57 protein-coding genes are annotated in these 47,013 nt (G+C 47.0%); 12 read left to right on the top strand and 45 right to left on the bottom strand.

Annotation, left to right across the window (positions count from 1 at the left end; genetic code table 11):
- Window positions 1-302: 302 nt before the first annotated feature.
- Window positions 303-1,196: a nucleotidyltransferase-like protein gene (locus tag AC3WU2_RS29770; protein WP_018758661.1), complete on the bottom strand. Its 894-nt coding sequence runs from the start codon at window positions 1,194-1,196 to the stop codon at window positions 303-305.
- 122 nt (window positions 1,197-1,318) lie between these two features.
- Between AC3WU2_RS29770 and AC3WU2_RS29775 the strand changes: the two genes are divergently transcribed.
- Window positions 1,319-1,690 (top strand): YgzB family protein, encoded by a 372-nt coding sequence (locus tag AC3WU2_RS29775; protein ID WP_492458459.1) that lies wholly within the window; start codon window positions 1,319-1,321, stop codon window positions 1,688-1,690.
- A gap of 111 nt (window positions 1,691-1,801) precedes the next feature.
- Here the strand turns inward: AC3WU2_RS29775 and AC3WU2_RS29780 are convergent, their stop codons facing one another.
- The 10 genes from AC3WU2_RS29780 to gatC all read right to left on the bottom strand — a co-directional run bounded on the left by AC3WU2_RS29780 (window position 1,802) and on the right by gatC (window position 11,207).
- Window positions 1,802-3,511, bottom strand: a complete 1,710-nt coding sequence (locus AC3WU2_RS29780; protein ID WP_492458460.1) for a glycosyl hydrolase family 18 protein — start codon at window positions 3,509-3,511, stop codon at window positions 1,802-1,804.
- Window positions 3,512-3,544: 33 nt separating this feature from the next.
- Window positions 3,545-3,973 (bottom strand): peroxide-responsive transcriptional repressor PerR, encoded by a 429-nt coding sequence (perR, locus tag AC3WU2_RS29785; protein WP_018758658.1) that lies wholly within the window; start codon window positions 3,971-3,973, stop codon window positions 3,545-3,547.
- Window positions 3,974-4,057: 84 nt separating this feature from the next.
- Window positions 4,058-5,299, bottom strand: a complete 1,242-nt coding sequence (locus AC3WU2_RS29790) for a DUF4097 family beta strand repeat-containing protein (protein ID WP_492458461.1) — start codon at window positions 5,297-5,299, stop codon at window positions 4,058-4,060.
- A 21-nt stretch (window positions 5,300-5,320) separates the two neighbouring features.
- Window positions 5,321-5,941, bottom strand: coding sequence for a TM2 domain-containing protein (locus AC3WU2_RS29795; RefSeq protein WP_492458462.1), 621 nt, complete (start codon window positions 5,939-5,941; stop codon window positions 5,321-5,323).
- A 14-nt stretch (window positions 5,942-5,955) separates the two neighbouring features.
- Entirely contained in the window at window positions 5,956-6,363 is a 408-nt protein-coding gene (locus AC3WU2_RS29800; RefSeq protein WP_492458501.1) for a hypothetical protein, read from the bottom strand.
- Window positions 6,290-6,919 (bottom strand): RNA polymerase sigma factor, encoded by a 630-nt coding sequence (locus AC3WU2_RS29805; protein ID WP_492458463.1) that lies wholly within the window; start codon window positions 6,917-6,919, stop codon window positions 6,290-6,292. Before AC3WU2_RS29805 ends, AC3WU2_RS29800 begins: the two co-directional genes overlap by 74 nt.
- Before the next feature lie 126 nt (window positions 6,920-7,045).
- Window positions 7,046-7,741 (bottom strand): MgtC/SapB family protein, encoded by a 696-nt coding sequence (locus AC3WU2_RS29810; RefSeq protein ID WP_018758653.1) that lies wholly within the window; start codon window positions 7,739-7,741, stop codon window positions 7,046-7,048.
- A gap of 20 nt (window positions 7,742-7,761) precedes the next feature.
- Window positions 7,762-9,201, bottom strand: coding sequence for an Asp-tRNA(Asn)/Glu-tRNA(Gln) amidotransferase subunit GatB (gene gatB, locus AC3WU2_RS29815; protein ID WP_492458464.1), 1,440 nt, complete (start codon window positions 9,199-9,201; stop codon window positions 7,762-7,764).
- A 200-nt stretch (window positions 9,202-9,401) separates the two neighbouring features.
- Complete coding sequence (gene gatA / locus AC3WU2_RS29820) at window positions 9,402-10,859, bottom strand: Asp-tRNA(Asn)/Glu-tRNA(Gln) amidotransferase subunit GatA (RefSeq protein ID WP_492458465.1); 1,458 nt, start codon at window positions 10,857-10,859, stop codon at window positions 9,402-9,404.
- Between the two features lie 60 nt (window positions 10,860-10,919).
- Window positions 10,920-11,207, bottom strand: coding sequence for an Asp-tRNA(Asn)/Glu-tRNA(Gln) amidotransferase subunit GatC (gatC, locus tag AC3WU2_RS29825; protein WP_018758650.1), 288 nt, complete (start codon window positions 11,205-11,207; stop codon window positions 10,920-10,922).
- A gap of 78 nt (window positions 11,208-11,285) precedes the next feature.
- Between gatC and AC3WU2_RS29830 the strand changes: the two genes are divergently transcribed.
- A complete protein-coding gene (locus AC3WU2_RS29830; RefSeq protein WP_492458466.1) occupies window positions 11,286-11,528 on the top strand; it encodes a hypothetical protein in 243 nt (80 codons plus the stop codon).
- 181 nt (window positions 11,529-11,709) lie between these two features.
- Here AC3WU2_RS29830 and AC3WU2_RS29835 read toward each other — a convergent pair whose 3' ends face one another.
- The 13 genes from AC3WU2_RS29835 to uptA all read right to left on the bottom strand — a co-directional run bounded on the left by AC3WU2_RS29835 (window position 11,710) and on the right by uptA (window position 22,134).
- On the bottom strand, window positions 11,710-12,090 hold the full coding sequence (locus AC3WU2_RS29835) for an ATPase (protein ID WP_492458467.1): 381 nt from the start codon (window positions 12,088-12,090) through the stop codon (window positions 11,710-11,712).
- A gap of 122 nt (window positions 12,091-12,212) precedes the next feature.
- On the bottom strand, window positions 12,213-13,001 hold the full coding sequence (locus AC3WU2_RS29840; protein ID WP_492458468.1) for an ABC transporter permease: 789 nt from the start codon (window positions 12,999-13,001) through the stop codon (window positions 12,213-12,215).
- Window positions 12,998-13,915 carry an ABC transporter ATP-binding protein gene (locus tag AC3WU2_RS29845; RefSeq protein ID WP_492458469.1) on the bottom strand — a complete coding sequence of 306 codons (918 nt, stop codon included), beginning with the start codon at window positions 13,913-13,915 and terminating at the stop codon, window positions 12,998-13,000. The genes AC3WU2_RS29840 and AC3WU2_RS29845 overlap by 4 nt, the downstream gene beginning before the upstream one ends.
- On the bottom strand, window positions 13,912-14,109 hold the full coding sequence (locus tag AC3WU2_RS29850) for a PLD nuclease N-terminal domain-containing protein (protein ID WP_018758645.1): 198 nt from the start codon (window positions 14,107-14,109) through the stop codon (window positions 13,912-13,914). Before AC3WU2_RS29850 ends, AC3WU2_RS29845 begins: the two co-directional genes overlap by 4 nt.
- 33 nt (window positions 14,110-14,142) lie before the next feature.
- Window positions 14,143-14,373, bottom strand: a complete 231-nt coding sequence (locus AC3WU2_RS29855; RefSeq protein ID WP_492458470.1) for a transcriptional regulator — start codon at window positions 14,371-14,373, stop codon at window positions 14,143-14,145.
- The gene (locus AC3WU2_RS29860) at window positions 14,363-14,758 is read right to left on the bottom strand and encodes a YxlC family protein (RefSeq protein WP_018758643.1); all 396 of its coding nucleotides are present in this window, start codon (window positions 14,756-14,758) and stop codon (window positions 14,363-14,365) included. The genes AC3WU2_RS29855 and AC3WU2_RS29860 overlap by 11 nt, the downstream gene beginning before the upstream one ends.
- Complete coding sequence (gene sigY / locus AC3WU2_RS29865; protein ID WP_018758642.1) at window positions 14,745-15,275, bottom strand: RNA polymerase sigma factor SigY; 531 nt, start codon at window positions 15,273-15,275, stop codon at window positions 14,745-14,747. Before sigY ends, AC3WU2_RS29860 begins: the two co-directional genes overlap by 14 nt.
- Window positions 15,276-15,436: 161 nt before the next feature.
- Complete coding sequence (locus AC3WU2_RS29870) at window positions 15,437-17,296, bottom strand: glycerophosphoryl diester phosphodiesterase membrane domain-containing protein (RefSeq protein ID WP_492458471.1); 1,860 nt, start codon at window positions 17,294-17,296, stop codon at window positions 15,437-15,439.
- 273 nt (window positions 17,297-17,569) lie between these two features.
- Window positions 17,570-18,220: a pyroglutamyl-peptidase I gene (gene pcp, locus AC3WU2_RS29875; protein ID WP_492458472.1), complete on the bottom strand. Its 651-nt coding sequence runs from the start codon at window positions 18,218-18,220 to the stop codon at window positions 17,570-17,572.
- Window positions 18,221-18,417: 197 nt separating this feature from the next.
- Window positions 18,418-19,617 carry a M24 family metallopeptidase gene (locus tag AC3WU2_RS29880; protein WP_492458473.1) on the bottom strand — a complete coding sequence of 400 codons (1,200 nt, stop codon included), beginning with the start codon at window positions 19,615-19,617 and terminating at the stop codon, window positions 18,418-18,420.
- A 661-nt stretch (window positions 19,618-20,278) separates the two neighbouring features.
- Complete coding sequence (locus tag AC3WU2_RS29885) at window positions 20,279-20,902, bottom strand: MBL fold metallo-hydrolase (RefSeq protein ID WP_492458474.1); 624 nt, start codon at window positions 20,900-20,902, stop codon at window positions 20,279-20,281.
- Window positions 20,903-20,909: 7 nt separating this feature from the next.
- The gene (locus AC3WU2_RS29890; protein ID WP_492458475.1) at window positions 20,910-21,476 is read right to left on the bottom strand and encodes a thioredoxin family protein; all 567 of its coding nucleotides are present in this window, start codon (window positions 21,474-21,476) and stop codon (window positions 20,910-20,912) included.
- A 43-nt stretch (window positions 21,477-21,519) separates the two neighbouring features.
- Window positions 21,520-22,134, bottom strand: a complete 615-nt coding sequence (gene uptA / locus AC3WU2_RS29895; RefSeq protein ID WP_018758636.1) for an undecaprenyl phosphate transporter UptA — start codon at window positions 22,132-22,134, stop codon at window positions 21,520-21,522.
- Between the two features lie 150 nt (window positions 22,135-22,284).
- Between uptA and AC3WU2_RS29900 the strand changes: the two genes are divergently transcribed.
- Together AC3WU2_RS29900 and AC3WU2_RS29905 are read left to right on the top strand one after the other, a co-directional pair.
- Window positions 22,285-22,788 (top strand): cupredoxin domain-containing protein, encoded by a 504-nt coding sequence (locus AC3WU2_RS29900; RefSeq protein ID WP_492458476.1) that lies wholly within the window; start codon window positions 22,285-22,287, stop codon window positions 22,786-22,788.
- Between the two features lie 50 nt (window positions 22,789-22,838).
- The gene (locus AC3WU2_RS29905; protein ID WP_379349388.1) at window positions 22,839-23,189 is read left to right on the top strand and encodes a dehydrogenase; all 351 of its coding nucleotides are present in this window, start codon (window positions 22,839-22,841) and stop codon (window positions 23,187-23,189) included.
- A 76-nt stretch (window positions 23,190-23,265) separates the two neighbouring features.
- On the opposite strand, the gene AC3WU2_RS29910 is transcribed toward AC3WU2_RS29905, so the two are convergent.
- The 8 genes from AC3WU2_RS29910 to yyaC all read right to left on the bottom strand — a co-directional run bounded on the left by AC3WU2_RS29910 (window position 23,266) and on the right by yyaC (window position 28,819).
- Complete coding sequence (locus AC3WU2_RS29910; RefSeq protein WP_492458477.1) at window positions 23,266-23,943, bottom strand: PilZ domain-containing protein; 678 nt, start codon at window positions 23,941-23,943, stop codon at window positions 23,266-23,268.
- Window positions 23,944-24,035: 92 nt separating this feature from the next.
- Complete coding sequence (locus tag AC3WU2_RS29915; protein ID WP_492458500.1) at window positions 24,036-25,241, bottom strand: class I SAM-dependent methyltransferase; 1,206 nt, start codon at window positions 25,239-25,241, stop codon at window positions 24,036-24,038.
- A 15-nt stretch (window positions 25,242-25,256) separates the two neighbouring features.
- A complete protein-coding gene (locus AC3WU2_RS29920; RefSeq protein ID WP_492458478.1) occupies window positions 25,257-25,913 on the bottom strand; it encodes a DUF6483 family protein in 657 nt (218 codons plus the stop codon).
- A gap of 30 nt (window positions 25,914-25,943) precedes the next feature.
- Window positions 25,944-26,624, bottom strand: coding sequence for an SdpI family protein (locus AC3WU2_RS29925; protein WP_492458479.1), 681 nt, complete (start codon window positions 26,622-26,624; stop codon window positions 25,944-25,946).
- Between the two features lie 13 nt (window positions 26,625-26,637).
- On the bottom strand, window positions 26,638-26,901 hold the full coding sequence (locus AC3WU2_RS29930) for an autorepressor SdpR family transcription factor (protein WP_018758629.1): 264 nt from the start codon (window positions 26,899-26,901) through the stop codon (window positions 26,638-26,640).
- A gap of 153 nt (window positions 26,902-27,054) precedes the next feature.
- The gene (locus AC3WU2_RS29935; protein ID WP_492458480.1) at window positions 27,055-27,855 is read right to left on the bottom strand and encodes an alpha/beta fold hydrolase; all 801 of its coding nucleotides are present in this window, start codon (window positions 27,853-27,855) and stop codon (window positions 27,055-27,057) included.
- 22 nt (window positions 27,856-27,877) lie between these two features.
- Complete coding sequence (locus AC3WU2_RS29940) at window positions 27,878-28,141, bottom strand: hypothetical protein (RefSeq protein WP_018758627.1); 264 nt, start codon at window positions 28,139-28,141, stop codon at window positions 27,878-27,880.
- 132 nt (window positions 28,142-28,273) lie between these two features.
- On the bottom strand, window positions 28,274-28,819 hold the full coding sequence (yyaC, locus tag AC3WU2_RS29945; RefSeq protein WP_026264084.1) for a spore protease YyaC: 546 nt from the start codon (window positions 28,817-28,819) through the stop codon (window positions 28,274-28,276).
- A 133-nt stretch (window positions 28,820-28,952) separates the two neighbouring features.
- Between yyaC and AC3WU2_RS29950 the strand changes: the two genes are divergently transcribed.
- The gene (locus tag AC3WU2_RS29950) at window positions 28,953-29,186 is read left to right on the top strand and encodes a DUF1128 domain-containing protein (RefSeq protein WP_379349379.1); all 234 of its coding nucleotides are present in this window, start codon (window positions 28,953-28,955) and stop codon (window positions 29,184-29,186) included.
- Window positions 29,187-29,274: 88 nt separating this feature from the next.
- Here AC3WU2_RS29950 and AC3WU2_RS29955 read toward each other — a convergent pair whose 3' ends face one another.
- The 4 genes from AC3WU2_RS29955 to AC3WU2_RS29970 form a co-directional block, all read right to left on the bottom strand.
- Entirely contained in the window at window positions 29,275-29,979 is a 705-nt protein-coding gene (locus tag AC3WU2_RS29955) for a copper homeostasis protein CutC (RefSeq protein ID WP_492458481.1), read from the bottom strand.
- Window positions 29,976-30,971: an asparaginase gene (locus tag AC3WU2_RS29960; protein ID WP_492458482.1), complete on the bottom strand. Its 996-nt coding sequence runs from the start codon at window positions 30,969-30,971 to the stop codon at window positions 29,976-29,978. The genes AC3WU2_RS29955 and AC3WU2_RS29960 overlap by 4 nt, the downstream gene beginning before the upstream one ends.
- Before the next feature lie 89 nt (window positions 30,972-31,060).
- A complete protein-coding gene (locus AC3WU2_RS29965; RefSeq protein WP_492458483.1) occupies window positions 31,061-31,915 on the bottom strand; it encodes a YybI family spore inner coat protein in 855 nt (284 codons plus the stop codon).
- A 95-nt stretch (window positions 31,916-32,010) separates the two neighbouring features.
- On the bottom strand, window positions 32,011-32,442 hold the full coding sequence (locus AC3WU2_RS29970; protein WP_492458484.1) for a MarR family transcriptional regulator: 432 nt from the start codon (window positions 32,440-32,442) through the stop codon (window positions 32,011-32,013).
- Between the two features lie 290 nt (window positions 32,443-32,732).
- On the opposite strand from AC3WU2_RS29970, the gene AC3WU2_RS29975 reads away from it, so the two are divergent.
- Window positions 32,733-34,013: a YybI family spore inner coat protein gene (locus tag AC3WU2_RS29975; RefSeq protein WP_492458485.1), complete on the top strand. Its 1,281-nt coding sequence runs from the start codon at window positions 32,733-32,735 to the stop codon at window positions 34,011-34,013.
- Between the two features lie 79 nt (window positions 34,014-34,092).
- Here AC3WU2_RS29975 and AC3WU2_RS29980 read toward each other — a convergent pair whose 3' ends face one another.
- Both AC3WU2_RS29980 and AC3WU2_RS29985 read right to left on the bottom strand, forming a co-directional pair.
- Window positions 34,093-35,055 carry a Gfo/Idh/MocA family protein gene (locus AC3WU2_RS29980; RefSeq protein WP_492458486.1) on the bottom strand — a complete coding sequence of 321 codons (963 nt, stop codon included), beginning with the start codon at window positions 35,053-35,055 and terminating at the stop codon, window positions 34,093-34,095.
- A gap of 66 nt (window positions 35,056-35,121) precedes the next feature.
- Window positions 35,122-36,480, bottom strand: coding sequence for an aminotransferase-like domain-containing protein (locus AC3WU2_RS29985; RefSeq protein ID WP_492458487.1), 1,359 nt, complete (start codon window positions 36,478-36,480; stop codon window positions 35,122-35,124).
- A 192-nt stretch (window positions 36,481-36,672) separates the two neighbouring features.
- On the opposite strand from AC3WU2_RS29985, the gene AC3WU2_RS29990 reads away from it, so the two are divergent.
- Window positions 36,673-37,656, top strand: coding sequence for a DMT family transporter (locus AC3WU2_RS29990; RefSeq protein ID WP_492458488.1), 984 nt, complete (start codon window positions 36,673-36,675; stop codon window positions 37,654-37,656).
- On the opposite strand, the gene AC3WU2_RS29995 is transcribed toward AC3WU2_RS29990, so the two are convergent.
- The 5 genes from AC3WU2_RS29995 to AC3WU2_RS30015 form a co-directional block, all read right to left on the bottom strand.
- A complete protein-coding gene (locus AC3WU2_RS29995; RefSeq protein ID WP_492458489.1) occupies window positions 37,650-38,594 on the bottom strand; it encodes an RNA methyltransferase in 945 nt (314 codons plus the stop codon). The genes AC3WU2_RS29990 and AC3WU2_RS29995 overlap by 7 nt on opposite strands.
- Window positions 38,595-38,749: 155 nt before the next feature.
- The gene (locus AC3WU2_RS30000) at window positions 38,750-39,361 is read right to left on the bottom strand and encodes an alpha/beta hydrolase (protein WP_492458490.1); all 612 of its coding nucleotides are present in this window, start codon (window positions 39,359-39,361) and stop codon (window positions 38,750-38,752) included.
- Window positions 39,358-40,308 carry a ring-cleaving dioxygenase gene (locus AC3WU2_RS30005; protein ID WP_492458491.1) on the bottom strand — a complete coding sequence of 317 codons (951 nt, stop codon included), beginning with the start codon at window positions 40,306-40,308 and terminating at the stop codon, window positions 39,358-39,360. The genes AC3WU2_RS30000 and AC3WU2_RS30005 overlap by 4 nt, the downstream gene beginning before the upstream one ends.
- A 27-nt stretch (window positions 40,309-40,335) precedes the next feature.
- Window positions 40,336-40,974, bottom strand: a complete 639-nt coding sequence (locus tag AC3WU2_RS30010) for a nitroreductase family protein (RefSeq protein WP_492458492.1) — start codon at window positions 40,972-40,974, stop codon at window positions 40,336-40,338.
- A 171-nt stretch (window positions 40,975-41,145) separates the two neighbouring features.
- Window positions 41,146-41,361: a hypothetical protein gene (locus tag AC3WU2_RS30015; protein ID WP_018758612.1), complete on the bottom strand. Its 216-nt coding sequence runs from the start codon at window positions 41,359-41,361 to the stop codon at window positions 41,146-41,148.
- A gap of 173 nt (window positions 41,362-41,534) precedes the next feature.
- Here AC3WU2_RS30015 and AC3WU2_RS30020 point away from each other — a divergent pair, with 173 nt between their 5' ends.
- Genes AC3WU2_RS30020 through AC3WU2_RS30030 form a run of 3 tightly spaced genes read left to right on the top strand, consistent with a single transcriptional unit; the run spans window position 41,535 to window position 44,378 of the window.
- The gene (locus AC3WU2_RS30020) at window positions 41,535-42,710 is read left to right on the top strand and encodes a MalY/PatB family protein (RefSeq protein ID WP_492458493.1); all 1,176 of its coding nucleotides are present in this window, start codon (window positions 41,535-41,537) and stop codon (window positions 42,708-42,710) included.
- 46 nt (window positions 42,711-42,756) lie between these two features.
- Window positions 42,757-43,437: a DNA alkylation repair protein gene (locus AC3WU2_RS30025; RefSeq protein WP_492458494.1), complete on the top strand. Its 681-nt coding sequence runs from the start codon at window positions 42,757-42,759 to the stop codon at window positions 43,435-43,437.
- Window positions 43,434-44,378, top strand: coding sequence for a serine hydrolase domain-containing protein (locus tag AC3WU2_RS30030; RefSeq protein WP_492458495.1), 945 nt, complete (start codon window positions 43,434-43,436; stop codon window positions 44,376-44,378). The genes AC3WU2_RS30025 and AC3WU2_RS30030 overlap by 4 nt, the downstream gene beginning before the upstream one ends.
- Before the next feature lie 47 nt (window positions 44,379-44,425).
- Here AC3WU2_RS30030 and rnhA read toward each other — a convergent pair whose 3' ends face one another.
- Complete coding sequence (gene rnhA, locus AC3WU2_RS30035; protein ID WP_492458496.1) at window positions 44,426-45,085, bottom strand: ribonuclease H; 660 nt, start codon at window positions 45,083-45,085, stop codon at window positions 44,426-44,428.
- Between the two features lie 213 nt (window positions 45,086-45,298).
- Between rnhA and AC3WU2_RS30040 the strand changes: the two genes are divergently transcribed.
- Both AC3WU2_RS30040 and AC3WU2_RS30045 read left to right on the top strand, forming a co-directional pair.
- The gene (locus AC3WU2_RS30040; protein WP_492458497.1) at window positions 45,299-46,057 is read left to right on the top strand and encodes a threonine/serine exporter family protein; all 759 of its coding nucleotides are present in this window, start codon (window positions 45,299-45,301) and stop codon (window positions 46,055-46,057) included.
- A 27-nt stretch (window positions 46,058-46,084) separates the two neighbouring features.
- Window positions 46,085-46,513 (top strand): threonine/serine exporter family protein, encoded by a 429-nt coding sequence (locus tag AC3WU2_RS30045; protein WP_492458498.1) that lies wholly within the window; start codon window positions 46,085-46,087, stop codon window positions 46,511-46,513.
- Between the two features lie 12 nt (window positions 46,514-46,525).
- On the opposite strand, the gene AC3WU2_RS30050 is transcribed toward AC3WU2_RS30045, so the two are convergent.
- Entirely contained in the window at window positions 46,526-46,933 is a 408-nt protein-coding gene (locus tag AC3WU2_RS30050) for a hypothetical protein (RefSeq protein ID WP_492458499.1), read from the bottom strand.
- Between the last annotated feature and the right edge of the window lie 80 nt (window positions 46,934-47,013).

A 47,013-nucleotide genomic window follows, 5' to 3' on the forward strand; every position in this document is an offset into this window, starting at 1 on the left:
ATTCTTTCAATCATTCGTTGTTCAGTTTTCAAAGATCAATGTCTTTCTCGTTGTCGCCGTTGTTCTCAGCAGCAACTCTTATAATATATCATATCGCCGTTTCTCTTGTCAACACTTTTTTTGAAGTTTTTTTCGATTCATTTCTTCATCGTTTACTTCATTTTTGCTTCCGTTCGAAGCGGCGAAAATTAATATATCATGATCTGAACCTAGAAGTCAACACTTTTCGACAAAAAAATTTAAATCCAGCAATAAGGCTTCATTAAGCGCTTATACATCAAGCCATTGCTATCAGAAATTGATTATCCCGCTAAATAATAAAGCTCTATAGATGGTTCTTGATCAGTCTCCTCGGATTCCGTGCTCAACACTTCAACTTCACGCACGAGTGATCGTTGGAGCATTTTCTGCAACAACATGGGGAGATCCGCACGAATATGATGAAGTTCAGGATGTTCGACCAATTCATTCTCATTCCAAGGTTCCTCGCGACTGGATAAGATACGCAGCAGCAATGAACAATATTCCTTCATCTTAGTCATCACGGAAAATTCACTGGCAAGCAGTAGAAGCTCAACTCGTTGTCCAACAGTCTCCTGGCTTATTGTAAGCTCTTCATATAGTTTGAATACCCCAAGGTTCAGATCATGGATCTGATTCCATACGGAAACCTCAGGATGCATCCCCTTCTCGATCAATACTATTCCCGCCCAATGCCGCAGCGATTCAAGGACTCGCTGATAGGCATCTAATTCATGATTCATCTTCATGAACTGCTTGGCCTGCAGGAAGTTACGTAGGAACAATGCAAATTCAGCAATCATTCGTTGTTCGCGTAGAGGATTCGCAAATTGAAGTATACGATCTCGAAGAACGTTCAAATATCCCGTGGAGTCTTTCACAATTTCCCCTTGAATCATCCACTGAATCATATTGCGGTTCTCACCATCGACAAGCCATCTCTCCATGCTCCACATACTTACTGTATGGATCTGCAGCTTGAGATCCCCCTTCTTCATATGCGATATTTCATGCAGCGCCATATCCCTATCCATGACATGAATAAGAACCATATCGAAATCATACATCTCAGGTGGGTAGAAGTCTGAAGCAGTGTGTTCGATGCAGACCGATCCGATATGATCAGGGTTATTCTTGAACGCTGATAATAATGTTTTTTTGGTGAAATCCACCATTTTCACCCACCTCTCTCTTGGCGATTTAAAACCCAATCCGTTATAATGTAATTTAATTCTACATAAGATTTAACTTTCCTCTTTTACAAAAGAACTATAAACAAGAGAACGGAGATCACGATATGCGCTTTAAATCTAGTAAAATCAATGAGTTTCGCTTGTGGGGATTACTGCTAACTATGGTAGGAATGGGAGTTATGGTACTCGGAACAGCCGGACTCTTATTGTGGGGCAGCTCCAACGTCGGCAAAATTATCGCAGCGATCTTCATGGTGCTCGGTATGATTAGTATGTTATGCAGCGTAGGTATTTATTTCTGGGCAGGCATGTTATCAACAACCGCTGTCGTGTTCGAATGTCCCGAATGTCATAAGCAAACGAAAATGCTGGGCAAAACGGATCGCTGCATGTTCTGCAAAACCATCCTGACGTTGGATCCAAATCAAGCGAATACGATGCCTAAAGAGCAGCCTGTGATGGTCGTGGAAGACTAACCAAAGCCTTAACCTCATAACTCGTACAAAACAAAGACACTACCGTTGATCCATGGATCTCTGGTAGTGTCTTTTCATATATAAGTGATATAAGTGATATAAGTGCTGTTACTATCTTGCGAGTACATCCCAAGCCTCAGGTAATGCAAAACTTCGCGTCCACGATGCCGTACCTGCCAGCCCCAGCTCTTGTGCTAGCTTTACTCTTGCCTGAAGAGAGGTCTGATCCTCAATCCAAATCCGGCGCTTCGCACCATCTTCTTCATATTCCACGTAATTCTGACCTGTCGCCTCATCTAACTGAGGTTTAAGCTGCTTCTTGTCGATTAATTCTTGGATCGCCTTCATTCCCGCTGTCTTGGAGGAGACTTTCGTCTTCCCATCTACAGGCTTCTCCGTCCATATCCGTGTATATAACGGGATCCCCAAGAGCAACTTATCTGCAGGAACCTGATCCTCTTCGATAATTTTACGCATAGCATTCTCCGCCCAAGGGAGCGATGACACCGACCCTGCACGCGGACTCGAGGCCCAATGCTCATCATAGGACATCACCATCATATAGTCGACCAATTCTCCGAGCGATTTGCGATCCAGGAAGGCTGACCACATCTCACTGTTCGATTTCGGTGTGACATCTACCGAGACAATAAGCCCTTGTGCTCTAAGCATAGGCGTTAATTCACGTACAAATTGCGTAAAGTTCTCCTTGTCCTTCGTATAAATATTCTCGAAGTCGATATTGATTCCATCCAAGCGATAGATTTGAGCATACGACATCACTTGTTGAATCATCTGGAATCGACGATCGAAGGTCGATAATGCTTCTGTTGTCAATTTGGGCTCAAAGCTATTGCTGAACAACGCCCACACTTGCATATTATTCTCATGGGCCCATTTAACATATCCCGTATCCGCCTTGCTCTGAACATTACCTTCCCCATCAAGAAGACTGAACCAGGTAGGACTGACGACATTCACCCCTGGCAAAGGTCCAATTTGGCTTACATCAGGACTTTTATTATAGACAGCTTCCCAAATCAAGTTAATAGGTCCTTCTATCTTCTCATTTGGTTTCTCATTCGCCGCAGGAATCTGCTCGATGGAAAGCTGCTCGCCCATCTCGACATCAGAATCCTGCAAGAAGCCAACGATACCATTCTCTAGTTGAACCTTATACCACCCATCGAGGTCTGCCCAGATCCGCAAGGACTCCCCTTGCTTCACATCGTACACAATCGGTTTATGAATGGAAGGACCCTCACGTAGTGGAATGGTCTTATCCTCTTTTTTCAACTTAACCGTCTTCGCCATCTGAACATGATCGCCCGATTTGAACAACGTCACAGTACCCGTACTCGGATCCTCCTTCACTTGAAGACCGTACAATTCCTCAAGCGGAGCAATCGGCAAATAAAGGGTCGCCTTAACCTGTTCTGCTGTAAAAAAGAGTTCAAAAGGCTTGCTATTCACTCGCCCTGTCAACTCATCCGTCTTAAAATGAATCAACTTATCATGCGTCGCCATAATGATTGTCTTTGACTTTTTCTCATAACGAATCGTTGAATCAATATTCTTCTGAACGACCGACAAGGGGAGCTTAATACCTTCCTTCGACCCGATTGCCGACGCCTCTTGCAATTCGCCGCCAACAAAGATGGGCTTGGCCAATCCATGAAAATCTGGCTTCACATGCTTGGTACTTGGCAAGACCTGATCTTTAATATATATCCCAGTAACAATTAGAACGACAATAGCTGTTGTAATAAAAAACAAGCCGCGTGTGCGCAGGCCTGTTTTCTTTTGGTATCGTAGATTCATTCTTCTCTCCATTTCTAGAGTTGTCCGATTACATTACTTTTTCTCAGCACATGTAGGGCAGACGCCGTAAATCTCCATTCTGTGGCCGCTGACAGCGAAGCCTGTCTGTTCCGCTGCTGCGCGCTCTACTTCATAGAGTGCTGGGTAATTGAAATCCACGATTTTGCCACACTTCTGACAGATCGCATGATAGTGGGAAGACAGATCTGCATCGAACCGACTTGAATTATCTCCATAGGTCAATTCGCGTACAAGACCTGCTTCCACGAACATTTTCAAATTATTATATATCGTCGCCACACTCATACTTGGATACTGCGGTGCAAGCGCACGGTAGATATCATCCGCCGTCGGATGTGTCATGGAATCGAGTAAAAACGTCAGAATCGCGTGGCGTTGTGGCGTAATACGAACTCCTGTATTTTTTAATTGTTCAAGTGCTTCTTGGACTTGCGTATTCATAGCTGACCCACCACCTGTTTATTTGGAGTACATTAAATTCTTAACATCAATCTTCATTCATTGTACTCCGGGGTATGATCGATTTCAATTCTTTTTCAAGGTGAGGTCATTATTGGAGCTAAGTTTAACCTTAAACTTACCATCTCCAACGGTTCCTGACAGTGATTTATCTCCTGCCTGAAATGGTAAATCGATCACATTAACGGAGCCAATCCCGCTGCTACCTTCGATGGAATAATCTCCTGTATCTGGAATCGCAATATCAAGATCGCCAATCGTGGAATGAACATCCCAATCCCCGCCAACAACCTTGGTATCCACAAAAATATCCCCGTTGAGTGTAGATACCTTCAGATTATGATCAGCACGATCGATGTGTACGTCTCCATTTTTCGTATCCGCGAGAATATCTCCTTCCACTTCCTCCAAACGGATCTCTCCATTCAGCGTAGCAACATTCGCCCGTCCTGTGATGTGGCTAACATTGAAATCACCACTCTTCGTCGACATCTCAACTTCACCATCGATCGCTGATAAACTCACATCACCTAATAATGTCTCTCCTCGAACTGCACCAGTTACATTCTCAAGATCAATATCGCCTTTCATCGTCACCAGTTTCAATTCATTCTTAGCTTTCACATGTTGAATATCGATATCACCAAGCGATGTCTCAATATCCAAATCCAGGGCAGCCCCCTCCGGGATCGTTAGCACGAGATCCATGCGAGGCTGCTTCTGCCAATTGCCCCCGTATTTCTTACCCTTCGTCTCAATGGTAATGCGCTGACCCGGCTGAATGCTCACAGTGGACTGATTCGCGATCTGTTCAGCCTCTTGCTTATCCTTCAGATCTACCCGCATGACGGTTGAGACTTCAAGTTGATCTGCACCACCCGTCTGTACGACAACATCACCATACTCATTACGTACAACAATCGCTTCGGTTTCCTTATCTATGGCAACTTTCTGCACAGGTTTCTCAAATCGAATTCCTTCGTCAGACCCCAAATTTGTAGCAAAATTAATCTTGAAATTAAGCTGCTTCCATAAATCCGACATGAGCGATGGCTGAGTCACACTAAACACAATGCCTGATAACAACACAGCCAAAAACATGCCGCCTATATCCAGCTTCATCCGTCGATTGGAATGACGATGCACGACATTGAGAATAATATATTCTATGCCCCACAGAATAAAAAGAACAGGCCACCAATCTAACAGATATTGAACATGGGTTGCACCAGAACTCTGGTCCCAAATAAGAATTGCGCCTACAGCTAATAATAAAATGGCACCTGTATATCTCCCGACTTTAATCATTGGACACCCCTTTCTCGTTCATTATTTCGAACGTGTTCTTAGGAGCAAGAATAATCCTGCTACAATGAGAATCACTGCGCCAAAATAGGGACCGCCGCTCGAGAATAAAAACTGGAGCCAAGCTGGATTGACACTAAGCATCAACACAAAAACGCCGCACACAACAAGCACAATGCCAAGCGAGCTGCCTTTGAAAGCCACTCCGCCATTACTTATTAATGGTGTCATGCCTTCTGGCACGAATCCATAGATGCGCTCTGCATTTACTCGATCCGTACATTGTAATGCGTCGAACAAATTATAGAAATAGATGCACGGAATCAAGAGACTTAACAGCACGATTATAGGCAAGCTTCCGCCTTGCGGTAAGTTGACACTATACACGATGGCAACGATATTCAGCGCTAAGCTTAACATGACCGTTATCCCGCGCTGCATCAGACCGAGATAAAAGTGTCCCAGCCCCGGGATAAAAAAAGCAAGCAAACCAGCTAAAAACTTACTCTTACGGGGTACATTGCTGCCATAAGGATGATCCGAGTTCGGAAATGCATTCATCATTGGCGGGGTATTCAATTGATGCATACGTTCATCCAAAAAAGGGTCATAGGTCGAGTGTCTGTCTTCATTTGATTGCGTCATTTTTAGATCTCCTCCTAGAATGGGATAATGTGTGTAATGATTTTTATACCAGCTTCGACCACATGTTGGACTTTCGTTTTCATTTGATATTCAAGTTTGAAGGCATCCATTGCAAGGAGAGATTGCAAAATACCGGTTGTTATAAATAGATAAGTCGCTGCGCCAGCAACAGCAAAATGAATGAATTGCTTCCGCCGTGTAAAATAATTCACGGTCGGAGAAGCTGCTGTCGTGGTTTTTCTACTTCCTTGTGATGAGATACGCTGCATGATAACATCTGTAAACTCAGGAGATGTCTCATGGATAGGCATCTGTTCCATGACTTTCACTCGTTCCATCGATAGGACATTAGCTTGATGAGGCGTTGTCCAGTCTTTTCTTTGATGCTGATGGTGTGGCTTTTCCTGGAATCGTCTTCTCATGAACTTGCACCTCCGTCCATAAACGTTCGAATTGTTGTTTGGCCCGATATAGACGCGTCTCTACGGTCCGAATTGGAATTTCTAGAATGGCTGCTATTTCTTGATAAGAAAGCTGTCTCATATGATAAAGCTCAAGAATAATACGATAGTTGTCCTTCATCTTTCTAAGTACACGCTGAACCTCAATCTGCTCTTCCTTCAACAGCAGCCGTTCTTCCGGCTCTTCTTCTTCTGGAGATCTAAACCATGATTTAATCGAATCAATCAAGCTGGTCAGCGGCTTACGCTGCTGCGAACGCCGATAATCCGTCAACGTATTAATCGCTAACCGATACATCCAAGTCGTAAACTTCGCCTCCCCACGGAAATGGGGCAAATAGCGGTAAAGTTTAATAAAGACTTCCTGAGCGAGGTCTTCCGCGGTCTCACGATGGCCCAGCTCTCTGAACATCAATGTATAAATGTAATTCTTATGTCGATCAACCAAAATTCGATAAGCATCCTGATTCCCTTGACGGATCTGGTCAATAAGCTGTTCATCCGTCTGATTGTCCACCGTAATCCCCCTCTCTCCATATGAATCTATATTTATGACGCACCCATTTCAATAAACCCTTCAAAACTTTTCAAAAAAAATAACCTTCCCATCAGGAAGGTTATCGTAAGAGATGGACCCTCTTACTCATTCTACCGAAACATTAAATACACCAGCAATGGATTTTAGTTCCACGATCAGATGAATCGGCTCTAATTGCTTCGGTGCTGTGACGTGCAGCTGAAGCTCCATTTGCAAATCAATCTCGTGTTCTGTCACATGTCTCGACTCTGTTAATGCCATCTTCTTCGTCGTAATGGCGTGGGAAGCGAGCTTTGCAGTAACCTCATCCAGAAGGTCATGCTGCCCGATCGCTCGAATGGTGATGATTCGAACTTTCTTCCCTCGCAAGAAACGCTGTTCAATCTTATTCAAGACCCATAAATTAAGTAATACCAGAATTGTCGCCGCAACGGCTGCAAAATAGAAGCCCGCTCCAATTGCTAACCCTATGGAGGCAACGACCCACAGTGACGCCGCTGTCGTGAGGCCCGTAATTGATTTGCCTGTGAATAGAATCGTTCCAGCACCTAGAAATCCGATCCCTGTAATGACCGAGGCTGCAAGCCGCGCTGGATCACGATTCAAGGTCACAAATTCAGCAAATCCATAAATGGATAACAGCATGATTAACGTGGAACCAAGACAGACCAGAATATGTGTCCGAAGGCCAGCCGCGTGATTGTTATGTTCTCGTTCGAATCCAACCAAGCCGCCTAACAGCATCGCAAGCAGTAGTCTGATCATGACATGTAAATTATCAATGACCCATGGATCGTGCATGCTTACTCGTTCCTCTCGAATTATCCTTTGAGACGCTCCGCTAACAGCTGATTCACAAGCGCAGGATTTGCTTTACCGCGTGATTCTTTCATCACTTGACCGACGAGGAAGCCAATCGCTTTGTCTTTCCCCGCACGGTAATCCTCAACGGATTGCGGGTTCGCTTCCACAACTTTGTCGACAATCGCTTTGATTGCGCCTTCGTCGCTAATCTGAACAAGACCTTTCTCTTCAACAATCGCTTGCGGCGCTTTACCGCTATCGATCATTTCTTTGAAGACGGTCTTCGCAATCTTGCTGCTGATCGTCCCCTTCTCGATTAAGCCGATCATTTCCCCGAGCCCTTGGCCTGTAATCTTGACGTCGGACATCTCCAGGTTATTCGCATTCAAATGCGCAAGCAAGTCGCCCATAATCCAGTTCGCTACGGATTTGGCATCCTTCGTGTATTTCAGACTCTCTTCGAAGAAATCAGCGAGCGCCATCGAAGCTGTGATCACATCTGCATCATAGCTCGGCAGACCATGCTCCGCTGCATAACGTGCTTTACGTGCATCCGGCAATTCAGGGATCGATGCCTGAACACGGGATTTCCATTCGTCGTCAATCAAGACGGACACAAGATCTGGGTCCGGGAAGTAGCGATAATCATGCGCTTCTTCCTTACCACGCATCGAGAATGTTTTGCCTTGTGCGTCATCCCAACGTCTCGTCTCTTGAACAACCACACCGCCGTCATCCAAGATGTCGGCTTGGCGAATTTCTTCATATTCAATCCCGCGTTGAACGCCGCGGAAAGAGTTCATGTTCTTGAGCTCGGCACGAATACCGAATTCCTTCTGTTCATAAGGACGAAGACTGATATTCGCGTCGCAGCGAAGCGATCCTTCTTCCATTTTCACATCGGATACGTCACAATATTGCATAATCGCTTTAAGCTTCTCAAGGTACGCCTTTGCTTCTTCCGCAGATCGCAAATCAGGCTCTGATACAATCTCTAGTAGTGGCGTACCTACTCGGTTAAAATCAACCAGTGAAGCATAACCGCCATCCACGTGCGTAAGCTTCCCTGCATCCTCTTCGAGGTGAAGACGGGTTACGCCAATGCGTTTCGTCTCCCCATTCACTTCAATATCAATCCAACCATTCTCACCGATCGGTTTGTCGTATTGCGAGATTTGGTAAGCTTTTGGTGAGTCTGGGTAAAAATAGTTCTTACGATCAAACTTGCTCTCTGTTGCAATCGTACAGTTCAGCGCCATCGCAGCTTTCATCGCATACTCAACTGCTTGACGGTTGAGCACAGGCAATACGCCTGGATGTCCAAGACAGATTGGGCATGTATTGCTGTTCGGCGAAGCACCGAAGGATGTCTTACAGCCACAGAAGATTTTGGAATTCGTATGAAGTTCAACGTGAACTTCTAAGCCGATGACGGTTTCGTATTTCGATGTAGACATGGGAAACCTCCTATATTTAATGCTTGTTCAAAAAGTCTGCTTTTCAGTACCGAGAAGGTTGCGTGAATCCGAAGAAGGAGGAACGGAGTTTAGGCAAAACCTAAATGAGTACCGGACTTCGAGGATGAACGCAAGATTCGATGCCGAATCTACTCCTTGAAACACTTCGTGATCAAAAGTTGACTTTTTGAACAACCTCTTTACAACTGCGGGCGCAGCTTATGATGATCTGTGTTCGTCTCGAACGCATGCGCTACACGCAGTACAGTCGATTCATCAAAAGCTTTCCCGATAATTTGCAATCCGACAGGCAAGCCATCAGCAAGTCCACATGGAACACTGATCGCTGGCACGCCCGCCAAGCTGACCGGAATGGTCACAATATCATTCAAATACATCGTTAATGGATCATCTACTTGCGATCCGATCGGGAATGCCGTTGTCGGTGCTGTAGGTCCAATAATGACGTCATAGTTCGCGAATACTTGATCAAAGTCTTGCTTGATGAGCGTACGGACTTTTTGTGCTTTCAAATAATACGCATCATAATAACCAGAGCTTAGTGCATAGGTTCCAAGCATAATCCGACGTTTCACTTCATCCCCGAAGCCTTGACTTCTGGATTTCACATAGAGATCTATCAGGTTATCCGGATTCTCTGCACGAACGCCATAACGTACGCCGTCAAAGCGTGCCAAGTTCGAAGAAGCTTCCGAAGAAGCAAGTAGGTAATATGTCGCAACCGCATAATCTGTATGCGGTAAGGACACTTCGTCCCATGTTGCGCCAAGACCTTCTAGCACTTTAAGTGCAGAAAGAACCGATTCTTTCACTTTCGGATCGATGCCTTGTCCAAGGTATTCTTTTGGTACCCCAATACGAAGTCCTTTAATATCTCCGTTCAATGCGCTGATATAGTCAGGAATTTCAACATTCGCCGATGTGGAGTCCATGTTGTCGTAGCCTGCAATAGCTTGCAATACATACGCGGAGTCTTCAACATTCTTCGTAATCGGTCCGATTTGGTCCAGAGAAGAAGCGAATGCTACGAGTCCAAAACGGGATACGAGTCCGTAGGTTGGTTTCAAGCCTACAACACCGCAATAGGATGCTGGCTGACGGATCGAACCGCCTGTATCTGAACCGAGCGTGAAGTACGCTTCGCCCGCAGCGACGGCTGCAGCCGAACCACCACTAGAACCACCTGGTACATATTCTAAGTTCCATGGGTTACGTGTCGGATAGAAGCTGGAATTCTCGTTCGAACCCCCCATCGCGAACTCGTCCATATTCAATTTGCCCAGCGTAACGGATTGGGCTTTCTTCAACTTCTGAACAACCGTTGCATCATAGATCGGGTCATAATTCGAGAGGAATTGACTCGCACAAGTCGTGCGCAATCCTTCCGTCACGATATTATCTTTAATCCCTACGGGAAGTCCGAACAACAATCCACGAGGTGCATCCGTCGCGAGCTGCTCGTCCAATAATCTCGCATGCGCGCGAGCATGTTCTTCATTTAAAGTCAGGTAAGCTTTCACCTGGTCTTCTGTCTTGGCAATACGTCCATAAGCTTCGTTCACCAGATCCGTGACGGACAATTCTTTGGCACTCAGCTTGTTATGTATTTCCTGCAACCGCAAATCAAGTAATGACAAGGGAATTCTCCTTTCAACCATTCAAAATAATATATGAATTCGTACCTTACGCTCTGTCAATTATTCAAGGACAGCCGGTACACGAATTTGATCGTCTTCTTCGTCTGGCGCATTGCGCAACACTTTCTCGATCGGGAGTGACGGTCTTGTCTCGTCTTCACGCATCACGTTACGAATCTGTAGCACGTGTGTCGTCGGCTCCACTTCATCTGTATTCAATTCGTTCAATTTCTCCGCATATTTCAAAATCGCATTTAATTGACCTGTAAACTGCTCTTTCTCTGCATCCGATAATGCGAGTCGCGCGAGCTTAGCAACATGCTCAACGTCTTTCACCGTAATGCTCATCGTTACGTAATCCCCCTTAGGCTCTAATTTATATAGTATAGCGTAGTTGTTTTTCATACTCAATGCAGGGACCAAAATATGTATGGCCCCAATTCTTCGGGCCTACTCGATCTCGATCGGAATTTCGGCGCTGAATTTTCGATGCTGCGTCTCGTCCGAGGGATCGAACTTCTCGCCAATGTAGAACTCGGCATCTACTATGATCGTGTAAATCTACGAGAGTTCACCTGCATCGTTCGATCTAACGAATCCTATAATGCTTATTTAGGCGGTAATAACCCTTTTTCCAATGTAACGAATCTCAAACGCCTTATTGTGTAATAAATGACCGAATAAGAGCCGGTTTGTCATGAATAACGAGTTTGGAGTTCGTTAGAAATTCTAAACGCGATATTTTGACCCAATAAGGTGATCTAGGTTCGTTAGCGATAACGAGATGAAAAAATCACTTTCAGCACAAGCGCGCTGCACAAAAGAAAAAGCCCGGCACAATGCCGAGCTATTAAATCCATGCTTTGAGATTGACTTGTCGGATAAACTCCTCTTGCGAAATTTCTTCCGCTTCGGCCTCTTCTTCTTCGACGACTTCCTCACCACGGTTCATTACGCTGCGGAACAGCTCCTCATTGCGCGTAGCAAGGGCAAAATCGATCAAGGCTTCTCGCTCGATTCGCTCAACCTCTTGTTCAATCAACACTTCTTCGACTTCGATATCCGTGAATGGCACCGCAATGTTACGATTCACCTTCGGCACCCGAACGACATAGTCAAAAGCATTATCCGCATTACGATCATATGCGATTATATAACCATATTCCCCAATCGGAATGTTCTGTTCAAATCGATCAGCGACGATAATCACTTTTTGGCCTAAACTTAACATCGCTTCTTCCCCCTAGCTGTCCATCTATCATTTTATTTCCTCTATCCTACTACAAAAAAAATAGTACGTCCACGAGGGCAGAGGAAAAGAAGCGAAGTTCTGTTGCGAGACATCCTGCTAACCTATGCTTTCGCTGAAATCGATTCTTGTGATTGCATCCGATAGACTGCTAACATCACACAAATGAGTATACTGCATAGGCTTATCCATAATACAGGCCCTACGGATGACAACGTCTCGACTTTCGTCAATATCTCCGAAGCGATCGTACTCAGTCGACTCGGGCTCCATGATAAATATCGTGAAAGAAGACTCGTTCCGAAACTGAGCAGCATGATGAATGCCATCGTCGTAAAAGCGACCCCAGCCGAGTTCGGCAGCCATGCGCTGATTAGCAGCAGGACCGAAATAATGAAAACGAACCATAACATATACATGAGGCCTGCTTGAATGACGGTTCCGACATCCAGCGAACCAATCAACTGTATGGTATAGTAACAAGCTCCCGCGTAACCGCAGGCAAATGCTGCGACCGTTAAGGTCAGCATGTTTGCCCATTTGGCAGACATATAAGCAATGAATGAGACAGGCTTAGTAAAAATAAGCGAGGTCACACCGCTCTGCCGTTCACCAGATACGATCCCCATCATCGATAACACGAGCACAAGTACGCCGATGGTGCCAAATTGATTAAGCGTCTGCGCCAAGACCTCACCCGCAGTAGGGGTTGGCATGGTGATGATCGTACCTGCTGGCATATTACCAGCGTGCTTCAGAATTTCAGGCATATAGTATGTTGTCACGGGCTGCATCACACCGAGAAGCAGGAATACCATCGGTACCCAAATCCACTTGTAACTGCGTGCCATCTCCAGCATTTCTTTCCGATAAAAGAGACCGAATTGCCTCATGCCCGCACCACCTTCATGAATAAATCTTCTAATGTGCTATGACCCGCTTCCAATTTGCGAATAAAAATGTGGTGCTGCACAGCTTCTGTCATAATGCCCCGTTCTGCTTCTTCTAGCTGAGAAACTGTCACACGAAGGGTCTGATGCTCAGACGCTACATGGTGCACATAAGGTTTATTTCTAATTGCGATTTCTAGCGCCTTGGCCTGTGCCTCGTTCAAGGTCTCAATCTTAATCATCGGTTCGCTATGAGATTGACGTATATGCTCCAGACTTCCTTGCACCGCAATCTCACCCTGCTCAATCAAAATGATATCATCACAGATCTCTTCCGCATCATGCAAAATATGTGTCGAGAACAAAATCGTCGTCTCTTGGCGAATCCGCTCCAAAATCCGTAATACATCTCTCCGTCCAATCGGATCAAGTGCAGAGACGGGCTCATCCAGAATAAGCAGCTTGGGCCTATGAATAAGAGCCTGCGCCAGACCAAGCCGCTGCTTCATCCCACCGGAATATCCGCCAATGCGCCGCTTAGCTGCATCTTGAATTCCTACGATTTCTAGCCACTCCTCCGTACGGCGTTCAGCTGCTTGCCTGGATAAGCCCGCGAGCTGCCCTGCATATTGGACAAACTCACGCCCCGTCATCCACGAATAAAAGACAGGCATTTGCGGCAAATATCCAAGATGTGGCCTTCGATCCGCAACCTGCTTACCTTGGAGATACAACTGGATATCGCCGGATGTTGGACGAAGCAAGCCGGTTAACATGTGTATCGTTGTCGTCTTACCCGCTCCATTCGGACCAAGCAAGGCGACACAGCGCCCTTCGTCAATAGAAAAGCTAATCTTCTTCACTACTTGATGCTGTTTAAATTGCTTCGACAACTGATCAACCTTCAGCAGCGTCATGATCTATCGTTCCTTCCGACAACAAAATATATAATAGGGCCGAGAATTTGACCGAAGACAATAATCAGCACCCACATCCATTTCGGCCCTCGTGTTGCGTCGGCCTTATAGAGTGAAGTTAAGGCGGTAACCATGAGAATGAGTTGTATGGCTAGAATCGGAGCAAGCAGCCCCCAGTTTACTGTTATATTCATGTACATCCCTACTTTCAATAAAATAGTGAATGATTAGGATGGATCACGCTTAGACTTTGACTTGCGATTCGGCAAATAAATATGGAACAGGCTGTAGAACAGAATAGGCATCGGAAATTGGATGAGTCCCCAAATTCCCCAGAACCAACGGTTCTTCTCCCGTCGGCGCGCATCTGTGAAGAGCCAAAAACTCTGCATCATCAAAATGATCGCAATGAGGACCACAACCCACCATGGAATCGGATGGTAATACTCACTTGGCATGTCGAACATCCCCTTTTTTCTTGCGACGTACATAAGAGCCGAATAGGAACCCTAGCGCTGCCATAAGCGTCACACCTTGGAAAATCCCGAATGCCGTCCAACTCGTCATGACGAGCAGCGTATTTCCGCCGATCAATACCAAGGCAACAAGGAAGAAGCAAAGGAGCTCCAATTGATTACGTCGACGTACCGCCAACTTCTGCTCCGTAATCAACTGCTCTAGATGTCCCACATGCGGTGCGGTACTATGCGGGATCACTTGATCCATCTGCTGAAAACTCAGCATCAGTTGATCGATTAACTCTTGATCTTCCTGAGAGACGTGTGGTTCTGAAGATGAATTAGGTAATGACTGTTGATTCAAGTCAGATTTATTCTTTCGCATTCGGCATGAGCTCCTTTCGCAATTGTTGTAGCCCGTTATAAATTCGTGATTTGACCGTTCCTTGCGGGATGTCCATCATCTCTGCAATTTCATCGTATGCGTACCCATAATAGTGCTTGAGCAGGATGGGCAATCGCATATCGTAACGAAGTCTGGACAGTGCGTCAATCGCATCCGTCCACGCCTCTTGGTGCTGCTGCATATGCCACTGAACCCCGCGTAATGCTTGTTCCTGCTCTTGCCAGCGCTGCTCTACTTTTCGCTTCCGCATCATGTCAATGTATAACCGTGTCGCGATCGTAATCATCCATGAGGAAAATTTCGATGATCCATTATAATAAGAGATTTTCTCGATACATTTGAGCATCGTCTCCTGCACCAAGTCTTCTGCAAGGGACGGATTCATTGTCACTTTGATCAAATATTTCATCAAAAAGGTGTAATGCTCGTGCAGCAATTGAGCTAACGCCTGGTCGTCACCGCGGATAGCCAAGTTTATTCGTTGTTGTTCATCCATTGCTACATGCTTCCCCCTTTTTGATATAAAACAAGTTGTGATTTGCAAATCAACCATAATACGAGTAGCTAAGCTGAAAAGTTCAGTGTGGTCAAAAATAAAATAAGAAGTTCTCATCGATGATATGGATCCCACGAATGAAGAACTTCTTAGCGCGTTAATTATGAGAATAGCGAAGATAGCATCGAGTTAAATATAAATTCGCTCTCATCTTTATTTTCGTCTAGATATTTTACCGTGTCTCTCGCATCCTGCGGTATATCCGTAATGACACCATCGACGCCCATATAATAATACCCCTCGATATCGGGTGTATTGTTCACCGTCCAGACATAGAGCGTTTTGTTGAGCAATTTAGCAGATGCTATTGCACGTTGTGTCGCCATAGACTCTTCCAATACGATAAAGTCAGCATGGATCCATGACATGAAGCCAGTACTCGCAAACACAACGTAACCTGTCTTTAGCTTAGGCTCCACTTCTTGCACCTTAACAACTACATGATAGTCTAAGGACTGAACGACACATTGTTCAATAAACTGATGTTTGTGGATCACAGCAACGACTTTGTCGACAATATTTTCTTGCTCACGGCCGTGCAGCTTGATTTCGATATTCAGCTTAATTTTACCTTTGGCATACACAATGAACTCTTCGAGGGTATGGATTCGACCCTTGAAATCGTCTTGCCTCAGCTCTAGACTGCGAAGCTCATCCATCGTTAGATCATACACAGTAACGTTACGGCCTGTGAGTCGTTTCAGATTCGTATCATGGATAACCGCCAGTTGACCATCCTTCGTTAACTGAACATCAATTTCCGCATAGTCTGCTTTTGCATCAATGGCTCCCTGGAGCGCCTCCAATGAATTCTCAACACCCTTCATGCTATATCCACGATGCGCCATAATGGTAAACGGATGCGAACGCTGCTGCTCCGTAAAATGGAACGAATAATCCAACAATAGTGACCCTGTGATTACCATCAAGCATAAGATCGCAAGTCTCCCACGATAAATTTGCAATCGAGTGCGATAACCCTGAGAATAAAAAAGCCGCTCCCTATCCCAATTGGCATGTCTGACCGCCGCATCTATCGGCTCCGCCTTATCCATATAGAACGCTGTAAGTGAATGCATGAAGAGCGGTGAAGCAAAATACGATGCAAAAAATACCGGGAAAATTGTAATCGAAGATAGAATTTTCCCAAATAGCGGACTGTTCTCCAGATCTACCTCTTGTGCAACATAAGAAATGACGCTTACGAGAATAATGAACAGGGTTAATAATAGAACGAACAACACGAAATATATAATGAAACCATACATAATGGTCAGGAACATTTTCCAATACGACTTTCGCATCATCCTTGCGCTTTTGCGGGCAGATTCAATAAATCCTTGTTTGCCTTCAATAACGATCATATGAAGCGACAAGAGCCAGCGAAAATAAAAAAGCGCAATAACAACAAAGGATCCCCCAAGAATAAGCATCCCGACGTTCGTCTTGAGCAATTCTCCCGTAATAAAATTAGGGATTTGGAGAGAAGGCAGCAAGGTAGACGAAAATCCAATATTCAGCAGTGGGGTCATGAATAAGAAATACAACGCCCATCCAAAGAAACCATACCGAAATATAAAAGGCAAGTACGTTAATGACTGCAAAAAGACAGGTATAAGTTTAACCCGTTCCCCTTGGTGCGCGTAATACGATAGCAGAATAAGAACCGTAACTTCTATAAAAATAATAACCGTAGCGAGCGGAATGATGATCAAAAAGCATAAAATGCCGTAGGGGTTCAATGCGAATTTCAATAATTCATAATTGGTTGCACCCGCAAACCCACTTATTTGCACCGCCTGGTGAAGAATATAAGAAATAAATGGCACGAAGATCGTAATCGTTAGCGTTTTATACACCAGCTCGAAAATAAAAGATTGCCAAAATATCAATTTGAATGATTTCAATGTACTTAGCATTAACCGAAATGCCGATTTGTTGCGATAATAATTACCCCGCATGCGAACCCCTCCTCTCTCTACACACCATTATAGTGCGTGTTCAAAAAGTCGGCATTTCAGCACCGAGAAGGTTGCGAGAACCTGAAGAAGGAGGAACGGAATTTAGGTAAAACCTAAATGAGTACCGGACTTCGAAGGTGAACGCAAGATTCGATGTCGATTACGCTTCTTGAATGACTTCGTGATCAAATGATGACTTTTTGAACAACCTCTAATAGGATATCCATATTGCAATATGTTCTTACGCATGGCAAGTGGTAGACGTGGATTTTGCTAATCTAGTGTACCGCCTACCACACGAATATCTTCGTGCTGCCGCAAGCTAACCTCCACGGCAATACGGATCCCTTGTACAATCGTATCCAGCGACATGCTCGGCTGATTGCTATATCGAGCGGCTTGCTCTGGTAAGAAGGGAATATGAATAAATCCTCCCTTTCCTTCGCTCGCACCCTCTGCCATTCGGTGCATTAGGCTATAAAAAAGGTGATTGCACACATACGTCCCTGCACTATGCGATACCGATGCGGGAATCCCCTTCTCCTTCAAGGCTTGTACGATTGACTTGACCGGAAGTGTCGACCAATAAGCTGTTGGGCCGTTCTCTACAATGGGGCTATCAATCGGTTGATTCCCGGCATTATCAGGTATTCGCGCATCATCCAAGTTAATCGCGACGCGTTCCAGCCTTATATCGCTGCTGCCTCCTGCTTGTCCAATACAAACGGTCAGCACAGGAGAGGTCCTTTCTTGCGCCTCCGCTAGCTGTCTAATCGAATCACCAAAGACCGTCGGAAGTTGGACCGATTGGATCCGCACGATCCCCGAAATGATCTCCCCATCCAGACGTTTCACGGCTTCCCACGCTGGATTCATCGATTCCCCACCGAATGGCTCAAAACCTGTTAATAGAACTGTTCTCATGATTACCCACGCTCCTATTCCACTAACTTCCTATTGTATACTAACACAGTGATTATGACATCAAGGAGGACTTGTCGTTCATGTATACACCGATAACTTCTCTATCTTAAAATAAGATTTTCCACAAAAAAAAGAGGCTACCCTTAGCAGGTTCTGCTATTGGTATGCCTCTTTCTCGTTCATTGCGTTAGCATCATCTATATCGTTAAAACGCCTTCACGTGAGATGGTAAGCCGCTCGAACCCTGTATCTGTAATAAGGTACGTATTCTCAATCCCCACAACACCACGGCCTGGGAAGGTGAATTTCGGTTCAACTGCGATCACCATGCCCGGCTGCAGCGGAATCTTGAAGCCGCGTGCGAGAACAGGAAGCTCATCAATTTCGAGTCCGATACCATGGCCGAGGAAACGAACCTGATCTGCGCCGAACCCCATAAAATGTTCCGCCAGTCCGCCCTCTTCTGCCATCTTCAGCGACTCGAAATAGAGCTGCTCGACGATCGTTCCTGGGACAAGCTGTTCTTCCGTGCGTCGAATGATCGCTTCCGACAACTCGTATGCAGCCTGCAAATCGGCATCGAGCTGTCCAATACAAAGTGTGCGTGTCTGGTCAATCACGTAACCATCGACGTTGCAGCCAATATCGAGCAGGATCGGCTCGCCTGCTGCAATCGGTCTTAAGCTTGCGCTCTGCGGATAGGCTGCGCTCATCCCCCGCCCTCCTGCTGGCCCGTCGAAGTACGTCGGCTCCGCTGCTGCCTCACCTGCGCCGACCATGCCGGTCACAATCTCCTGATTGTAGCCGCGCATGCGCATGATGCCGAGATGGCCCTGACGCCGGAACGTGTACTCGATCCGGCTCATCAGTTCCAGCTCGGTCATGCCCTCGCGCAGGTAGGACACCGCATCTTCGAGTGCGGTGTCTGCCAGCTGGGCCGCCCTACGGATGGCGGCCACCTCGAACGCGGATTTCACCATCCGCGTCTCACGGACCAGCTGCGAGCCGTCCACCCAGCGGGTCGACGGCGGCAGCAGTTCGACGAAGCGCTGGTACAATTGTACCGGCAGCACGTCGAACTCGGTCGCGAGCACTGGCGCAGCGCTCGCGAACACGTGCGGGAAGTCTGCCGCCAGCGTTTCGCCGAATTGGCGAAACGAGCCCAGCGGCTGGACCCGCACGTACGATTCCTGCGCTGCGCGCGTTAAGCTGCGGCGCACGTAATAGACCGACTCGCCCTGCGCCGGGATAAAGGCATAACCGGTCTGCATCGATCCGGTGAAATAATATAGATCGACATTTTGCGTTATAAGACAACCGTCTATCTGCTGATCGCGGCATTTCAACTGCAAACGTTCGATGCGGTTCAACATTTCCTGCTTCGGGATCGTCATCATTCATTTCCTCCAATGCTAACAAGTGCTTCTTAATTATGTTCGCGCTTCATGACTGATATCCCTTGTAGAGGTTGTTCAAAAAGCCGTCATTTGCCCACATCAGAATGCGAGCATTCTGATTGGCGAATAAACCTACCTTACATCGCGGTCGATCATCATCGAATGACTTCGATCAAGGTTTATCTCATCACGAAGTCATTCAAGAAGCATAATCGACATCGAATCTTGCGTTCACCGTTGAAGAGCATATGCTTACGAAGTATGTTTCCTCCGGGAACATTTCAGGTACTCATTTAGGTTTCGCCTAAACTCCGTTCCTCCTAAAAGTTTTTCGGAGAAAAACTAGCTACGGAAGCATGGCTTCAGGTTCTCGCAACCTAAGCTTACGCTTACGATGTAAGTTTTCTTTGAAAACTTTAAGGTGCTGAAATGCCGACTTTTTGAACACGCACTTGTAGCAAAGTCGACGGATTCACTTGATAATCGACACACCAAGCCCAAAAACAAAAAAAGAACGCAAACCGGGAGCTATCCTCCTCAGCTTGCGTGCTTCGCAAAGTTAAGTATTTCTAATTGAGTTTAGTATATCAGCACCTAGTGCTAAAGTCTAGTCTCATAATGTCGAAATTTGTAGATATGTCGAAGTGTTCACATAATGTTCTTACACGTATGGATTGTTCGCACGTTCAAATCCAATTGTCGTCCGCGGCCCGTGTCCGGGATAGACTTTCACCGCGTCGTCCAGCTTGAACAGCTTCTGATGTATGGAATCGAGCAAATCATTCTGACGTCCGCCTGGCAAATCCGTTCGCCCCACAGACATGCGGAAGAGAACATCCCCTGCGAACAAATCAATCCCATGCAATAAGCTTACGCTACCTGGCGAATGGCCTGGCGTATGCATCACTTGGAACGTATGTCCGATCAGCTCCAGGCTCTGACGATCTTCCAGCGCATATTCAGCTGGATCCGTCGACAGAGGTTCGGTCACTTGCGACCAGCGAAGCGATCCATTGAGCTTCGGATCTGTCAGCCAGTCCGCTTCCAGATCATGAATATACACAGGGCAATTCTTCAGCTTGCGAACTTCGTCCACGCCGCCCATATGATCGAAATGCGCGTGCGTCAGTACAATCGCTTCCACGTCCAAATCCTGAATCCGACGAATTAATGCTCCTGGATTCATACCTGGATCAATGACAATAGCCTTATGGGTCTCCGCATTCATCACGAGATAACAATTCGTCTCAAGCGGCCCCAGTTGAAAAGATTCAATCTTTAACATGATAGTTCTACACTCCTGCTAGTAAGTCACGAAGCTCTGCTGCAATGACAGCCTGATAGCTCGTACCTTCTCCATATTCTTGGATCATTTTCTGACGAACGATCTGAATCTTCTCTTGGTAATCAGATGCTTCCCGATCTGGATTCTCGAGCTTAAATGCATTCATATGCGCTTGCACCGCTGCTGGACGAGGACCCCATTGCCCTAGGACATAACCTCCTGTATCAGCAATGATGATCACGGGCACGGACCGTCCGCCATTCGTCAAGAACTGATCCATCAAATCCAAATGCTCTTCCATGATGAATACCTCTGTTGGAATCCCTGCCTTCTCCATCAGATGGAATACGACCGGAACGTTGCGAACGACATCACCGCACCAATCCGCCGCAATGATTAGACATCGTAAATCATCACGATTGTTCAATGATTCGAAGAACTCTTCATCTTCTGGATTGTGCCACGCAAATGAATCGTACCAGCCCTTGAACGCATCTTGATTTTTCTGCATCCCATCCATAAATTGCTTCGGTGTAATTCCTCCGCGCAACTTGCCAGACACATTTTTACTCATGAGACATCCTCACCTTCATTTTGCGGTATAAGAAACGTATCCATTAACCTCGTTTGGCACGGGTTTTGGAACGCCATATTTTAACGACAACATAAACAATTAACAAAGCAATTGCAATAAGGAGCGTTGGCTGTACATATGGACCTGCCTGTTCACTCACATGCTGCCACTGATCCCCCATCTTCCATCCGAGGAAAACGAATATAAGCGACCACGGAATCGATGCAAGCAATGTTAACAGCGTGAATAGACCGAATGACATCCTTGCCATCCCGGCAGGCACCGAAATAATCTGACGCATGAACGGAACGAACCTCGCCGTGAATACAATGCCGGCGCCGTACTTATTGAACCAGCCTTCCGCTATTGTCAGATGCTTTTCTTTGATCTTCAAATACTTGCCGTATTTCTCGAAAAACGGACGCCCTGCAAATCGGCCAATTGCATATAGAATCCAGTTCTGGCCCACCGCGCCGATCGTACCGAAGATCACGGCTCCAACAAAGGATATTTCCCCAGTCGAGACTAGGTATCCCCCATAGGCAAGAACAACTTCACTCGGAATGACTTCGAGCATCAGACCCAGCACAATACCAAAGTACCCTAACCCTTGAACCCATTGGAAAATGTCATTAATAATTGCGTGAATTGTATCCATTCTGCCCCCCAGTAATTTTCTTCCATTCCAGTATTAAATTTTAATCTATATTATTCTAACACACGGTGGGACATGACTTCTACTTCTTAGGCATGGCTTGACCCACTCGCGCATACACTTGTCTCAAATGCATGATTCGAGGTGAATAAAGTGTCTAGAATCTGGGTTATTAATAAACGACAAGTCCAATGGATCGCCGTCGCGATGTTCGCTGTCATGCTGACGATCGCATATTTGCGCTGGGAACAATCCAAGCCCGTCAATACAGATCTACCAGAAGAACGCACCATTCATATCGTAACCGGTGAATTCAAGACCAAGACTGCGGATGGCAAGGAAATTGAAGTCTATCGCTGGGACCCAGGTACGATTCCAGCACGACTCGGGGAGAATCTCAAACTTAGTATTTATGGCGTCAATGGGGCGAATCATCAATTCTATATCGAAGGGACATCGATTCGTGGGGAAGTGCGCAAAGGGCGTGAGACGGTTGTCACTTTCACACCGGAGAAAAAAGGAATCTATCGTCTGATCTGCACCACACATTCCGGCCATCTTGCCACGAATACAGAGAACAAAGAGAACAAGGAGAACAAGCCCATGAACCATGAAGAAGTGGCTGCCCCGATGATCGGATATATTGTCGTCGATTAGAATCGAAAGTCTACGCGGTAGCCTCTCCACTCCAGCCTGCATACATTGATATGGAGAGGAGTCGATGCCACGTGGCGAATCCGCATCAAACAGCCAAGCATACAGAGAAGCATCATGCCAATCTACCATCCGCCCGAAAAATCCGCAGAACCTGCAATACCGAATTATATCGCGCCGTCAAACGCATGAAAGTATGGATCCCCGAAGAATCTATGAAGCAAGGAGAAACCCTCTATTTCCACAAAGTCATAGGCAATCTCATCTGGATTCATGAAAATTCCAGCAATCGCAAGCTTCTATCGGATTGGTGGGACGAAGCGGTCAGCGAGGAATTAGCCACACTCTGGAATGTAGATCGCCAGAAGCTGTGCCGCGCTTTTCGCGAGTCATTCGGAGGGTGAATTGGCAAGCAAAAAACAGGTAGCTGTCCAGCGTATGGACGAAGCTACCTGTTTTATTGTAACCCGAATAAATCTGCTATTTGGCCGTCTTTATCTTTGACTTCATCATCTTGTAATGGTTCTCGATTTGCTGCTTCAGAATAAACGCTCTTAAATTACGCTCATACTCTTCAGAGACCTCCAGCAGCTCCGCCCCATAGAAGATTCCCTCTTCTGATACTTGCTTGCGAACGATCATGAAGATGCACGGGAATCGATATCCTAGATCCAATTCGCCATGAAACCTCGTATGGATGGAGAACAACTCTGTCTTGGGCAGCATGAAGCCTATCCCTTCCAGGCTGATATTCGACAAGTTAAAGGACAACGGCTCACCTAATACGAACAAATCCTCATGACGTACAATTTTAAGAATATGGCCGCCCTTATTCGTCGCGATCCGTGGATACTTCCGCTTGTCCTCGAACTTGCTCTGATGGTTCGGAGGATGAATAATGAGAATGGCTCCCTCATATTTTGCAATGACGGAAGATTGCAGAATATGGATACCTACCGGCGAATAGATTGTAATTTTGACCGATTCACCGAGCTCGAAATCTTGGTATTCCGCAATTTCGACTTCGAGTAAATCGCCTTCCGCATACGTCAGCACACCCGTTGATACATAATCTTTGCGTTCTACGACTGTCCTACAGTCAAGTAATGAGGTTAGCGGAACAGATTCCCGTTCATTCGTATACTTCTTATCTTCCAACCTGCCGTCCCTCCAAATCTGGTCATATCGTCGTTTACACCATATATTACCATAGACACTTTAAGACGAACACCCATCCTAGAAAAACTAGGCTACTTACGCGTCAGCGGCGGCAGCAAATCTTGACAAGCCCGCTCTAGATAAGGCGATATATGAAGGAACTCGCGATATTGCACGTACTCCTGAACCCACTGCTCACGTTGTTCTGCGGACGCACTGCCCTTCACTGCTCGAATCAGAATATTCTTCGGCGTATGCTCCATATCAATGAACTCGACTAGTTGCGTACGATAGCCGAGAAGGTCAAGCAGCTTGGCACGCGCCGCATCGGTTGCGAGCGCAGAGAACCGTTCTTTCAATATGCCATGGGACAACAATGGCTCAAGGGCCGGATTATCGATCTGGCGGAATAATTCATGCTGACAGCATGGGACAGAGAGAATGACATTCGCTCCCCAACGCACGGCTTTCTCGAGGGCCGCATCTGTCGCCGTATCACACGCATGAAGCGTTACGACCATATCCACCTGCTCTAGTTCATTGTACTCGGCAATATCGCCGACGAGGAATTGCAGCTGCCCATAATCGAGACGTTCTGCAAGCTGCTGACAATGTGCGATGACATCGGCTTTGAGATCAAGTCCTACGACATTCAGGGACAAGCCTTGCTGCACTTGCAAATAATGATACATCGCAAAGGTCAGATAAGACTTCCCGCAGCCAAAATCAACGATCGTAATCGTCCGATCCTTCGGTAAATGCGGCAATACATCTTGGATCATCTCCAAGAACCGATTGATCTGCCTGAACTTATCGTATTTCTTCGCTAGCACTTTTCCGTCGGCATTCATGATACCGAGTTCAATCAAGAACGGAACGGGTTCCCCTTCTTCGAGGACATACTGCTTCTTCCGATTATGCGTTAAATCCGCTGCGACCGCAGCCGTCTTCTTCCGGATCACCGTCACTTTGTTCTTCTTCGAGAGCAGCACTTGCAGCTCCTCCGAAGTCGTCCGAAGCAGCCCCTGCCGGAATGTGTGCTCGAAGAGCTCGGCAAGCTTCGCCCCAGCCTCTTCAAGTAGGACATTCTCATGCGTGACCCGCTTCGCATAATGATATTCAAACTGCACATATAACTGCTTCCGAAGTTCAATTTTCTTCAAGAGAACCTTCGTATACGTATCTGGCAGCTTATGCCGTAATTGACTCATCGTCCCGGACACCAGCTTACCTTCTTGAACGAGTCCATTGAGCATTTCGCCCAAGGATTCAATCGTATAGGATTCATTAGCCAAAATTGTTGCCTCCATTTCTTACTTAAGCCTTCCATCGTCCTGAAGCTGGGCGAGTCCTTGCTGCACTTCCTCCCGAGGAAGTCTACCCTGCTCAAGGGACTCATCCGCCTGCCCCAACAAGCGATTATAGAAGTCAATGCCTTCCGAGAGGATATCGGGATCTCGATGATAGAGATGGAAGAGATGATCTTCGGCCTTCGCATAGTTTCCTATTCCCTCGTAGTGTTCCCACAAGAGCCGATGCAAGGCATTCGAGAGATATACACCTTGCAGCAGAGCTTCAAGCTCACCGATTTCATCGAATGTCTTCACCCATTTGACCGGATAACCCTGCGTCGATGCATAGGCTAACAAATGCAATGCTTTGATTCGAAGCTGTGCTGCTTTCTCAATATCCTGCCTCTTCTCTTCAATCATCGCCTGCTGCTTTATGAGCATTGCGACCCCCTGCAATCGATCCGACTCGAGTACACCATTAAAGGTGAACATCTTGATCAGATCCTCAGCAGATAGGGATTGAAGCAGCGGGCCGCGAAGACGGAATTTGCGCTGCAAGAGCTCATCGATTTCCCACTCAGCCTCCGTCAATTTATTATCCTGACGAAGACCCATCACTTTGCCAAGCACACTGGTCATCTCTTCAATTAATCGCACCAGATAATCTCTCTGGAACATCCATCTCACCTGCCTGTCATATCAATCAATCTATGACTTGAATCCTTTCCGATACAGCATATAGGAATAAATCGTCGGTATTATGGTGCTTAGTAACAGTATAGGGATAAACGTCACCAAGAAGTACGATGCAGGGAAGAATGACGCGACGATCATCAATAATCCACCGACGAACCAACATTTCCCACCGAAGCGATGTGTCTTACGCCAGACTTCCTCACTCGCAAGCGTCCAAGGGGTACGAATTCCCATAAAGTAAGTAAACCGAATTCGGCCCATCCTATTCCCAATTATGATCCATAAGGCCCCAAGCCCGAGCAATAATGCCGTGTTCATGGAAACCGGATACCCTAAATTATACGCAATCCCAAAGCCAAAAATAAAGTGAATGAACAAGACAACCGCCCAGCGCGAAAGTTGAAATGTCGATTCGAACAGCAAATAGTTGGCTTTGCGCGGATCGAGGTTTCGTGTCATTTTAATAATGATCGGCAATAAGATAGCCAACCCTCCATACAATAACCAGAATGCCCATTTGTCCATCGTCCGCGTAGGATTTCCATTCAGATCGAATTTCGAGATGACTTGGTCGGGCAACCGCGGATAGAACAAGGAAGCTAGCACGAACAAGAAGGTGCTGACTACGATCAGTATCGTATCCTTGCGATCCCATAGCTTCGATGGATTGTCTTTCGTTGTTGAGGTATTCATCGCCTTTTCCCTCCTATTTATCCTTCTGAATCATGTTCAGGAACCAACCGAGCGCCTCTTGAATGACGGTCGTATTGAGCGAATAGATAATGTTCTGACCCTGACGTTGATCCACAATTAATTGTGCATGCTTCAGACTGTTCAGATGATGTGAAATACTTGGTTTCGTCATGGCAAAATGATCGGCGATTTCACCTGCGGACATATCCCGTTCTTTCAACAACACCAGAATCTGACGCCGCGTCGGATCTGCCAGTGCCTTGAAGGCATCATTCACGGGTGCTCCCTCCATTCCTTAGATAATTAGGTAATCTTCTAAACGGATTGTATGCAATCCTAGGCGATGTGTCAACAAACCCTATATCGCAGCAAAAAGAGGCCTCTCATAGCATCCAAACTAGGACATCCTTGGGCCTCTCTCTATGAAAATCTATCCATACACTCGCTGCAAAAAGCTTCGCAGTACAGGTACCAACTCGTCCGGCGTCTCCATCATGCTCATATGCCCCGCAGCAGGGATGATGGCCGGCTCAATATGTGTTGCTTCTACGGTAAACGCTTTGTCTGGCGGCACGATCTGATCCTGCTCTCCAGCAACGATTAGGACCGGCAATTGCGTCTCTTGCAATACGAGATTGCGATCAGGACGCGACCGCATTGCAAGGCTCGCACCGGTTGCACCTGCTGGCGCTGTTCCATAACCAATTTGCTTCGCCTGCTCAACAAGCTCTGACATCGTCGTCAAGTGTTCAGGTGCGAACAATTTCGGTACAAGCCCATCGACAAATGTCCGGATGCCTTCTTCTTCAATCGTCTTCACCGCTTTTAACCGATTCTCACGCGCTTGCTCCGCATCGGGATTCGCCGTTGAATGGACAAGGGAGAATCCATGAAGTCGTGCAGCATATTGTTCAGCGAATGCTAGGGTTATATAGCCTCCCAGCGAATGTCCGAATAAGACGGCCTTTGCAATCCCTAGCTCGTCCAGCAATTCCACAATATCTTGGGCCATCGCTTCGATCCCGAACTCCGTACCGATCACGGCCGATTGTCCATGCCCCCGTAAGTCGGGTGTAATGACCTGATATCCCTGTGCCATAGCGGGAACGACAGCTTCCCAATAATCTGAACTGCCGCAAAACCCGTGCAGCATCACAATGGGATTCCCTTCCCCTTGAACCTTGTAAAATAATCCTGCCTTTGTCTTTCCTTGTTCGATTCCTGAGCTCATATGCATTCCCTCTTTTCAATCTCTATTTCGATGTTGAGATCACGACGCTTCGTGTCTGATTATAGGCGAATTCATGTTCAGGGTCTGTGACGATGAGTGTGTGTTCCCCTCGCAAGTCATTCCAGAAGCATTCCACACCTTTGCCTTGCGCAGTCCCCCCGAACATTTTGCAGCCTACACAATAACTCATCAATTGCTGTTCATTGAAATTAACAATTTTATTACGCATGCAGCAATAGACTTGTCCATCCTTCGATTTTATATTCACATGATTCATCCATGTCATTGTCCATCTCTCCTCTCGGCCTCTAGAGCACCTGTGTATTAGCGTACCTAGATTATATGCGGCCTATATTAAAAAGAGACTCGAATTTTGTAAACAAATTAAAAAAATTTCTGCATGCGGATTGTCCTGGATCTAATGGCTCAAAAGCGCATGCGCAAGCCCTTCATCAACCGCGCTGGCAATCTGCTCCGCCATCTGCATCACATGATAGAGCGAAGTCATCTGCAGCGTCCAATACGGCTTCGGTCCGCTTACATTCACGACGCCTGCAACGCTGTAATGCCCGACCTCCGGCAGTCGCCCTCCTACGGATTCCGCAGGCTTCAATGGTTTACGCGACACATAGTATTGTCCCACCATTGAAGGATGGCCTAGACAGGCATCGACTGCCACGACGATATGATGCTGCGGGATGGTCTTCAATCGAGTTGCAAGATTCGTCGCATCGCATGGATTGGCCAGCGTACCGATCACATGCTTGAATCCACGCTGTTCCAGCAAAGTACCAAGGAAGGGACCGAGTGCATCTCCTGTCGAACGATCCGTACCAATACAGACAAACGAGAGATGATCTACTGAATGTGCGGTGAAAATCGACTGAAAAAAAGACGATAACTGATCCGCTGTCATTTTCTGCCGAGAGCTCCCTACCGATGAACTCGAATTCAATTCATGCATCGTCACCCAACCCCTCCTTGCATTAATCTGTCCGTATATTGCTATGATTGTAACTGAACAATAAGTTCATGGCAATTTTTTGAGCACCTGTGATTTGAATCATGCTACAATAAAGATATTGAACCTGGAAAGGATGAATAATGTGGATCTTACTCAACCAACACAAGAAAACGTAGAATATATGATTGAAGCCATCAAAACCAAGCTCAAAATGGCAACCGCCGCTGCGATGCAAGCTTCATCCTTCTCCGTCGAACGTTATGAAGATATTCAAGAACTATACGATATCGTCGTAAGTAAGCAGAACTTCAGCATTAGCGAAATCGAGGCTCTGGTCTCCGAGTTAGGTAAACTCAGACACGCCTAATTCATGTGTTAAAATCGAAAAACAGGCACTGCTCTTTCCGAAGAGCGGTGCCTGTTCTGTTCTGTTCTGTTCTATTCTATTCTATGTATTAGGCATGTAAAATGGAACGTACCGCAGCCATCCGCTCCGAATCGATCGGCGCAAGGGACTTACCGTCTACTCGCACACCTGATCCGAAATGAACCTGTTGTACACCTGTCTCGTTTAAGAAAGGCACAAGCTTCTCCGCATCCGGCGATAACCCACTCCCCGCCAAGATCGTACAATGCGTTCCGGCCGTACGCTCTACCATCGCTCGAATGCGATCCGTCGCATGGAGCACATTCGGTTGTCCGCCTGAAGTAAGAATGGTCGTTATCTGTGGATAGGCAAGGATCTGTTCGAGCGCCGCCATTTGATCCTGAACTTCATCAATGGCACGATGGAACGTCATTTTCATATCTCCTGCGCGATCCAATACCCGTTCCAGCAATCGAATATCGATTTCGCCTTTGGGTGTTAGAGCCCCGAAGACTATCGCATTCGCACCTGCCCGTTTGATATGCCGAACCTCAGACAGCATCGTACGAATATCCTCCCGATCGTATTCGAAAGACCGGCTGTGCGGGCGAATCATAACATTTACTGGAATATCGACCGATTTGACCGCTTCCTCGATCAAACCCATGGACGGGGTCAAGCCCCCCTCCTGCATCGCCGTAATGAGTTCAATCCGATCCGCCCCATACGCGGCAGCCGCTTTGACATCCGTTAAAGTCGTCGCAATCACTTCGAGCATTACACGCTGCTTCATAGCTTAAATACCCCCTTGCTGTAGCCTACAATTTTGCCCGCATCATTCCGGATGTCTGCAGGGAACCGCTCATGAATTCGCTCAATCGTCTCGCGATTGTCATATTGAATCTGTTCTAGAATCGAGACCACGATACGCGCCCACTCTTCATCGGAACCGTCAATAATTTTGAAGGCGAATCCAAGTTGTTCCTTCCTTAGACTAAACCCATAGATCCCTTTGAAGCCGCCTTTAGCGACAATGTTCGAATCTTGCAGCAATGTCGAGCAAATCCGATTCGTACCCGAGACATTCTCTGGATACGCATGCATCGCAGAAGTGATCTTACGAACCGCTTCTCGTGTCTCTTCATCTTCGATCAACTCTGGACAAGCCAGCTTCAAGTAAGCAGTGGCAATATTCCGCAGCGGAAGCGCAAATACGGGAAGCCCGCAACCATCAGTTCCACGCGCAATTTGCTCTTCAGGCATCTCAGCCATCATGGCGAGTGTCTTCACAATCTCAAGCTGTGCCGGATGATTCGGGTCCTCATAGCCTTCGAGCGAATAACCCATCAGCTTGCAGTAAGATAGTACACCGAAATGCTTGCCTGAGCAATTATGATAGATCCGTCTTTCATGGCCTTGATCACGAATGATTGTCTCTCTTGACGCACGGTGCATCGGATAACTCTTCGCGCAGACCAAGTTCGACTCCTCAAGCCCTGTATGCTTCATGAAATCCTGTAATGTATCCATATGAAAAGACTCGCCGCGATGCGAAGCCGTCATAATCGCAATCTCGCGATCCGTTAATCCATACGCTTCATGAATGCCGGCCCGAATCCCCGGAATGGCCTGAAATGGCTTACCTGCCGAACGCAGGAATGCCACATAATCGGCGTCGCCTACCTCATATTTCACTTGTCTATCTATTCCAACACCGCAAATATGACCACGATGCAAACATTCGAGTGTCTCGTTACGGTATTCCTCCACCAATACTTGTTCCATGATGATAACTCCCTTTCGGATCGTACTCCCTTTCAAGTATACAACAAAAAGCTACCCTCGGGCAGGATAGCTCTTCCTTTGAAGCTTCTTCACTTCACGGCTTTCTGAACATAGACATGCAGCTGTCTCCACTTGCCGTCCTCCCAAGTCCATAAGGAATGCACATAGGCAATCACGTCATCATCGCTGGCACCCGTAACCTTCTGTACACCCTGCAAATCCGTCGTTCCGTTCTTATCGAAATCAACAGGCTGAATCACATCGAATGACGCATTCGACACCTTCGTTGGACGCAGCAGCTTTCCATTTTTATAATAGCCTGCTGCATCGTACTTTTCCTTCCGATCCTTCATATTTACAGCGTAGGTCTCTTGCCCCTTCGCCTTCAACGTAATCGTGTAATCATTCTCCAGTTGGCCGACGATTTCGATCGGATTCGGTGCAGGCATCGGAACAACCTCTTGGTTCTTCACCGTATACAGCCGATAATTTGCTTTCTCTGTGTTGCTTCCTTTTGGCAGCTTCACAAGAACATCATTCACCTGATCCCCATTCAAATCACATACGACCATGCTCGGTCGATACCCACCTTGGATGAACGTGACACTGGTCTTCTGATGTTTCACATCTTTGTAGATCAAATAGACGAGCTGATAATGATCCGAATTGGGATCGTCCTTGCCGCCCAGCAACCCGATCTGCTCCTGCTCACGATCCCCTGTTATGTCTCGCGCATCCGTCTGAAGCCATTTCAAATTCCGAAGCGCATTTAACTGCGGATGATCTGGAATTTCCATCGGTACCGTTACGGACTGCTCAGGTGCGACTGTTACAGGCGATATCCCAGAAGAAGTGGAAGCACGCAAAATGCCTGGGAATAAGGTACTTGACATAAAGGTAATACAGATGACAGCAATCCAACTCGAAATCGCGCGTTGCTTCATACAGCACATCCTTGTCTCTATCGTTTATTACCGATTAGGATGGCAAGATCGACCAAGGATTATGTACCGATACAGCACTCACTTACGTAAGATGATTATTTGGACTCGGAATTCTCAATCACTTGCTTGAAAACTGAAGTTAGATGCAACACATCCTCATCCGATACGTTACCGAATAAATCGTTCATCAGCTCATGTCTGCGCTTCGCGATCTCCTGCATCGTCTGAATCCCCTTCTCCGTAATTTTCAAATATACAACGCGCCGATCCCGCTCATCGCGCAGCCGCTCTGCATAGCCGCCAAGAATCAGCTTGTCCGAGCATCCGGTCACAGCACCAGCTGTAATATAGATGGCATCGGCAATATCTGAACCTTTCATAGGACCTTCTACATGCAATTTATCGAGTACAAGAAATTGCGTCCTTGAGAGCTCACTATTCACATTTCTAGCCCATTCAGACTGCACTTTTCTCATGAACTTTCTAAATTCATTCTCCATTTCCATAAGGTTCTCACGTTTAGCCAACGTACAACCTCCTCTAGGTCATAATAATTGTAACCACTCCATGAACCATCCAACAGTATATGACTTTTTCTTGATAAGGGTCAATACCCGCCATCACCTTTCCCTATAGGGATTATCCCGGTTGAGGCTTCCTTCGTTCGACAGGATTCGTAATCTTATTTTAAATAGATTGATACCTAGATGTAACCCTAGGCCGTTTGAACACGTATAAAATATAGATGTAGAATACATATCCAACCCGCCCGAAATATGCTAATGACAAGGACGGACTGACAGGAGGTACATCATTTATGAGACAAAAAATCATCGCACTGACCCTATCGTTATCGATTCTCGCCACATTCCCCGCAGCGGCGTTCGCTGCAGACCGTACGCAATCCGGTTCTGACAAATCGCCTAAAATCGGACAAACTTTCATACTAGATGGCGTAACCGTTCCAGAGAATACCGTGCTGCTCGACCAGCAAAAGATTGATGTGAACAAAGACGGCGTGCTGGACACTGCGTATGTGGTTGGAACCCGTGAAGATAAGGAATCCCCTTTTTCCCAAGACATTAACCTTATTGTTGTCGATGGCAAAACATCCAAAATCATGAACGCGAACCTTATCGGATTTGACGGCTACATGCCTTATATTAATTTTGCAGGCGACTTCAACGGCGATAGAGCAAATGACATTATGCTGACAGCTGATACAGGCGGATCAGGCGGCTATATTACAAGTCGCATCGTCTCGTTCTATAACAATACACCCAAAGTTATTCTATCTGATAATTTACGGATTAAAGGCAATCTAGCCACATTCAATTCCCTTGATCCCCTCGACACGAATGGAGATGGGGTCTACGAATTACTCAGCGAAGAGCGACTTACCGGGGATAGCAATACCGAAACCATCGGCTATGTGAACACCACCCTATCCTACCGAAACGGCGAGTTCACCGTCATGAAGCAAGCAAAGACGAAAGATGCACTAAGCTCTATTCATACGAGTCCGGCTCAAGATTTCATGTATGTCATCCCTGCATCATGGGACGGCATTGTGGATATAGAGAAATTGAACCAAGCGAAGCTGGACAAAATGAAGCACGGCGGCGTTTACTCGGAACGGATTATGTATACACCAAGAGGGTCCAAAGCCAATGACGAGATGATCCTCTCCATCACAAAATATACGAAGAAAGAGTGGGCATCCCTTGCCAAGAGCCCGAATAAGGGTGGCGTCATTGTTGGAACGCAAAATGATAAGGTCTACGTGATCGAGACACCGCAGTCGAATCCATATACAAATGGAAGTAAAGAGGCGCGAATCTTCAATGATCTCGTCTCATACATTCCAACATTCAACCGGATGTTCAGCGTAACGACACCAACATTCAGTAAGCCAGACAAAACCTTCTCAATTACCAAACCGATTACGGCACACAAAACAACAACAAGTAAAGCACTCGGTACGTTGATGCCTCAGATCGTCACAATTAACAATGAGAAACTCGATACGAAGGGGAACAAGTGGTATCAAATCCGTGATGCGAAATTCGGAGAAATTTGGTTTCAAGTCCCTAAATAATCGTCTAATCGTTATATTTCAAAACAAGCCCACTGCGCAGTTCATCTGTTCAGTGGGCTTATTGGTATGATGTTGCCTTCTATAATTTAACTGGAACACCAGTCGCTGCGGAATGTAAAGCTGCCGTTGCAATCCGCTGCGATTGGATCGCATCCTGATAGGTAGAACGAATATGCTGGGTATCTCCAGTGCGTACCGCATGGATGAACGCTTCATTTTCATGGGCATACGGATTGGATTGGTTCTGAAGTGTATACGTCTCACCCTTCGTCCGATCTACAAGTTGGTTCGAATGAATCTCCATCACGCCTTGATCGGTATAAATATGAAGCCCTACTGGACCGGATGTCGGCAAAATACACGTATTCGAGAGGTTCGCCACGGCTCCGCTCGCAAGCTTCAAGGTCACGGTACCAACATCCGCAACGGTAACGCCTTCCTCGACCTGATGCATGACGCGATTCGCATAAGCGGCATAAACTTCGGTCACTTCACCCAGCGTATAACGGAGTAAATCAACCATATGCGTCGTCTGCTCCAGAAATTGGCCGCCAGAGCCCTCCTGCTTGCGCCACCATCCGACCCGCGGCATGTCTCCCATCCATGTACCGAGTGCCATCCCTACGGTTCGACCCTGTAAGAGCTCCAACGCTCTCTGCACCGCATCGGTATACCGGAAATGATAACCTACCGAAGTAATAAGGGATTTCTCCTGAATGTGTGCGTTGAGCTCCGCGGGGAGCTGATCATCTAACGCAATCGGCTTCTCGATAAAAAACGGAATGTTCCGCGCAATAACCGACTTCTCCATCTCCCCATGTGCAAATGGAGGTACACAGATATAGACGGCATCCAGCTTCTCCTGATCGAGCATATTCTCAACATTCTCGTAAGCCGATACGTCACGCCATTTTCCCGCCAAGCGCTCAGCCTTCTCCATACTTGTCCCACATACAGCGCTTACATGTACACCTTCCATTTGCTCTAATAAATTGCAGTGCATCTCCGAGAACCATCCGGTTCCGATCATCCCAATCTTCATTGACCGATTCCTCCCCATTCATTGAAATTCATCATGCATGACGACCATCCCAAATCTCATAACCTTCTAGCCCCATCCACGGCCCGTGCGCTTCACTTCAGCCATGATCGCTCGTACACCTTCTTCAATGCGATCCTCGTGAACACGGGTAATACTTAGCCGAAGGAATTTGGAAGAAGGCGTATGATCTTGCAAAAAGAAATGTTTGCTTGGTACCGTAATGATGTTGGCCCGCTTCAGCTTCGTATGCAGCTGATCCATATTGACGACTTTCGGCAGCACCAGCGAAATATACACGCCTTGCTGGACGGGAGCAACTTCTACCCATTCTGAAGCTTGTACTTGCGTAAGCGCTTGGTTCATTCGATTCATCCGAGCCGCATAGAGCTGTATAATTTTGCGCTTATGCCGTTCGAACATCCCGTTCTTGAGGTAAATCTCCAGTGCCCCTTGAGAGACAATCGAAGAATCGGCATCAGAGAAGGTCTTATATTGCACGAAGGTCGGATGAAGCAGCTTGGGTACTACCGCTGCACCGATTCGAAGCCCCGGGAATATGACTTTGGAGAAACTTTTCAAATAGATCACATGTTCAGACGTATCATAGCTATAGAGCGGATTCATCCGAACCTCGGTTCCCAAGTCCCCCATATAGTCATCTTCGACAATATAGACATCATACCGCTCGGCTAAGCGAACAATCGCTTTCCGTTCCGTAAGGGTATAGGAAGTCCCCAGCGGGTTCTGATACCTCGGCATCGTATAGAAGAACTTGATCTCGCCGTGCTTGAACATCTTCTCCAGCTCGTCCAGATCCAGGCCACGAGTTGTTCGGGCAATGCCTGCGACGTTCACGCCTTCCAGTTCTAGGAACCGCTGATAAATCTCATAGCTTGGCTGCTCAATCAGAATAACGGATTTTCCATTCGGAAATGGCATACGGGTCAGAATGTTCAACGCTTGCTGTACACCCGACGTGACAACGATCTGATTCAGCTTCGCGAACACTTGATCATCAGCAAGATGCTTCACCAGCATATGACGGAAGCTCTCTAGCCCCTGAGAATCGCCATACGTGAACAATTGATATTGATAGGTGTCGATCGCGCGATTCAGACAATGCTGAAAATCAAGGTACGGGAAAATATGCAGGTCTGGTGATGCCGACGAGAAATCTAGCTTGTCGTTGTCCTTCCCTTGATCCCACTGTTCTCCGCGACGATCTACCACATAATATCCACTCTGCGGCATCGCATAAATGATATGTAGACGTTCGAGTTCTGCATAGGCACGAATAATGGTGCTCTTACTGCATCCATACATCTCGGACGCATCACGGATCGAGGGGAGCTTGTGACCAGGAACATACTGACCTGTGCGAATTCGTTCTTCCATATCCGTCAGTACGGATACATATTTAGCCATCAACACACCGCGTTTCTATATAAAAATCATGAACCACTTGGAACTGTACCGATACAATTCAGTTAAATCCATCTCGTCAACTTCTAGTTATTATCGTATCTTCAGTATAACGATTCACACTATCACTGAATAGAACGAAAGATCGTCATTTTCAATAAATCCATGGGATTTATTCTAGGAGGAATATTTTATATGAATTCACAACAAAGCAATAAACTTGCCGTCATATCCGCGGTCATCAACGCTAGCATCATCGGATTATCATTCTTGTTCATGAAGAGCGCGCTCCAATCGGCGGACCCCTTCACCGCGTTAGCCTATCGGTTTATCCTGTCGTTCTTGGTTCTTAGTATCCCTGTTGCGCTCGGGTGGATCAAAATCGATCTTCGCGGCAAATCACTACGTCCGATTCTAGGCATGGCGATCTTGTATCCGACTCTATTCTTCGCGCTCCAAGCCTTCGGATTGCAGCACGCATCCTCTGCTGAAGGAGGCATTCTCTATGCATTTACGCCCGTCTTAACGGTTCTGTTCGCGGGATACTTCCTGAAAGAACGTACAACGCTTAAGCAAAAATTGGCCATTGCACTCTCGGTATTTGGGGTATTGTTCGTGGTTATTATGAAAGGCACAAAGCTGGATATGTCTCATCTTGCGGGGATTATCTTGTTGTTCCTATCCGTCTTATCCTTCTCAGGATACAGCGTATTTGCCCGGAAGCTCACCGGCCAGTTCCGTCCGATCGAGCTGACTTATATCATGATGGCGATCGGCAGCGTGGCCTTCGGTGCCATGGCACTGATTCAACATGGCGTGAACGGTACGATGGAGCAATTGATTCAACCCTTGTCCATCGGCTCCTTCTGGATTGCGATTCTCTATCTAGGATTACTCTCTTCCCTCATGTCGCTGTTATTACAGACGTATACGTTGTCCAAAATGGAAGCTTCCAAAATGAGCGTATTCTCCAATCTTGCAACTGTCGTGTCCATGATTGGCGGGGTGCTTGTATTCGGTGAACAGCTCACAATCTATGATATGCTCGGGTCTGTCATGATTATCATCGGCGTTATCGGTACACTCATATGGGGAAAGCGTAAGACAGAGCAAACAGAATCACTGAACACGAACAGCCATGCCGTGACGCCTCCCTCACAAGTACGTGCGAATCAATAAGTTTGCGATTGAGCTTGAACGACGAGCACTTCGCGAACGAATCGACCTTTATGAACCTGACAGCGGTCTACAATATCGAAGCCAGCATGGGCAACCGATTCGTCGATCGGCTCCGTTGTAATCAATACGACGCGATCTGCGAATCGGTGCGCACTGCGCAGCATCGACAACCGCTCCTCATCGGAGAGCTTTGAGCACAGATTATAGGGCAGATCGATGATCGCCGTATCATAATGATCCGTAATATCCCGCATATCGCCTAACGTAACCACATTCGGGTAGCCAAAGTGCACAAGATTCAGCCGTGCTCCACGGGTCGTTAACGGGTTGATATCGCGACCAACAATGTCGATTCCCATCGATAATGCTTCAAGCAACACGGTCCCAATGCCGCAGCATGGATCTATGACTCGAACGCCCTCCACTTTGGGGACGGCAATATTGGCGACGGCACGCGCAAGTCTTGTACTCAGTGCCGTCGAATAATTCTGAGGCTTATCTTGATGTTGCTTCCAGATCGCCTTACTCTGCATGCACTCACCGAGTATCCAACCCTCCGTATGCTTCGTAACGCCGAGTATAAGCTCTGGATTGCGCAAATCCACCTTGCCGCGGATCACTGCTCCGAGCTTCCGTTCAATCACCCGCTCCTCATCATAAGATACAAATTCACCTGATTTATAATATACGACCTTAAATGTCTTTCCCTGCTGGATTTGTAGGGAATCAACCTGCTCAACCAGCTCGTCAAGGGTCGGGGCCGTGTATTCGATTGTAATCCGCTCATGAATAAAAGGACTCCGGCTTGGATCAATCAGACGTGATGAGATGAGACTCTTAGCACCGATCTTCGCTCCTCTGAACAATGTACGTAGTTCCAATTGACACAAAGCTTGTTCATCTTCATGTGCTGCATACGTATATAAATAGCTCTTCATTCGTATTAACCTCTTCCGTTATTCAACCTCTAGCCAGTATAGCGGATATTCACCGCCTGCTCCAGCAAAATAGCCATGATAGATAGCCGATCCTACATCGCTATCTATCATGGCTATTCTAAGTTTCGCTTCAAATGACATGCGAACTCATACCGTTATTGTGCGTAGTGCTGCTGGTACCAAGAAGCAGCTGCATCTACCTCTGCTCCAGTGAGCTGGTGACCTGCATTTCCCCAGTGAAGCGTCACCGAAGCCCCTGCATCACGCAGGAGTTGATCCAGCTCCTCGGATTCGGATTTCGAACAGATCGGATCATTCGTACCTGCACCAATGAAGACTTCGGTCCCCTCTAGATTCGGCAACGCGACTCCGCGGCGTGGAACCATCGGATGATGCAGAACAGCGCCTCTGACAGCGTTCGCGTAATGGAACAACAAGCTGCCAATCATATTCGCACCGTTCGAATACCCTACGGCGATGAAATTGCTGCGATCTAATCCATATTGCTCAGCTGCTTGATCTAGGAATTCGTAGACTTCTGTCGTACGGAAGATAAGGTCCTCTTCATCGAATATCCCTTCGGCCAACCGTCTGAAGAAACGAGGCATGCCGTTCTCTAGTACATTACCCCGAAGACTGAGGATGCTTGACGATGGTGCAATATGCTTCGCAAGTGGTAATAGATCGCGCTCTGTGCCGCCTGTTCCATGAAACAGTACAAGTGTTGGTGCATTCGGGTCTGTGCCCTGCTCGAATAAATGTATCATACTTGACCCCCTCCTAAACTTCGAACTTCGATTGGAAGTAAATTCGCTTCTACCTGCACTCGTCTTGGCTCGAACCAATGCGGTAGCATGAGCTGCTCGCCAAGTGCATCCGGATCCTCATCGCGTGCGAAACCTGGAGGATCTGTTGCAATCTCGAATAGGATGCCTCCAGCTTCACGGAAATACAGCGCATGGAAATACTGGCGATCAAGAATATCTGTCGGTTTATAACCGCCTTGGATGACAGCCTGCCGCCACTGCGCATGCTCTTCATCGTCTTTGGCACGCCATGCTATATGATGCACGGTACCTGCGCCGCCATGGCCCCATTCCACATTATTGGCGCTAACATCAATTAAATTGCCAATTTCTCCGGTTGCTTGATAACGTATATAACCTACATCTTCTCCAACCTTCGTTAGCCCCAACACATTCTCCAGTACGTCCATCGTACGCGCTGAATCCACGCTGAACAGCACAGCCCCGCCGAAGCCTTTGATTGCTGCCGATGTCGGAATACCGTCGAATGACCATGCACTCCGTTTTCCTTCCTCGCGTTCAACGAGCTCCAGCTGCAAGCCTTCTCGATCTGCGAATTGCAGATATTTCTCGCCGAAGCGCTCTGCCGTCGAGATCGAAATCCCAAAATGTTTCAATCGGTCTTCCCAGAAGCCCATAGCGCCTGGCGGAATCACATATGTCGTTCTCCCCACTTGTCCTCCGCCAACCCGTCCTCTGCGAGATTCAGGCCAAGGGAAGAACGTGATAATCGTACCTGGATTACCAGCCTCATCGCCGAAATACAAATGATAGACCTCTGGCGCATCAAAGTTAATCGTCTTCTTCACAAGTCTTAACCCAAGAATCCCTGCGTAGAAATCAACATTCTCTTGAGGATTCCGCGCAAACGCAGTAATATGATGAATCCCTGCTGTTCGTAATGACATGTTCCCCTACCCCTTTCCAACCATAATTTATTTTGAAATTTCGGTATTATAGCTAACGAACTCCGCTATCGGCTTGCGGTAACCGCGCGGTCTTTGTCCCGCTACCTGCTCTTGCCCAATGACGATTAACATCGCTGGTACATATCGAGTTGAGATATGGAGTGCTTCTCTTATTGCTTCCGCATCGAACCCGATCATCGGACATGTATCCCAGCCCTTCTCCTTGGCAATCAACATGAACAGCATTGCGGATAAGCTCGCATTACGTATGGCTTCATCACGCTTAAAGGTATCGCCGCGGTCTTCATAGAACGATGTCACCGATTCAACGGTCATATCGTATTCTTGCTTATTCATGACCCCAAGATGAAGCATCCCTTCATTGAGCTCACCAACCTGCGTGTACGCCTCCAGATCGCCAAGTACCAGAATGGCAGCAGATGCCGATTGGACCTTATACTGCTTATTCGCCGCTTCATAGATCTCCCCATTCTTGAGCGCCTCATCATCGATAACGATATAGTGTGCATGTTGCAAATTAAATGCCGACGGTGCATATTTGACGAGATTAAACATCTCATTGAGTTCTTCTCTTGTAATATGTACCTCTGGCTTAAATTTCATAGCCGATCTACGGTCTTTCACAATTTGCATGAAATCAGTCATGATATGTTCCCCCTACTGGATGATATATGAATTATTTCGTTCCATGATTCACTTGTTATTTATAACTTGATTATAGTATATAACAAAAAGTAAGTCAATAACAATAAAAAAAGAAACGCTATCGCACTTGTTTTCAAAGTGGAAACGTTCCCTTTATCCTAACCCTTTATTTTAAATATAATCGTCGTCTTCGATCACATTGGATGCATGCTGCATCGATGCATCAGGAGCCGCAGGTGTTGCGGATGGAATCGCATTCCCTTCTTGCACATCATCACGCCCAAATTGCATCGATGTTAGTCCTGCACTAGCCGATGTTGCTGCATTCATTGATTCGAAATCCGCTTGAATCGCATCTTGAACAGCTTTTCTACTCTGATCTGACATGGTTGTCTCCTCCTCGTTCTCAAGCTTTTGCTTACAAGGATAGCGTGACCATTTCCGGCAAAACTATGTATTCGGCCTCATCCGAGGTAGGATTAACACTTTTCATAGTTGATTGCTTTTCTAGAAAGCCTTTAAATAAGAATATAACCGATACAACAGGAGGTACTTTCGCTATGCATTCATCTTTCGATCAGATTACGAACCGATTCGGCACCAACAGCGATAAGTGGGATATCATGGCTCAGCAATTCGGACAGAACCAAATCGCTCTCTCCGTCGCCGACATGGATTTGCTGACGCCCGAAGCCATCCAGAAATCCATTCGACGCATGGCAGATCACGGCATTTACGGCTATACGAATCTATTCGCACCTTATTATGATGCGGTCAAGCGATGGATGCGCAGCGCCTATTCATGGCAAGTAGAACAAGAATGGATCGTCTTCTGTCCGCGCATCGTCCAAGCTGTCTCTTTAATCATTCAGCATTTTACAGAGGAAACGGATCGGGTCTTGATTCACACACCATGCTATCAGCCAATCCCGCGATCAGTTCGTCTGAATCATCGCACCTTGGTGGAGAGTCCGCTTCAGCTTATCAATGGACGGTATGAAATGGATTTTGATGATATGGAACGCCATATGCAGGAAGGAATCAAAATTCTATTGTTCATCTCCCCGCACAACCCGACGGGACGGGTCTGGACGCGGCCTGAACTGGAGCGTGTTGCAGCGTTATGCGAGAAGTACGATGTGCTTATCGTCTCAGATGAAATCCATGCGGATTTCGCACATGTTGGACATGAGCATACCGTGATTGCCACCTTGTCCGATGCGATCGCACAACGCTCTATCATCTGCACTTCCCCAGCCAAAACCTTTAATCTGGCAGGTCTCGAGATTTCGAACATCATCATTCCGAATGCAGAATTACGTGCAGGCTTTCGGACGCGTATGCTTCAATCTGGCGTATTCGATCCGACCTTCTTCGCTGTCCCGGCACTCGAAGCTGCTTATACGGCGTGTGATGAATGGCTTGAGGAGTTACGCACATACATTCAAGGCAATATTGCATTTGCGAAGCAATTCATTACGGAACATATGCCAGAGTTAGTCGTCATTGAACCTGAAGGCACGTACCTGCTGTGGGTGGATTGCCGTGCGGTTAGTAGAGATGAGCAGGCATTGAAGCAATGGATTGAGCAGGAAGCTGGCGTCACTGTTAGCTTCGGTACGGCGTTCGGCCCTGGTGGCGATGGCTACATCCGCATCAATTTAGGCACACCGCGTGCATTGCTGCAAGAAGCACTTGAACGAATTCAGAGAGCCTATCCCTTAGCGAAGAGGTAAATCAACGGACTTCTGGATATTCTAAACGTACAAAGGAGTCGTGCCGATGCATCCCTATTCTGAACAACTCGAAGCGCATTTCCGAACTCACGCGAGTGCTAAAGAAGCCATTCCGATGGCAGCTTATATGCGGGATCAATTCCCCTATCTCGGTATTCGAACGCCAGAAAGAAGTCAATATTTACGCCAGTTCATGCAGGCGAATCCACTGCCTAAAGGCGAAGAACTTGTTCAAGTTGCCGGCGAAGTATGGTCACTGCCTGAACGAGAATTCCAATATGTCGCGATGGTTCTCTACGAGAAACACTGGAAGCATGCCGAACAAGCACATATCGATGTCTTAGCACACCTTGTTACAGATAAATCCTGGTGGGATACGGTCGATCTGATATCCTCACGGTTGATTGGATTCCATCTCACCAAATATCCAGAGCTGATTGCGTCCTATACAGAACGATGGATTGAATCCGATAACTTCTGGCTGCAGCGTGCTGCCCTGCTCTATCAGTTAAGTTATAAGAAGAATACCGACGAAGAACGATTGTTCCGATACATTCGGCGCCGTGCGGAAGAGAAGGAATTCTTCATTCGCAAAGCCATCGGCTGGGCGCTTCGAGAATACTCGAAGACGAATGAAGCGGCAGTTCGTAAATTCGTAGCGGAGAATGCCCTCTCGCCGCTCAGTCAGAAGGAAGCGCTCAAACATGTTGAGCGAAAGAACGCATGAAGCTATTTGACTTAGATCGCATAGAACAGTCGATCACTACGCATGCGCTCCGAAGCTGTATTTTGACAAAAGGCGATCAAATGCTGTTCGAGTACCATCGGGAACCTGACTCAGCAGACGCACTGCATAAGATCAACTCCTGCACCAAAAGTGTGTTATCCGCACTCGTCGGGATTGCGATCGATCAGGGGATTTTGCCAGGGACTGACGCACCGATCTATACCTTCTTCCCACAGTTGGAACAGGATGCCGATGAGCGTAAGCGTGGTATAACGATCGAACATTTACTCTCGATGACTGCAGGGTTTGAATGGATGGAGTTCGGAGGGCTGAATTCGTTCCCTCGCATGACAAAGACGATGAATTGGGTAGATTTCACATTAGCATTACCTTTGTCAGATCCTCCAGGTGCGCGAATGATCTACAATTCCGGCTGTTCGCAGCTGCTCGCGGCTATGATCATGCAAGCTTCTGGGCAATCGGTAGAAGAATTCGCCAAGCACCATCTCTTCCACCCTCTTGGTATAGAGGAATGGCAGTGGGAAGTCGATCCGCAAGGCATTCACACGGGAGGCTTCGGCCTCTATATGAAGGCTCGGGATATGCTTAAGTTCGGGCAGCTCTATCTGCAAAAAGGTCGATCACAAGGTATACAGATTCTTAGCGAGTCATGGATCGAGCAATCGACTTTGCCGCGTGTGCAAGTTAGTAAACCGCGCGAAGGCATGTACGGCTGGCATTGGTGGGTATCTACTTTCACGACCGAGCAAGAACCGGCGATAGAAGTTCCTTATTACTTCGCCCTCGGATTCGGCGGACAATATATTATCGTTGTTCCGTCTCATGATCTGGTAGCCGTCCTTACCAATGACAAGCATAAGAAAAGGAAGCCGCCCATCGATGTGTTCCTTCAGTATATTGCTCCTACGCTTGTCAAATGAAAAAAGGCTTGTCCTCCTGTACAGTGGACAAGCCTTTTCTTATTTATTTACTTCCGCCCATAGTCGGCTCGAATTTCGCCCCAGCTCTGCGTCTCCCACTTCAGGACTTTATTCTTGTACGTGTTCGTCCTAAGCCACTGTTCCGCTCGATCAACCAGGGTCCAGATCTCTTCCGTCGAAGCATCGCGAACAAGCGTGGAAGCTACCTTCTTCTGCTTAAGCCATTTCAGCGCATTTGCCGAATCGCTATAGATTGTCTGTGTGCTGTCCTTCTGTTTCAGGTAGGCCAAACCATGTACAATGGCAAGGAATTCACCCAGATTGTTCGTTCCCTTCGCAATTGGGCCATGTGAGAACAATATATCTCCTGTCTGTGTATCCACACCTTTGTACTCCACCGGCCCAGGATTCCCACGCGTCCCGACGTCGACCGAAATGCTGTTATAGTCGATTTCCGATAGCGGCACGTCTTTGGATGCGGGTTTACGCGATCCCGATGTCTTGGCAGCCCCGCTCCCTTTCGCCCCTGCTTGATTCCAATATGACTTCGCTCCGCCTTGATAGGCTTTCTCCGCTTCCGCTAAGGTCTCATACGATTTATACTTGGCCTGCGGGAATTGATTGACCTGCTCTTGGCACTCCGGCCATGTCTTATAAATCCCCGGCTTTTTCCCAGCCCATACGACATAATACTTCTGCTTCGCCATTCTTGTCCTCCTCGTACCCTACTTGTATTTCCTTATTATAATGGAAAATGGACGACAGAAGAAATGGGGTGCTTGTCACCTTGCTCACATATCTGCCTCAAGTGAGAAACTGCCATGATTAATCTTCGGTAAACCTGCTTTACATTCAGCATTTTCTTCTCCATAATGATCATAATTATGATTCTTGCATCATTTGATTATAGGGGATATGACATGGAAGACAAACTTGATCATTTAACATATGAGACCATCGAAATCTGCCTGCTCGCCGGCAAAATTATGCTGCAGAGCGGTGCAGAAACATCCCGTGTTGAAGATACGATGACACGGATGGCCACATCGCTTGGTCTCCCACGTTCGCATAGTTATGTCACGCCGACGGGCATTATTTTCTCGACGGATGGTGCAGAACCTGCCAAGTTAATCCGAATCACAGAACGAACGACAGATTTATCCAAAGTCGCCGAAGTGAACAATGTGTCTCGCGCACTAACAAGCGGCGCAATCACGATGCCGGAAGCTCGGCTGCGACTACGAGAAATCGAACAAGATAAACATACATATCCGATCTGGTTCCAGATCGTTGCTGCGGCGATTTCCAGCGGTTGCTTCCTGATTATGTTCCGAGGCGGCTGGTACGATTTCATTCCTGCTGTCCTATGCGGAGGTCTCGGACTTGCATCGGTCATCTATTTTCAACGGATCGTGGCCGTTAAGTTCTTCGCGGAATTCTCAGCATCGTTTCTGCTCGGTCTACTCGCCTTCTTATTCGTCAAGCTTGGGATTGGGTATGAAGTAGATAAGATCATCATCGGGTCGGTCATGCCGCTCGTTCCAGGCCTATTAATTACGAATGCGGTCCGTGACTTAATGTCCGGTCACCTCGTCTCAGGGATCTCCAAGGGTGCAGAAGCGTTCTTAACCGCCTTCGCTATTGGAACAGGTATTGCCCTCGTCTTCATCTTACTCTAACCAACTCATTCGAAAGAGGTCAATCTAATGATCGCACAACTCATTACCAGCTTTATTGCCTCCGCCGCCTTCGGCGTGATCTTCAATGCGCCAAGACGTTCGCTGCCGCAATGCGGCCTTGTCGGTATGGTCAGCTGGGCTGTCTATATTTTACTGAATGGGAGTTACAGCACCGTCCTTGCTACCTTTGCCGCGACCTTCGTCGTCGGCTCAACCAGTATTATTTTTGCACGGTTGTATAAGACGCCCGTCATTATCTTCAGCGTATCGGGAATGATCCCCCTCGTGCCCGGCGGCATGGCCTACGATGCGATGCGCCATTTCGTCGAGAATGACTACAATGTCGCGCTGCAGCTCGCTGCGCAAGCCTTCTTCATCTCCGGCTCGATCGCCATCGGCCTTGTGCTTGCTGAGGTGCTAAATCAGATGCTGCGCAAGGTGGGGAGCCGGATCTAAGCGCTAGCTGCATTAATGAAAATGCCCAGTAAGCAATAAATTTGCTTGCTGGGCATTTTTATTTGATGCGGGGTCTCGCCAAATAACTGCATTGCTGCAGTTATTTCGCCCGCGTGTGCAACATTCCCACCAAATAAACTGCACTTTTGCAGTTATTTCGCTCAAGCGTGCAATTTTCTCGCTGTTTAACTGCGTTTCTGCAGTTATTTCGCCCAAGCGGGCGTCTTTCCCTCCATTTAACTGCACTTTTGCAGTTATTTCGCCCGCGTGTGTGACTTTCCAGCCATTTAACTGCATTTTTGCAGTTATTTCCTCCGAGCGTGCGATCTTCCCGCCATTTAGCTCTACTTTAGCAGTTAATTCGTCCGAGCGTGCAACCTTCCCGCCATTTAGCTGCACTTTTGCAGTTATTTCGCCCAAGCGTGAGCTAAGTCCATATACTTGTGTAAAATGCTATTGGCATAAAAAAGAAGGAGCCATAGCCAAGATCCTCTATTAGA

The organism is Paenibacillus sp. EB106-05-06-XG162, from assembly GCF_058791655.1.

Bases quoted from the DNA above. Each gene is read 5' to 3' on its own strand.
- AC3WU2_RS29770 (WP_018758661.1), bottom strand. From the start codon at position 1,196: ATGGTGGATTTCACCAAAAAAACATTATTATCAGCGTTCAAGAATAAC.
- AC3WU2_RS29775 (WP_492458459.1), top strand. From the start codon at position 1,319: ATGCGCTTTAAATCTAGTAAAATCAATGAGTTTCGCTTGTGGGGATTA.
- AC3WU2_RS29780 (WP_492458460.1), bottom strand. From the start codon at position 3,511: ATGAATCTACGATACCAAAAGAAAACAGGCCTGCGCACACGCGGCTTG.
- perR (WP_018758658.1), bottom strand. From the start codon at position 3,973: ATGAATACGCAAGTCCAAGAAGCACTTGAACAATTAAAAAATACAGGA.
- AC3WU2_RS29790 (WP_492458461.1), bottom strand. From the start codon at position 5,299: ATGATTAAAGTCGGGAGATATACAGGTGCCATTTTATTATTAGCTGTA.
- AC3WU2_RS29795 (WP_492458462.1), bottom strand. From the start codon at position 5,941: ATGACGCAATCAAATGAAGACAGACACTCGACCTATGACCCTTTTTTG.
- AC3WU2_RS29800 (WP_492458501.1), bottom strand. From the start codon at position 6,363: ATGAGAAGACGATTCCAGGAAAAGCCACACCATCAGCATCAAAGAAAA.
- AC3WU2_RS29810 (WP_018758653.1), bottom strand. From the start codon at position 7,741: ATGCACGATCCATGGGTCATTGATAATTTACATGTCATGATCAGACTA.
- gatB (WP_492458464.1), bottom strand. From the start codon at position 9,201: ATGTCTACATCGAAATACGAAACCGTCATCGGCTTAGAAGTTCACGTT.
- gatC (WP_018758650.1), bottom strand. From the start codon at position 11,207: ATGAGCATTACGGTGAAAGACGTTGAGCATGTTGCTAAGCTCGCGCGA.
- AC3WU2_RS29830 (WP_492458466.1), top strand. From the start codon at position 11,286: ATGTATGGCCCCAATTCTTCGGGCCTACTCGATCTCGATCGGAATTTC.
- AC3WU2_RS29835 (WP_492458467.1), bottom strand. From the start codon at position 12,090: ATGTTAAGTTTAGGCCAAAAAGTGATTATCGTCGCTGATCGATTTGAA.
- AC3WU2_RS29840 (WP_492458468.1), bottom strand. From the start codon at position 13,001: ATGAGGCAATTCGGTCTCTTTTATCGGAAAGAAATGCTGGAGATGGCA.
- AC3WU2_RS29845 (WP_492458469.1), bottom strand. From the start codon at position 13,915: ATGACGCTGCTGAAGGTTGATCAGTTGTCGAAGCAATTTAAACAGCAT.
- AC3WU2_RS29850 (WP_018758645.1), bottom strand. From the start codon at position 14,109: ATGAATATAACAGTAAACTGGGGGCTGCTTGCTCCGATTCTAGCCATA.
- AC3WU2_RS29855 (WP_492458470.1), bottom strand. From the start codon at position 14,373: ATGCCAAGTGAGTATTACCATCCGATTCCATGGTGGGTTGTGGTCCTC.
- AC3WU2_RS29860 (WP_018758643.1), bottom strand. From the start codon at position 14,758: ATGCGAAAGAATAAATCTGACTTGAATCAACAGTCATTACCTAATTCA.
- sigY (WP_018758642.1), bottom strand. From the start codon at position 15,275: ATGGATGAACAACAACGAATAAACTTGGCTATCCGCGGTGACGACCAG.
- AC3WU2_RS29870 (WP_492458471.1), bottom strand. From the start codon at position 17,296: ATGCGGGGTAATTATTATCGCAACAAATCGGCATTTCGGTTAATGCTA.
- pcp (WP_492458472.1), bottom strand. From the start codon at position 18,220: ATGAGAACAGTTCTATTAACAGGTTTTGAGCCATTCGGTGGGGAATCG.
- AC3WU2_RS29880 (WP_492458473.1), bottom strand. From the start codon at position 19,617: ATGATGACGATCCCGAAGCAGGAAATGTTGAACCGCATCGAACGTTTG.
- AC3WU2_RS29885 (WP_492458474.1), bottom strand. From the start codon at position 20,902: ATGTTAAAGATTGAATCTTTTCAACTGGGGCCGCTTGAGACGAATTGT.
- AC3WU2_RS29890 (WP_492458475.1), bottom strand. From the start codon at position 21,476: ATGAGTAAAAATGTGTCTGGCAAGTTGCGCGGAGGAATTACACCGAAG.
- uptA (WP_018758636.1), bottom strand. From the start codon at position 22,134: ATGGATACAATTCACGCAATTATTAATGACATTTTCCAATGGGTTCAA.
- AC3WU2_RS29905 (WP_379349388.1), top strand. From the start codon at position 22,839: ATGGAGAGGAGTCGATGCCACGTGGCGAATCCGCATCAAACAGCCAAG.
- AC3WU2_RS29920 (WP_492458478.1), bottom strand. From the start codon at position 25,913: ATGTTCCAGAGAGATTATCTGGTGCGATTAATTGAAGAGATGACCAGT.
- AC3WU2_RS29925 (WP_492458479.1), bottom strand. From the start codon at position 26,624: ATGAATACCTCAACAACGAAAGACAATCCATCGAAGCTATGGGATCGC.
- AC3WU2_RS29935 (WP_492458480.1), bottom strand. From the start codon at position 27,855: ATGAGCTCAGGAATCGAACAAGGAAAGACAAAGGCAGGATTATTTTAC.
- AC3WU2_RS29940 (WP_018758627.1), bottom strand. From the start codon at position 28,141: ATGACATGGATGAATCATGTGAATATAAAATCGAAGGATGGACAAGTC.
- yyaC (WP_026264084.1), bottom strand. From the start codon at position 28,819: ATGCATGAATTGAATTCGAGTTCATCGGTAGGGAGCTCTCGGCAGAAA.
- AC3WU2_RS29950 (WP_379349379.1), top strand. From the start codon at position 28,953: ATGAATAATGTGGATCTTACTCAACCAACACAAGAAAACGTAGAATAT.
- AC3WU2_RS29955 (WP_492458481.1), bottom strand. From the start codon at position 29,979: ATGAAGCAGCGTGTAATGCTCGAAGTGATTGCGACGACTTTAACGGAT.
- AC3WU2_RS29960 (WP_492458482.1), bottom strand. From the start codon at position 30,971: ATGGAACAAGTATTGGTGGAGGAATACCGTAACGAGACACTCGAATGT.
- AC3WU2_RS29965 (WP_492458483.1), bottom strand. From the start codon at position 31,915: ATGAAGCAACGCGCGATTTCGAGTTGGATTGCTGTCATCTGTATTACC.
- AC3WU2_RS29975 (WP_492458485.1), top strand. From the start codon at position 32,733: ATGAGACAAAAAATCATCGCACTGACCCTATCGTTATCGATTCTCGCC.
- AC3WU2_RS29980 (WP_492458486.1), bottom strand. From the start codon at position 35,055: ATGAAGATTGGGATGATCGGAACCGGATGGTTCTCGGAGATGCACTGC.
- AC3WU2_RS29985 (WP_492458487.1), bottom strand. From the start codon at position 36,480: ATGGCTAAATATGTATCCGTACTGACGGATATGGAAGAACGAATTCGC.
- AC3WU2_RS29990 (WP_492458488.1), top strand. From the start codon at position 36,673: ATGAATTCACAACAAAGCAATAAACTTGCCGTCATATCCGCGGTCATC.
- AC3WU2_RS29995 (WP_492458489.1), bottom strand. From the start codon at position 38,594: ATGAAGAGCTATTTATATACGTATGCAGCACATGAAGATGAACAAGCT.
- AC3WU2_RS30000 (WP_492458490.1), bottom strand. From the start codon at position 39,361: ATGATACATTTATTCGAGCAGGGCACAGACCCGAATGCACCAACACTT.
- AC3WU2_RS30005 (WP_492458491.1), bottom strand. From the start codon at position 40,308: ATGTCATTACGAACAGCAGGGATTCATCATATTACTGCGTTTGCGCGG.
- AC3WU2_RS30010 (WP_492458492.1), bottom strand. From the start codon at position 40,974: ATGACTGATTTCATGCAAATTGTGAAAGACCGTAGATCGGCTATGAAA.
- AC3WU2_RS30015 (WP_018758612.1), bottom strand. From the start codon at position 41,361: ATGTCAGATCAGAGTAGAAAAGCTGTTCAAGATGCGATTCAAGCGGAT.
- AC3WU2_RS30020 (WP_492458493.1), top strand. From the start codon at position 41,535: ATGCATTCATCTTTCGATCAGATTACGAACCGATTCGGCACCAACAGC.
- AC3WU2_RS30025 (WP_492458494.1), top strand. From the start codon at position 42,757: ATGCATCCCTATTCTGAACAACTCGAAGCGCATTTCCGAACTCACGCG.
- AC3WU2_RS30030 (WP_492458495.1), top strand. From the start codon at position 43,434: ATGAAGCTATTTGACTTAGATCGCATAGAACAGTCGATCACTACGCAT.
- rnhA (WP_492458496.1), bottom strand. From the start codon at position 45,085: ATGGCGAAGCAGAAGTATTATGTCGTATGGGCTGGGAAAAAGCCGGGG.
- AC3WU2_RS30040 (WP_492458497.1), top strand. From the start codon at position 45,299: ATGGAAGACAAACTTGATCATTTAACATATGAGACCATCGAAATCTGC.
- AC3WU2_RS30045 (WP_492458498.1), top strand. From the start codon at position 46,085: ATGATCGCACAACTCATTACCAGCTTTATTGCCTCCGCCGCCTTCGGC.